Origin of the sequence: Pseudoroseicyclus aestuarii (assembly GCF_003217255.1) — a bacterium.
GTDB lineage: Bacteria > Pseudomonadota > Alphaproteobacteria > Rhodobacterales > Rhodobacteraceae > Pseudoroseicyclus > Pseudoroseicyclus aestuarii.
The window spans coordinates 52,893-103,639 of sequence record NZ_QJTE01000007.1 but is presented as its reverse complement, the minus strand read 5'-3'; the positions used below and the strand labels follow the sequence as shown (position 1 = coordinate 103,639).

Below are 50,747 nucleotides of genomic sequence, written 5' to 3'. Positions count from 1 at the left end.
GCTTGAACTCGCGGCTGAATTTCCTTCTCTGCATTCCAAATCTCCAGTTCCGTTAAACACCTTATCTCGGCGTCCACGAAACCGGCAGCAGGCCAGACCTTCAAACTTCATGAGGGGTTTGTTGGCTCCTCAAACCCCACCATCCGGTAGTTCTTCAGCAACCTTCACGACTTGATAACTTGTTGAAAGTGCCTCGCCAAAGTGCTTTCGGCCACAAATGATCTTTCTCCTTTCGTCAGGTCGCAGATCGTTTAAGTCGAGTGATCCTTTGGTTTCCCGGACCAAATAAAGCCGCTCTTCATCGTTTTCTGGATCATCCATGACGATTGCCCAATCTGGATTGTAGCGCCCAATAGGCGTGTCGATGGTGAACCAGTGCGGCAGCTTGATGTAGAGTTTGACATTCACCATTTTCTCAAGGCTTTCGGCAAACGGCTTCTCGATGGTTGGGGAGTCCCACTTCACTCCATCGTAGAGATGCGTTCCGCCCACACCTGCGATCTCTTCGCTGGGTACGAGATAGTCCTCCCAAGTCTGAATTTCATCAGCGAAATGGGTCTGTTCATACCAAGTGCCGTCTTTCTCGTACTTGATCCCGTTGACCATTTGGTCCGCAAGTTTGGCTTTAAGGATATTGACGGCAGTGATCGCAAATTCGTGTGGATTTTCGGTGGCCTCGCAGCGTTTGGCTGTCTTCTGGAAAACTTCCAGCAGGGTGCGCCGTGACAATCGCATCGGGGGGGAAGTGTTCTCCATCATGCTTTCCATCACCTCGAATAGGTTCGGGAGCGGATAGCGACCTGCGAGGTCAACAGCGGTCTTTGCGCCGCTCAAGACGATTGGTTCAAAGAAGTCTTCGGCCTGATCGACCCGAATGTTGGCTTTTGAAACCGTGATGCGGGGCTTGCTGATGGTCGCTTCGTCAAGCTCGACGACGGTGTCGGCCACTAATTTCGCCGTGTCGATCTGCACGGAATACCGGGTCTTATGCTTGATCTTCTCCCACAGCTCCTTGAACTCTGGTTTGAGTAGGAAATGTTTGCGCAGCTTGATCGTCTTTCGCTTGCGCTGATTGGGCGGGGGCGGCGGGACGCCTTCTTTCCCGTATTCCCGCTCGATTTCGCTTTGCAGGGCCACGACAAACCGTTCGTAGGTTTCGCTGGCGATGACCGTCAGGACGTTGATCTGTTCGTCACGGATGCGATCACCATCCTGATTGACGGGAAGGCGCACACCGCGTCCGACCTGCTGACGGCGTTCGGTATCGCTGCCAACTTCGCGCATAGTGCAGATTTGAAAGACGTTCGGATTGTCCCAGCCTTCACGAAGCGCGGAATGCGAGAAGATGAACGCAACAGGTTCCTCAAAGGAAAGCAGACGCTCCTTCTCACGCATTATGAGGTTGAAGGCCTCGTCGTCCTGCTTGGTCTTGCCCGTGCTGTCCAAGACTTCCGTCTCGCCCGTCTTCTTTGTCTTGGTGGCGAAATAGGACTTCTGCACATCGTCGGCTTTTACGTCTTTCCATTCGTCGTACCGCTGTTTGATCTCGTCAAACGCCTTGACGAACATCAGCTTCAACTTGCCATCGTCGGGGGCGTAGTTGTCCACTTTATCGATGAAGAACAGCGACAAAACCTTGATGCCGTGTTCCTTCAAGCGGCGTTGGCGGCGAAAGTGCTCCTCGATGGTAAAGGCGATCTGCGCTTCGAAGATCGCATCGCGGTCGGAGCCTTGTTCGCCGCCAATGGCCAGCTCCTGACTGTTTGCGAAGCGGATGAAACCCGAACCGGGGTTGATCTCGTCCACGACAAAACCTTCGTATTCAGCGCGGCCAGTCTTTTCGACCAGACTATCGCCGCTTCGAACCGTGATAGGTTTTTCTTGAATCTTCCCGGTCGCCATGAGCTTGTGAACGCTCAGTTTGGCGCTTACGGTTCGCTTGGTTGCGTTCAGCTCTTCAACTCGCACGAACGGCAGGTTCTCATTGTCCTGCTGAACCACCGATGCAACCTCGATGCGCTTCACCAGACCTTGACGATAGGCATCGAACGGCGTCAGTCGATAGACCACGTTGTAGGCGTTGCGGTGGGTTGCACTGTAGCGCAGGGCGCAGATCGGATTGAGCGAGGCAATCGCGGAAACCGACAGATCGCTTTCCATGTTCTGCGGCTCGTCCAATATCAAGACAGGCCGTGTTTCTTGAAGCTGGTAGATCGGCGGGTCCAGCCCCTCGCGCGATTGGCGAATGACGGTTTCGGCGCGTTTGAAAGCGTCGATGGTCATCACCATGATCTCGATCCCGTCAGAGAGGGCGAACCCTGATGCCTGACTCTTGCGAGCGGAATCGTAGACGGTGAAGTGATACGGCGGCTTGCCGAACAGCTTGTCGAAGTGGGTCTTGGTCACTTCCAGCGTCTTTTTCACGCCTTCGCGCACGGCAACTGATGGCACGACGATGATGAACTTGCGCAGCCCGTAGGTTTCAAACAGGCGCAGCGCTGTGCGGATGTAGACATAGGTCTTCCCGGTGCCCGTCTCCATCTCGACCGAGAAGTTGGGGAAGGTGATATCTTCCTCGCCGCGCAGGGTCTCGACCTTGGCGGCCAGCGTTTCCAGCTTGTCGTCTTGGTCTAGCCCCCGGTTACCCTGCACCTTTTGAAGGTTGGCGAGGAGCTGGTCCGGGGTCAGGTCCAGCCGGTTTGGAACAACCTGAAAGGTCGCGCGGGTCGGCATAGTAAGCTGATTGCGCACGAAGGCCTGACCGTCGAACAAGCCAACGACGCTCTCGACCGCATCGACCTGATATTCCTGATCGCTGTCGAACTTGAACTTCATGGCCTCAGATCACCTTCAACCGGCATTGCAGGGCGAGGTTGGCGGCGAGCGTGTCGTCCAACGCCGTGTCGCGGCAGACGAACATGTCGTTCTTGGTCAGTCCCAAGGGGATGACGGCATCGAGCGTCAGGGCCTCGACCAAGCAGATAGTGAAGCTGCGATCTTCGTCCGACACGCGCCAGAAGGTCGGACCTGTACCGACGTCCAACTCTTCGATCTTGGCGATCAGGCTGTAGCCTTCGCGCAAGGCAACCTCCCAGATTACATCTTGGGTCTGCCAGCCGGGCGCGAGGCTGTCGGTGAAGGCTTCTAGCTGTGCTGCGTAGGCATCGGGGTCTTTGGCTCCGACGCCGGTCCAGCGTTTCAACGATGTCCCGGAAAGCTTGAAGACGCGGAGACCAAGGCCATCCCCGCCCATGTTCTCGATCACCTTTGTAATCCGTGCGCGGGCCACGTCAGCAATCGTCCCGAAGCCTGCCGCCAAAGCTGCCTTGCCGGTCTTGTCTTTCGGATCACAGGGTTCGGGCAGCTGAACGGTTATGAACCGCATGTCAGGATTGGTGTCGGCAGTAAGCGACAATACCGCTTCCGCACTTGATCCCGACCCGCCGAAGAAATCCATGACCAAGGGCTGTTCGGTACCGTTGCAGACATACTTGAACAGTCGAGCCAACTCCACAGAGTCCTTGGGGTTGTCGAAGACCTTTGCGTAGCCTCTTTTCTTTCCCCCGGCTGGGATTTGCATGAGGTCGCGAAGCGCGCGGACTGCGACCTGAGATTGCTTGTAGAAATAGGTACCCCGAACCTGGGTGGCCAGCTCAACATCATCATCGCCAGCTTCTTCATCAAGGTCGAGAGCCTCTTCCTCATCGAACTCATCAGCGATTGGGCGGAGGTGCGATTTCCTTATAGGAGGTTCGGTATGATCTTCGCGGAATTCAACGATGCCTTGCTTGATTCTCAGCTTCATTGTTTCGGGCTTTGAATATACCCAACCACGTTCGGGGACAGCGCAAGGCTTTCCCGTTTTGTCGTGGATGACGTCGTAGGTCGGCCCATCACCTCCAGGCCAAGATATGTTGTCGTCACGCCAAGGTCCGTGCTTGTCTACATTCTTGTAGCGGGCCCACTTTTTTGAGGGGTGCCCTTTCGGAAGCCCGCCAAACCATTCGTGCAGAGCATCACTTATTGTCTTGTCGTCTTCACCGTATCCGGCACGCAACTCGACATACTTGTCCCAGATTTCGCGCGCCCCCGGCTTTTCCTCGCGCCAGACTGTTCCGGCTTCTTTCAAGGCGGCAAGCGATTTTCCGTAAACGATGATGTATTCGTGACCGACCGAGAAAAGCTTGGCGTCGTTTTTCCGCCCCTTCTCCCATACGAGCTGCGCAATGAAGTTTTCTTCCCCGAACACCTCATCAGCAAGCCTACGTAGGTTCGGCTGCTCTTTGTCGTTGATGCTCATCATGATGACGCCTTCGTCAGCCAAGAACTGACGCGCCAGCGACAGCCGTGGATACATCATCGACAGCCAACCGGAATGCAGCCGCCCTGCCGTCTCTGTCTTACTGGTGGTGTCGTCACCGTCCTCAGTGCGCTGGCCGGTCAATTTCAGGTAGTGATCCAGCGGGTCCGCGAAGTTGTCGGGATAGATGAAGTCGTTGCCCGTGTTGTAGGGCGGGTCGATGTAGATCAGCTTCACCCGCCCAAAGTAGGACCGGTAGAGCACCTTGAGCACTTCAAGGTTCTCACCCTCGATAAAGACGTGCTGTGCGTCATCGAAGTTGGTGCTGTTGTCCGGGTCCGGGGCCAGCGTGGCGGAAGACGGCGCTTGCAGCATCGCCATCGCATCCCGCTTGCCCGCCCAGGTGAAGGTGAACCGCTCCGGCCCATCTGCCAACTTATCGCCCAATAGGACTTGCAGGGCCTCTATATCCAGCTTCCCGTCCGAAAACGCCTCGGGCACGGATGCCTTGAGGCGCTTCAATAGCTCGCCGCGCTGGTCCGGGGTTTCATGCTCGATCTGCTCAAGCTTCGGTCTGTCGGTCATCTTTGGCCTTCACGGCTTCGTCGCCGCTTGTCGAATTCGTTGCTTACTTCTCAAGACTGAGGGCGTCTGAGCGCTATGTCACAGATCCTAGCCCTTTAGGCTAGCTATAACGAGAAAGGCTTAGCTCAGTGTCGGCTTGCCGCCCGTGTGCAATTTCCGGGCCAGACGCAGCGAAAGTCCGCACCCCGCCCATCGGAGACCTTCAGGCAAGGTGCAGCGAAGGTCCGCTTTCCGCCCTTCCACGACCTTCGGTCTAGGCGCAGCGTAGGTCAGCTTCGCGCCTCCCCAGAACCTTAGTCAAAGCCGCAGCAAAGGCCCGGCGGAGCCTCGGCGAAAGGAGCGCCCGCGCGATGCCCCGCTTGGTTTCTGCAAAAGTCCCAACGGCGCGATGACGTCATCTGGTGCGCCTGCTGTCCAGGTTCTGCCGATCTCCTAAGTCTCGGCTAGCGGTGCGCGAGGCCATCCTCATCGCCAAAGATGACTGGCTGATGGAGTTCCTCGCCGTCCGAGCGCTACTCGTCGGATCCGCGGCCGTGGCGGGCGCGCGTGACTGGTTCCACCGCCGGCTGGGCGGAGATATCCTGCCCGCCGGCACCTGCCACGCTCGCCTGCGGGCCGAGACCGCACTCCTGACTCCGCTGACCACCGCAATCGCCCGGCTCGCTGCGCATGAGGGTTGCTTTGCTCGTCGCTCGATTGCTCAGCCTCAGATCACAGGCGCGAACGGCGCCCGGGACTCCAGGAGCGGCTGGATTTACATTGAGCTGCGGGTCGCCACAGGCCGCTCCAGCTGATGACCTCGACCGCCGCCTGGTGATGCAGTTTGGCCGATGCTCCGTATCGGCAGGGCTACTCGATCATTGCCCTGCCTATTCGAATGACGAGCGGTGCGGCAGCCTGCCCTACCAGGTCCGACGTAGCGTCGCCGCGAAGCTGCGCGATGGGCTGTAGTAATCTGCCGTTCCGCGTCCAACGACGTGCTGTTCGTCCAGGAGGTTGCTGACGTTCAGCGAAAGTGACGTCGTCTCGCCAAAGTCGATGCTGTATGCCGCATCGAGGGTCCAGGTCGCGTCGCTCTGCCCGTTGTTGTTCTCCAGGTTGAAATAGTATTCGCCGACATAGCGGGCGCCGACGCCGAAGGTCTGCGTTCCGAGCGCGCCAGCCGGAAGCGTATAGTTCGCCCAAATTGTCGCCGTCTGCTCCGGCACGGAAGCCAACTGGTTACCCGACACGTCGGTCCCGTCCCGCAGGGTGGACCGGGTAGCGATGGGGTCGATACGGGAATAGCCAGCGATCAAGTCGAGATTTTCCGTAAGTTCGGCCTTGGCCTCCAGCTCGAAGCCACGCACGCGCGTCTCACCCACCACCTCGCGCTCGATCGTGCCGTCGTCCTGAACGACCGCAACGGTCACGTTGTCGCGGTTCAGCTCGAATAGTGCGGCCGAAAAGATCGCGTTATAGCCGGTGGGGCTGTATTTTACGCCGGCCTCGTACTGGTCGCCCCGCTCCGGCTCAGTTCCAATGGTCGGCGGCGCGACGGATTCAACATAGCTGGCATAAGCTGAAATCACCTCGGTCGCCCGCCAAGTAAGCGCTCCGCGCATGGAGGTCTCGGAGAAATCGCCGGCGCTGTCGACCCCGAAGCTGGTGCTTTCTAGGTCCAGCCAGTCGTGCCGAACGCCGGCGGTGACGACGAAGCGGTCCGCGAAAGACAGGTTCTGCTGCAAGAAGGCGGAGCGAGCCGAGTAGTCGGTCTCGTCATCGGCGTAGAGGGTGAGATCGGTCGGCCCACCCGCATAGACTGGGTTTGAGATATCGATGGACGGCGCCAGTCCGTAGGCTGAGACGTTCGAAGTGGCTGCGTCCCGGAACTCCACACCAGCCAGGGTACTGCTGTCGAAACCCGCGAAGCTGCGATCGTACTGCAGGATCACGTTCCCGATCAGCTCCTCCGCCTCGCTGTCAGTGGTGATGAAGTAGCGCGAAACTTCGGTCCCGGCGCGACCGGCGAAGTCGGACAGATAGACGTACCCGTAATCGTCCGACAGATTGCTGTAGCGCAAGTTCGCCGCCAGATCGAAACCGCCGCCGAAGTCGTGCCGCAGAAAGGCGGAAAGCGTATCGCGATCGACGTTCTGGTAGTTGAAATCCGGCTCTCCGAAGAACAAGCCACGATCATACTGCCGGTCGAGCGGATAGCCGCCGCTATTCGGGGTCGCGTCACGCTCCAGATGGTCGAAGACAAGGCTAAAGGAGGTCGCTGAGGTCGGCTCCCAAGTCAGGCCGCCCATCATGAAGGTCTCGTCGTCCTCGGAGTTTTCGTATTCAAGCTCTCCGTCGCGGACCTGACCCGTAAAGCGCCATGCCAGCGTTTCACGGGCGTCGAGCGTGTCGCCAAAATCGAAACCGAGTTCGGCACGATCGAAGCTGCCGACGCTGCCGAAGATTTCTCCGAACCGGTCGAACCGCGGCATGCGTGTGACGAAATTGACCGAACCGCCAGGATCAGAGAAGCCGAAGAGCGTCGAGTTGGCCCCACGGATCACCTCGATCCGCTCGAAGGCAATCGGCGTCTCGCGCACGCCCCGCATGGTGCCGAGCGTCATCCCGTCGCGATAGGTCGTGGCTTGGTATCCCCGCACGAGGAAGTAGTCGTTGCGGTCGTCGGATCCGTAGTAATCGGTGTGCACGCCGGGGGTATACTGCAGCACCTCCTCGAGAGTCTCGGCGTCGCGCGCCTCCACCTCGGCGGCGGTGACGACCGACACGGAGGCAGGTGTGTCCTGTAAACTGGTGGCAATCTTGCCGCCGGTCCACAACTCCTGCGCGACTACTGAATATTCGTCGTTATCTGCGTCAATGACGGCGTTCACAATGATCGGCGAGAGCCGATAGGGGGGTTCGAACGTGTCCTCAAGGTTCTGCGCCGACACCGACGCGGGCAGGCCGATCAAGGCCGTACCCCCCAGGAGGACCGAGATGAGGCGGGCGCGGGGCCGGATAGAGGAGCTTCGGTCGATCATCTAAAGATACCTGAGTAAAAGAATCGTCATTAAGTTCTTGGCAAGGTTCCGACCCGGCGGCAACCCGCCTGCGACCGCTGGCCCACAAACAGAAACGAGCCGTGTCTTGACGAACAGGACCCTCAAGCCGGCACTTCAGCCCGCCCTCTCTGACATCCGGTGCCGGCCTTTTGGCAACATCATTGGCCGGCCGGAGGTCGGGTCGATTATGACCTCGCACCTAAGGCCGAAAACCGCTTGCAACATGGGGGCGGTGAAGACCGCTCCCGGCGGGCCCTCCGCATAGATATGTCCCGCTTTCATTGCCACGAGACGGTCCGCATAGCGGGCGGCGAGGTTGAGGTCGTGCAGGACCATCACCACGGTGATTCCGCGGGAAGCGTTCATGTCCATCAGCAGATCCAGCACCTCGATCTGGTGGGCCACATCGAGAAATGTCGTCGGCTCGTCCAGCAGCAGAAGCTCGGTCTCCTGCGCCAGAGCCATGGCGATCCACACCCGTTGGCGCTGTCCGCCCGACAGTGCATCGACGCTTCGCTCGGCTAGGTCGAGCGTGCCAGTTGCTTCCAGCGCGGTGGCCACCGCCGCATCGTCGCGCACGCTTTGCCGCGATAGAAAGCCTTGGTGTGGCCTCCGCCCTCGGGCGACAAGATCTGCTACGGTTATCCCCTCGGGGGCGAGTGGCGATTGCGGCAACAGGCCTAGAACGCGCGCCACGGAGCGGGTCGACCGGGTATGGATCGACTCTCCGTCCAGCAGAACCCGCCCTGCCTGAGGCATAATCAGCCGGGCCATGGTCTTGAGCAGAGTTGACTTGCCGCAGGCATTTGCGCCGATGATGGCGGTGACAGCCCCGGTCTCGACTGTCAGATCGACGCCATGCAGCACTTGCCGTCCATCATAGCCGGCAAAGAGCCCTTCAGCCATCAAGCGTGGCGGGCGTGGTCCGGACGACATCACAGTGCGGCCCCCCTGCGATTTACCCGGCCAATGAGATAGAGAAGATAAACTGCACCGAAGGCCCCAGTAACGATCCCGACCGGATAGCGGGAAGGCAGCAGGAACTGGCCCGCGTAATCGGCCAGGATCACAAGCGCGGCGCCTGTAAGCGCCGCTGGCAGCAACAACGACCGTCCTGAGCCCGTCAGCCGCGCAGTGATAGGCCCTGCTAGAAAGGCTACGAAAGAGATCGGCCCCGCCGCCGCCGTCGCGAAGCAGATCAGTCCTGTGGCCGTCAGCAGTACGACAAGACGCACGAGGCCGACCCGTACGCCTGTTGCTTGTGCCGCGTCGTCGCCGAGGCGGAGCGTTTCCAGATCTCGCGATGTCGCCAGCAGCGGCAGGCCGAGTAGAGGGAGAACGATCAACAGCGGCAGGACCTGCCCCCAACTGGCCGCATTCACACTGCCAGCAAGCCAGCGCAGCGCGTCCTGCAGACTCCACTCTGAGGCGCGGCTGAGCGTGTAGGTAATTACGCTCTGGAGCAGGGCGGCGATCCCGATCCCCATCAGGATCAAACGGGTACCGGCGGCCCCGTCTTTGTAAGCGAGCAGATAAATCAGGGTCGAAACACCTAGCCCGGCAGCAACCGCGAAAGCGGTGACCGCCGCGCCCGAAAGGCCAAAAAATACGATAGCTACACTAGCGGCCGCGCTCGCCCCATAGCTGATGCCGATGATGTCGGGACTGGCGAGCGGGTTGCGTAGGAGGGTTTGGAAGGCCGCGCCTGCGAGACCGAAGCACAGCCCCGCAAGAATGGCTAAAGTTGCTCGCGGGAGTCGGAGCCGCCCCACGGTGAAGCTGGCTCCGGGCACGTCCTCTCCCCGCAGCACCGCCAAAACCTGCACTGGCGGCGTGTAGCTTTGCCCCAGCACGAGTGTCAGGGCGAAGGCTGCCAGGACGATAGACGCCAGTGCCAGCAGGGTAGCCAGCCAGCGCCGCGAAGCGCGGCGGCGCAGGTCTCGTACGAGGGCGCTCCCCGGGCTTGGTTCCGGTGCTAGTCCCGGCGCCCTAGTCATAGGTCCCGGACCCGCTGCCGCCGAACAATGATGATGAAGATCGGCACACCGACCAAGGCCGTCACGATCCCCACCTCAAGCTCCGCTGGACGCACCAGAACGCGTCCCAGCACGTCCGCCGCCAACAAAAGGATCGCACCGCCGAAGGCCGAGAGCGGCAGGAGCCAGCGGTGATCGACGCCGATGATCAACCGGCACATATGCGGAACGGCCAAGCCCACGAAACCGATCGGCCCACAGATCGCCGTAGTCGCCCCGGCCAAGATGACCGCGCCGAGCGCAGAGACGGCCCGCGTTAAGGCAACGTTTTCTCCCACCCCAGCGGCAAGCTCGTCGCCCAGAGCGAGGGAGTTAAGGCGAGGCGCAGTCCAAGCTCCAAGCACGAACCCTAGCGCGAGAAACGGCGCCACTAGCCCGACGCGGTCCATCGTCACGCCGCCGACCCCACCGACCATCCAGTACTGCACCGAATTCGCGATGTCGTTCCGACCCAGGATCACCGCGTTCATCAGTGAGGCGAGCGCGACAGAAGTGGCCGTTCCCGCCAAAGCCAGTTTCAACGGCGTTGCGCCCCCCGGCCCTGCGGACCCGACGACATAGACAAAAGCCGCCGCTAGTGCCGCGCCGAGAATTGCGACCGCTACGTAGGTGACTGACAGAGCCATGCCGAACCAAGCGATCCCCAGCGTCACCGCAAAGGCCGCACCGGCATTGACGCCGAGGATTCCAGGATCGGCGAGCGGATTTCGTGTAATCGCCTGCATCACCGCCCCCGACAGGCCGAGCGCCGCCCCCCCTAAAGCCGCCATGATTGTGCGCGGGATACGTTTGGCGATGGCCGCCTGCGAGATGTTTTCGACCGACCCGCTCAGCCCCGCGAGGAGATCAGCCCCACTCACCACGCGCACTCCGATCACGATGGACAGCCCGCAGCAGGCAAGAACTCCGGCGAACCCGAGCGCCAGCCAGAAAGGCTTCGGGGGCATGGGCGGCGTGGACCGGTGCTCCACACCACTCCGCTTGACGCTAGCAATCACTCGGCGCCGCTGGCCGCTTCGGCGAGACGATCCACGAAGATGTCGAGCGTGTACTGCATGCCCAGCGGCGTAGGGTTCGCCGCCGCGCCGAGTGTGCCGCCGCCCAGCGTGACCATGCCGCCTTTGGCGACCACCGGCAGCTGCGCGGTCAGAGGATCGGCCTCGAGTGTATCTACGAGCTCCTGCCCGGCATAGGTAATACCGATATCCACGTCGTTGAGAAGGTCGATCCGCTCGGCCGAGACCGAGCCATTGTACTGGCCCGCTTCGCCAGCGTCGATCACCGCCTGAGGCAGCGTCAGGCCAAGCTCCTGAAGAAAGTCGACGCGCGGATCGGCGCCGGAATAGAAGCTGATCGTGCTGAGGTCGGTCGTGTCGACATGCGTGATGTACATCGCTGTCTTGCCCTCAAGCTCCGGATGGGCTGCAACCGCATCTGCGATATCCTGCTCAATGTCGGCGATCAGCGCTTCGCCCTCCTCTGTCATGCCTATGGCGGCAGCGCCCATCTCGATCATCTCTCGCCAGCTCGTCGTCCAGGCGGTCTCGGGATAGGCGATGGTCGGGGCTATTTCGTTGAGAAGAGTGTAATCATTTTCGCTGATACCAGAGTACATGGCGAGGATAACGTCCGGTTCCGTCGCGGCGACGGCCTCGAAATCGATACCGTCCCCTTCGTCGAACAGGGCCGGAACCTCGGCTCCCAGTTCCTCAAGGGCCTCGGCGACCCAGGGCATTAGCCCATCGCCGTCCTCGTCGCCCCATGTGCTTTGGACGAAGCCAACCGGCACGACGCCGAGCGCCAGCGGCACCTCGTGATTACCCCAGTTCACTGTTGCGATGCGCTCCGGTGCAGCTTCGATCGTGGTGTTACCGAAGGCATGTTTGATTGTAACAGGAAATCTGCCGTCCTGTGCCTGCGATACGCCTGCAGCCCCGATTGCGACCCCGCTAACAGCCGTACCGACGAAGATCCGTGTTAGAAGCATGTGTGTCCTCGTAGTGCGTCAGGGCCAGATCAGCCGCGCTTCCGGTACCCGTAGCATGTCGACAATTTTGGTCAACAACATGCTTTCCATCCTTGGCACGAGTCCATGAGCTCTCAACCGAAAATCCGGATAGTCGTAAGGGCCTCTGGCTGCTGCATGCTGGTCTCCCAGTACGAGGAGGTTATGACCTGAGACCCAACTCTCGTCCGGCCAATCGGAGAACCCGCAGTTTGAATTTTGGGGCTACGCGGCGCGCATTCCCAATTCCGTCATTGCCATGAATTCAGCCGGGATCTTGGTCCCAAGGCCGGAGTGCAGGCTGTGGTGGTTGTAGTCGTCCTGCTAGGCGTGAATCTGCTGCCGGGCCTTGCCCAGGGTCGAGAACAGTGTCTCGTTCAAGAGCTCGTCACGAAGCCGCTCGTTGAAGCTCTCGACGGCGTGTGGTGAACCGCCACCGGTCCAAGGCCACTGCGAGCGTTTTGCGCCGGCTTGCCGGGGGCAATGTAGTGCCACTCGAAATCGGTGCTCTGGAACCACGACAGGATCGCCATCGAGGTCAATCTCACCCCGTGCTTGCGGCAGACATCGGCCGCCGCCATGCCGTCCACGCGGTGCGTCGACCCTCTTCCTTCAACATTGCGATGATCTGCTCCTCGCTGAACCTCGATTGCTTTGTCGTCCGCCTCCTCGGTTGGAGCGGGTTCTACCTCAAACTGGAGAAGGATGCGGGGCTCAGGTCATGTGAACCGAGGCCAAGCTGAGCCGTCGCGCCGTTCGCCTCGAAAAAATCCTGATGGTCAGGCAAATACTTGACTAAAACAGTAAGCTCGCTTAGGGCCCTTGTGTGCGAGTGCCGGATCCCGGCCTCTAGAATGGCCAGCGTCGAAGCAAGCCCTCCCCAAAACCTACAGGAAACACCCATGCCCAACCGCATCACGCGCGGTGGCAGGCTTGCGCTTCCGGTTGCCTTGTCGATGGCCCTTCCGGCCACCGCGCAACAGACCGGCGCCGTCGAGCTGCCTCCCATCATCGTCCAGAGCAAACGCAATGTCGCCACCGACTCTGCCGCCTCGGTTACCCAGATCGACGGGGAAGAGATCGCCGACCGAGTTCCCGATACCATCGCCGAGATCGTCGACTCGGTCCCCGGCGTCACGCTGGTCAATGGCGGAACCCCGTCCGGGTCGGGTATCAACATCCGCGGCTTCGGCGCCAACGGCACCTATGGCACGGACCAGAAGGTGCTGATCCAGATCGACGGCGCCAGCGTCGGGTCCGAGGAACTGTACCGGATTGGCACGCAACTCTACACCGACCCCGCGCTGTTCCGCGAGGTGGAGGTGGTGCGCGGCATCGCCGGCACCCTCGAATACGGCTCCGGCGCGGTGGGCGGGCTGGTCCGTCTCGACACAATCGACGCGTCGGACCTGACGGGCGGTGACGTCGGATACCGCATCCGGCAGGGCCTGCAATACTCGAGCAACGGGGACGGTCTGACCAGCAGCACGACACTGGGCTGGCAACTGAGCGACCGCTGGGAATTCCTCGCGAACTACACCTGGCGCGAGCAGGACGATCAGGACGACGGCAGCGGCACGACGATCAACAACTCCGCCTCCGCAACGCCGTCTTCCCTGTTCAAGATTCGCGGTCAGATCACGCCGGACCAGTCGTTGACGCTGACCTACACCGAGACGTCGGCGTCGGATCGCGACGTGCCTTATGACAGCTTCAGCACCGTAGGCGGCGCCTTCGGCAACGTCGATCGCGACATCGACAGCAGCACCGCCGCGCTAACCTGGGATTACGACCCGGCCTCGCCGCTGGTTCAGATGCAGGTGCAGCTGACCTACGCCAGCCAGACCATCGACCAACAGTATATAGAAGGCAGTTCCGCCTTTGCGCCGCCGGGCGGCTATGACGTGGTGAACGCGGACCACGACTACGAGACGACCAAGCTGACGGTGCGCAACACCGCCCAGTTGACTACCGGCGCGGTCGGACACGATCTGCGCACGGCGGTCGAGCTGTCGCGCCGTGACCGGCTGGACGCGAACTCCGCTCCCGGCGGGCAGGACGATCGCATTGCGCTCTTTGCCGTGGACGACATGCGGTTCGGAAGCGGCACGACGCTGACGCCCGCCCTGCGCTACGAAAGCCAGAGAGTCGGCAACGACGCGGCCGGCGATTTCGACAATGACGCGCTGATGGGCGCGCTGACGGTCCTGCAGGAGGTCGGCGGCGGCGTCTCGGTCTTCGCCAGTGCCGCCTATACCGAAAGCCTGCCGATCATCGACGACCTCGACCCGGCTAGCGCCAACTTCCCCGTCTACATGGAGACGTCGGAAAAGGCGCGCACGTTCGAGGTCGGCGCGTCGTGGGATCGGGGCAGCCTGTTGTCGAGCGGCGACCAGCTGGAGATCAGAGCGAACGCCTACACGACCGCGCTGTGGGACGTGACCTCATACAGCGGCGTCACCGGCGTCGATCTGGACGGCTTTGAGCTTGAAGCGTCCTACAGCCACGGTTCGGGTTTCTATGTCGACCTCAACGGCAACATTCAGGATGGCAAGGCACGGGACAGCGAAGAGCTATGGCGCGGCATTCCGGCCGACGACCTGCGGGTGACTCTGGGCAAGCGCTGGGGCGAGGCGCTGGACGTGAGCTGGGAGGTTCATGCGGCAGCCGAGGTGGAGGACGCGGCCGTGACCAGCCCCGGCTATGCAGTTCACAACCTGCGCGCCACGTGGCGGCCCGAACTTGGCAGCCACGGTGATGACCTCGAGGTGCGGCTGGCGGTCGAGAACGCCTTCGACCGGGACTACACCCCGCACCTCGCGACACGGCCAGCCGAGGGGCGAAACATCCTCGTCGGTCTGACCAAGACGTTCTGATCGGAGATCCGGGCAGGGGGTTCCCTCGCCTTGCCCGAATTGCGGACCATGCCCCGCAGCAGCGGCCCCGTCCCCACGGCGGGGTCGCAAGCGTTTTGGACAGCGGGTTTGGGGAGCGTTGCGGGCTTCCTGCGGCTGCCGCGGGCGAGCCCTGTCGGACCTACCAGGTCCGGCGGATCATGCCGCGCGATACGCGGAACCGGGCACGGGCCGACGACCCGGAGGCTCGCCCTCAGGACAGGCCGGCCTCGGCCCCTTGCGGCAGGATCCAGCGGCCGGTGACCGGCGCGTGGTTCGTCCTCAGGCGGCAGTCGTAGGCGCGGGACAGGGCGGCGTCGGTCAGCACATCATCCGGGCTGCCAAACCCCGTGATGAGGCCCTGTTCCATCAGCGCGACGCTGCTGGCGAACATCGCCGTCAGGTTCAGATCATGCATCACCGCGATAACGCCCCCGCCCGCGCGCGCGAAGTCCCGCGCGACCTGCATCACCTGAAGCTGGTGCCCGATATCGAGGCTCGACACCGGCTCGTCCAGGAACATCCAGCGTGGCGCGCCATGGGCCACCGGTTCCCAGATCTGAACGAGCACGCGGGCCAAATGGACACGCTGCTTCTCGCCGCCCGAGAGCTGCTGATACAGCCGCCCTTCGAAGCCCGGCAGGCCAACCCGTCGCAACGCCTTGCCAGGAAGGTCGGCGCGCGCCGCGCCCAAGCCCGCGGCAAGTCCCAGCCGCACCACCTCGAGCACGGTAAAGGGAAAGGCCAGCGCCGTCGCCTGCGGCAGCACCGCCCGCATGGCGGCAAGCTGCCAAGGGCGCAGGCGGTCCACATCCTGGCCGTTCAGCCGGATCTGCCCGTCATGATCCACCTCGCCGGTCAGGGCGCGCAGCAGGGTCGTCTTGCCGGACCCATTCGGGCCGACGATCGCTGTCACCTCTCCGGGGCGGGCGAACAGGTCGATGCCGCGCAAGATCTCGCGCCAGCCAAGCGTGACGCGGATGCCGGTTGCCTCCAGCATCACAGGTCCATCACAGCGCGGTTGCGCAGCAGGATCCACATGAAGAACGGCCCGCCCAGCGTGGCGGTGACGATGCCGATCGGCAGTTCTGCCGGGGCGATGACGGTGCGGGCGATGCCATCCGCCAAAAGCAGCAGAAGCGCACCAAGCAGCGCGGCATTCGGCAACAGGTAGCGGTGATCCGGCCCCTGCATCAGGCGCAGAAGGTGCGGCACGACGATGCCGATGAAGCCGATGCCGCCCGTCACCGAGACCGAGGCGCCGACCGCTGCGGCCACCGTCAGGATCGCGATGGTCTTCATCCGCTGCACCGGCACGCCCAGATGCGCAGCCGCTGCCTCGCCCAGTGCCAGCGCGTTGAGGGCGCGGGCGAGGAAGGGCGCCGCGGCCAGCGCGGCCAAGATCAGCGGGGCCGCCAGCATCACCCGGCTCCAGTTCGCGCCGGCAAGCGATCCCATCCCCCAGAAGGTCAGGTCGCGCAGCTGCTGGTCGGTGGCGCGGTAGACGATGATTCCAGTTAACGCGCCGGTCAGCGCGGCCAGCGCGATCCCCGCCAGCAGCATCGTGGCAACCGATGTGCGCCCCTGACGGGTGGCGATGGCATAAAGAAGCAAGGTCGAGGTCCAGCCGCCGGCGAAGGCGGCCGCGGGCACCAGCCACAGCCCCAGCCATCCGGTGAGAAGAGCGGGCAGCGCTCCGGCCAGAACGATGCCGGAGACCGCGCCGAGCCCCGCCCCGGCACTGACCCCGACAAGCCCGGGATCCGCCAGCGGGTTGCGGAACAGGCCTTGCATCACCGCCCCGGTAACCGCGAGCGCCGCTCCCACCAGCACGCCCAGCACCATCCGCGGCATCCGCACGCCCCACACGATCACCCTGTCGCGCAGCTCGGCCTCCGCGAGCCCGAACCGGGACAGAAGCGCCGGAAGAGCGCGCGTGTCGTCCGCCGCGCCCCAGCCGAGGCTTGCTAGGGCCACCAGAACAAGGGCGGCGCATAGGGCAGCCGTCAGCAGGCGCGCTCGATCGGTGCGGTCGCCCGCGATTGCCTCGACCGCGGCGCGCCCACGCCGACGTGGTTGCCGAACCTGCTCCAGCAGCGACATGTCACGGTGTCCCGAACAGGGCGTCGTGCAGGTCGCGCGCCGCCTCCGGCGTCCGTGGTCCGAAGCCAAGCGCCCAGTCCGGCACGCGCACCACGCGCCCGGCCTGCCCGGCGGGCGTCGCCGTCACTGCGGGGATCGTCAGCACCGCCTCGTCCGCGAGCGAATGGTCGCCGGTCGAATCCATCATCAGGATCGCGTCCGGCGCCGCCTCGATCAGCGCCTCGTCGGTGATCAGCTTGTAGCCCCCGAACGCCGAGCCCATCACGTTCGTGCCGCCGGCCAGCGACAGGAGTCCGTCGGCGCCGGTGCCGCTGCCCGCGACGTTCAGCCGGCCGCCGTCCACCGACAGCACGAACAGCACGCGAAGCGCGTCAGGGCGCGCCTCCACACCCTGCCGAAGCGCCGCGAACTGCGCCTCGATCCGCTGCGCCATCGCCTCGGCGGCGTCCGCCTCTCCTAAAGCGTCGCCCACCATGCGCACGGCTTCGGACACGCCTTCGGCGTCGAAGCGGTCCGGCACCAGAACCACCGGGATCCCGGCCTCTCCGAGCACCTGCATCGTCTCTGGCGGGCCCGAGGTTTCGCGGGCGAGGATCAGGTCCGGCCCGACCGACAGCACCCCTTCGGGCGACAGCTGCCGCATGTAACCGACATCGGGTAGATCGGTCGCGGCCTCGGGATAGGTCGAGGTCGTGTCGCGCGCCACTAGCCGGTTCTGCTGGCCGAGCGCATAGACGATTTCGGTTATCGGCCCGCCGATCGAGACGATCTGCCGGGTGTCGGGATACTGCTCTGCCCCGGCGCGTCCCGCCGCGAGAAGGGCAAGGACTGCAAGAACCGCGCGGCGCCTCATGCCGGCACCTCGGCCGCGTCGGGCAGCTCGGCGACGAGCCGCGCCCAGCTTTCGGTATGATCCTCGGTTTCGTTGCGCTTGCCGAAGATCTGGTACAGCAGCGTGCCGTCCTTATCGAACGCCTCGACCGACAGAGCCGGCCCCCGGCGCGTCGGCTTTTCCACCGCCCAGACTTCCGCCACGCGGTCGGCCCTAAGGTGCAGGTTGAAGCGCGGGTCCAGCACGTTGATCCACGGGCCGGACGGCACGATCCGTTCGACCGGACCCCAGTGGATCTGGATGCAGCCGCGATTGCCGACGAACAGGATGACCTCCTGCCCGGTCTCGGCCAGCCGGCGCAGCAGGTCGCCGGACAGCCGCGGATCGAGTGCCCGCACGAAGGGCGCGCCGACGCCGCGATAGGCGCCGAGACGATTCATCCCTAGGCGCCCTGTCAGCCGCATGAACTGATGCGTGTCCGTCATCCGGCGCCACGCCTCGCGCAGCTCGTCCAGCTTTTCGGGATTGGTCCGCAACTCCTCGGCCGGCTTGCGCGGGTCGGCCGCGAAACCGTCGTCCTGAAGGTCCAGCCGCAGCGTGTCGATCAGCCGCTGGAAGGCCCCCACGTCCGACCCCTCCCGCAGATGCACCTTGTGCACCGCGTCGCCGGCGGCGTCGAAGACCTGCACGCTGCGCGTCGTTCCCCGCTCGGTCTGCCGCGTCACGGCGAAGGCGTGGCACCAATGGGCGGGAAACAGGCGCAGGTCGATCTCGGGCCCGAACACACCTGCGGCGTGGTTGCCGGGCCGGAAGTCCAGATACCGCCCTACCCGTTCATGCACGGTGCTGTCGTTGCGGGTCAGCGCCATGACCTCGCCCAACTCCTGAACCGCCGGGATCAGCCGGTCGACGCCGGAGTCGATGCGGACCACGTCGGCGCCGGTTTGGGCGGCAAGAAGGGCCGCCTCCGTCACACCCAGTTCGGCTGCCAGGTCGCGGTCGCGCAAAGTGCTTGAGAGGCGTGCCGCACGCAGTGCGGCGGGGGTATTGTTGGTCATCAGCTCTACCTTGTTAAGGCACGTGCGACTGGCGGAGCTGCTGGCGACGCGATTCGATCAACGTCTACGCGCCTCGCCGCGCCGTCGCAAGCGGTGTGGCCCTGGCCGGCGCAGAGCGGCCTCTCATCCGGCACGCCATTCGCATCAGGCTGATACCTCCGGCAAAGAAAGCCGATATTAGATGAGCCGCCCGCTCGCGCCGTTTGCGGCAAGGGCGAGCGGCATAACACCCGCGCACCGAGGAAGAACCACACGCGCATCAGACGTTGAGAAGTTCGCGATGCGAAAATCTTCGCAGTGAGATGCTCCGCGAGGCACAAATGATCGGATTGGTAAAGTAGCACGGCAGCAATGCCTTCGTCTGCAAACGGCAGCTATGGACGGGGAGCGGCGGCGCATCTGGGGGAGCCAGGCGCTTTCGTCCCGCAGCGTCAGACGTCGACCAGCGGACTCGCCGATTGGCCGGAGGAGAGTCGGGTCTTAGGTCGCAGGGCCTCTCGACACCACACATGCTTGACCGGTCCCATACCGAAGGTGGTCGGACGCTGCCGCTTCGCCTCCCCCCTCTTACTCCACCAAGTGGGCTTTTTTCCTGAAATAGCCGCGCACGAAAAGAAAGGTTGGATGCGCGGTCACCGCGAGGTTGCCCAGATTTTCAGACCACCCCCGGTCCCCCGCGCAGCGGGGCCGCGGGAGGCCCTGCCCCTGCCGCCGCCGCTACCACCGGCACGCCCACCGCGCTCGGAAGGGCCGGCACTGCCAGTCCGGCTGGCTCGCTTGCCTGCCGCCGGCGCCCGCCGCTCCTGGTCACACCTCCTCTTCCGCCGGCCAGCTGGCGCGGGTGCCGTAGAAGGCCGCCGCCATCCGCGGGCGCGGGGCCGGGCCCGAGAGCCGGTCGAGGGCCGCGGCAAGCGCTGCCGTCGCCGCCTGCACCGTGGCGCCGCCCAGGCCCCAGTTGTGCTTCTTCAGCAGGCCCGAGATCGTCAGCCCCTCGACGAAGACGCCGTCGACCAGCTGCCGGTCGCTGATCGCCCGCCGCGGCTTGGCGTCCGCGCCCCGCTTCGAGGGGCGGACCCGCCGGATCGGCATCGCCACCCCGTCGCCGATCCGGCGCTGCAGCGCCACCAGCCGCCGCCGCTCTTCCAGCCGCGCCTCGTTCACGTCGCCGCCGCGCGCGCCGACAGAGCGACCGCCGGTCATCTCCATCGAGGAGCCGCGCATGTCGCTGGCCTCGCAGCGCTCGAAGAGCGCGGCGTAGTGCCGGCCCATCTCCACCTGCGCCGGTGTCAGCGCCACCTTGGTCTTCTTCTGCGCCGCTTGGTGCGCCATCACGTCCACGGCGTCGGCGCGCCGCATCGTCTGCCGCCCGCGGTAGCCGATGGGCTGCAGCTCGAAGCCCGTCTCTCCCGTCGGACACATCCCCTGCATCGTCACCACGCGCACGGCGCCGCGGGCGGGCGCCTCGGGCGCGGCATCGCCGGTGCTGACCGGCACAGCGCCCGCGGCGCGCACCAGCCGCATCCGCTCCGCCTCGGGCAGCCGGCCCCAGGCGGCGCGGCGGGCGCGGGCGATCGAGCCCATCTCGTCCACCAGCGCCTGCTGCTCTGCCTTCGGCAGCGCTTCCAGCGCCGCGCGGCCGTCGCCGATGATCTCTGCCAGCCTGTCCTTCATCGGGTCATCTCCTCTGCCGTCCGTGTCGGTCGTGTCGTGTCTTGCGCGGGACGGGCCTGCGGTGCCGCCCCTGTCCCTTGTGCTGTCGCCGCAGACCCCGCCGTGCGGTCCTGCGCCTGCTTCTCGCGCTGCACGCGCGCGACCAGCGCCTCGACGCGGGCAAGCGTGCTGCGGTACCAGCGCTCCCACTCCAAATCCTGCGCGTCGTTGCGCACCTCCCGCGCCCGGCGGTCCGAGATCACCTCGAGCCGCCGGTGGTTCTGCTGGGCCCGCTGCGCCACCATGGCCCGGGCCTGCGGCGTCAGCGGCGGCGCCTTCTTCTTCTCGAACCAGAGGAAGGTCTCGACCAGCGTGCCGGCCTCCACCGCCCGCGGCCCCTCGACCGAGCGGAACCAGCGCACCAGCGCCGGCACCTCCTCGAGCGGGCGCGGCTGGACGATCTCCGCGAAGCCGCGGAAGGTCGCGAGGTCGGGCCAGAAGCAGCGGGCCGCTCCCTCGCCCTTGGAGGCGAGCATGCCGCGCAGGGCGGAGAGGCTGGCGTCGCTCATGTAGCCCAGCTCGTCCGCCAGGGCGTCGAGGCTGCGGCGCGCCTCCCCCGCATCGGTCCCCCGCCTAAAGCGGAAGCCGAGCGGCACCAGCAGCAGGCGCCGGACGCGGTCCCGGTTGCTCTCCTCGGGCTGCTGCGCGCCCTCGGTAGCCGTGCCGGGCTGGCTGCCCTGCTCCGGCCCTGCGGGCTGCTGGCGTCCCTCTAAGCCTTGCGCCGGCGCTTCGGGCTGCTGCAGGGCCTCTCGCCTCTCTGCGCCCTTCCGCTGCTCCCCGTTCTGCTGCCGGGTCTCTGGTGCTGCCATCATGGCCCTCACCTCCTTCTCTGCGCCTGCTGGAGTTATCCACAGGCTCACCCTCTGGGTTCTGTCCGCTGTCCTTGTCCTTCTCTTCTCTTTCTTCTCTCAGAGCGGACTGTCCGAAACTGGCCGGACTTGTCCGATCCGTCCGTGGACATGTCCGGACACACCGGGACAGATCAGGACAGATCGGGTCGAAAGCGTCGTTTTGCGGGGCTCATCGCCCCCCTGGCCGGTCTGGCGCCATTCTGTCCGCCGGACAGAACCGGACTGTCCGGGACAGTCCGCGGACACACCGCTGACACACCGCAACCGGATACGGCGGCGCCCGCGGCCTCAGCGTCTGGGGGCACCTCCGATCCAGCGCTCGCGCACCGCCACCTGGAACACCTTGTCGTAGGCATCCTGCCGCCGCTGCCCGCGCACGTGCTTGGCCAGCCAGGCATCCATCCGCTCGACCAGCACGTCGTCGGCCACGACAGCGCGGTCATACCCCGCCGCCGTCATCCGCTCGCGCAGCCGCATGATCCGCTTGCGCACCGCGTCGTCGCCGCGCTTGAGCTCCGAGACCTCGCGCCGCGCCAGCTGGTCCTGCACCGTGTCCAGCACCACCCGGTGCATCAGCCGCACCTCCCCCTCCGACAGGCACGGCGTCCAGTGGTGCAGCGGCGAGGGCTCCATCTTGCACAGCTCCTTCCAGTGCGCGGGATCGACCCGCGCCAGCCGCGCCTGCACCAGCGGGTCGGCCGGCAGGGTGCCGATCGGCACCTGGTGCTGGGACTGGAAGATCAGCTCGAGGTAATGGCAGCGCACCTCCGGCGTGCCGGTCAGCGCCATGGTGGAGTTGAGGTAGCGGAAGGTCTCGAACTTGAGGAAGTACTGCCCGCTCAGCCGCACGTCGCGCCCGACCGGGTACTCCGGCAGCTCCTCTTCCGTCACCGCCCGCAGCGGCGCGGCGTTCACAGCTCCGCCCCCTGCGCCTGCACCCGGCAATGCGCCAAGGCGACGGCCTCGCCCGCGTCGGCGGCGGCCAGCTGGCGCAGGATGCCACGGCGCAGGATCTCCGGCGCCTCGAAGCCGGCGAGCGCGCAGACGTCGTCAAACCCCTCTGTCTCGAACCAGACCCTCGCGCGGCGGCGCTCCACCTGGTCCGACTTGAAGGGCGAGAGCGCGGTTCGGTAATGCTGCTCGATCACCGCGACCCAGAGGTTGCGCATCGCCTGCACCTCCTGCGGCTCGCTGCGCGATCCGGCGACGACTGGGACAGCCTCCGCCTCGCTCTGGTCGATGGCAAAGGCCATGCTCATGGCGTTCCTCCTCGCTGATGATACTCGGGAACAGGCTGCCGACGCGGAACCCGCGGGACAGCCGAAGGTGCAAAGGCCACAGGCTCCGGGCTCTGCGGCCCTTCCGGCTCTGCACCGATCAGGATCACGCGCCTCTGCCGGGTGACGGCGGCGCAGGCCTCGGCCCAGACGCCGGCGCTGCAGTCCCAGCCGGGCAGCGGCGGGATCACCACCGCGTCGCAGCGCGAGAGCAGCGGCCGGCACCACGTCGACCAGAAGTGCTCGTCCAGCGGATCGAGAGCGTCGCCCCAGGGGTCGCGCTGCAGCATCGCGTCCGCCTGCACCACCGGCGAGACGGCCGTGACGCCGGTTTGGGCGAAACGGCTGCACCAGGCGGCAGCGGCATCGGAGAGGTCGCACGACAGGCTCGGGCACCAGCGGCCGTTGTCGTCGGTGCTTTGGCGCGTGTAGGGGGTAGCGAGATAAGCGAGGCTGCCGCGCAGCGCCTGCGCCGCGTCGATCAGCGCCACGTCCCGCTGCAGCAAGCCGCTGCCGGTGTAGCGCGCGCAGAGCTGCGGCCAGTCAGGATCGCGGGGCAGGCGGTGGTGCATGCTCATGCGCCAGCCCTCCCGCTCCGGAGGCTGGAGGCCTGCGGCTGCTGCGCGACCTCCTCGGCGAGCGCGATGATCTGGCCGACTGTTTCCTGCACGGCTCGCATCTCCGCCACCACCGCCGCCGCCTCATTCGGTGTCAGCGCGGCGCCGCCGTCGCTGATGTCCGAAAGCGCCCGGAACAACTCCGCCTGGGCGGCGCCGGCACGAATGGCGCAGGTAGCGGCAAGCTCCGGGATGTCGGCGCTCGAGAGTGCGCTTTGCCTTCCGCGGCGGACGATCTCCTCGCCGCGCCGGGTGGAGATCGGATAGCTGCCGGTGAAGTTCTCGGCGACGAGGATGGCCTCGTAGCTGATCTCCAGATGTCCGGAGCACATCTTGGAAACGGTGCCGCGCATGTCGGCCTTGCCGGTGCGGGCCTCCAGCAGGTTGGCCAGCACGCCCTGCCCGCCCTGCCGCGTCGGCCCGCCCATCCGCTCGACCAGCTGCTCGAACAACCCGCTGATGATCGCGTCAGCCATGGGAGCCTCCACAGGCGATGATAGGGCACGAGCCGGTCTCGGTAGCGCTGGCAGTGGCGCGGCGACCACGCGTGCCCCCGCGCGGAGACACCTTGAGGTGACGCATGAGCAACCTCGATTCCTTGCTGGACAGGCCGCGCCCGGGCAGCGTCCACCCATGGACGCGCCGAAGCACAGCAGGGATGAGTATCGGGTGACTGGGAGAGATGGGCCTGCTGCGCCGGCCCTTGGGCGCGGTCCGAGGCAATGCCGCCTCCCGCGACATAGCGGCCTGGACGAAGCTCATATCCGCCACGGTGAGGCGGTCAGTGCGGTGAAGCCGCGGGATCAGATGCACGCTCATGCCGCTCTTTCCTCTCCGGAATGCTCTGGCTTCTCGGGCAAGAGCGCTTGGAAGGAGAAAAGTTGGGGATCAGGACGAGGGACGCTCTTCTCGTCGGCCAGGGCAGTCGCCGACCTATAGAACTTCGTGGGAAGCGTGCCGCGGCTCAGGTGGGTGTGCAGCGTGGTTGGCCCCATGCCGAAGCGTCGCGCCGCGGCCCGGTAGCCGCCCAAGCTGTCGATAAAGCGTCTGAGATCCGTCTCCATGGCGAGTAGCTGTAATCCGATATTTTCGGATCCGCAAGAGATGACGATGAAGGCTTCGGCTTTTTCGGATTTCCGCTAAAAGGATGACATGTCGCCCGATGAGAAAGAGAAGCTCGTCCGCCACCGGGACTCCACGCCGCAAGCGATAGCTTTGCGGCTGAGAGCAGCACGCCAAATCACTGGACTGAACCAGAAAGACTTTGCCGCGGCCGCCGGCGTCGCGCAGACCACCTATAACTCCCAGGAGGTCAAAGGCAGTCCCTCGATCAAGGTGATGGCGCACTTGTACCGCGACCACCGCGTAGACTTTAACTTTCTTCTCTACGGCGACTACAATCAGCTTCCGGGCGACGTGCAGAGCGCATTGTTCGCGGCTCTCTCCTCCGCCAAGCCAGACCCGGACGCACCAGCCAATTGATGTTTAGGCCGAGCTGCCGCATCAGAATCAGCCCGCGCATCATGTTCTGCTGTTCTCCATTTGCCGGAATGTTCTTGCTTTGATCTAAAGCGTCAACCCGCGACTGAAAAATTAAATCCGACAAAGTCGTATCCGTCAGCTTGACTATCCGATAATATCGGATCAGCAAAGGCTCTATCGTCGTTCTCGATGGAGCCTCATCATGCCACCGACCACGCTTTCCCCGCGCGTCCTGACCGACGCCGCCGCCATCGCGGCCGATCCCGGCAGCTACGCCGACCGGCCGCTGCTCGCGCAGCTCGCCCGCCTGGCCCTGATGACCGCCCGCGGCACCCCGCTGCGCCAGACCGGTGACGGTGCTGGCCGCGTCGCCCTGCGCGTCATCGAGGGAGGCCTGCGGTGATGGACGCGGCAGCCCCAACACCCTCGGCGCTCGCAGCCCTCTGCGACGATCTCGATGCGCTCGCGCCGCAGGCGCTGGTCGAGCGGCTGCGCGCCGAGGTGCTGCGCAGCGGCGGCAGCTGGCAGACCGACGACAGCGGCCTGCCCGCGCTGCGCATCATCGCGCTGCACGGCATCACCATCTCGGACATGAGCTACGTGTCCGCCGCCCTGCGCTGGCGCTTCGCCGCCCGCGCCGCTGCCGGCGGCTACGTCGCCCCCGCGGCCGAGCCGCAGCGCCGCACCCTACAGCGGGCTTGGGCGCTGTCGGTCCTGCAGCACCTCACACCGGCGACGGACTCAGTCCGGGCCTCGGCCCAGGCGCTTCTGGACCGGATGATTCATCCCGGCCTGCAGACCATCGCGCCGCCGGCCGCCGTGCCGGGTCAGACCATCGCCGAGGCAGCCGCGGCGCTCAATGCTGTCGCTGCAGAGACCGAGGAGGCCGCATGATCCACGCCAACGCCTTCCAGGCTGAGGCCGCGGCAGATTGTCGTGCCGATGCTCGAGCGCCCGCTATGGCGCTTGCACCCAATCGGTCATCCGCTGCCGAGGCAGCGCCGCCTGCCCCCGCGCTCCAGGGCGAGGAGGTCACTGTCCTGTGGTTAGACCGCGCCAAGGGCTATGGCTTCGTCAGCTTCGATCTCGGCGCTGAGGCCCTGCTGCATGCCAGCACCCTCGACTGGGCCGGCCGCTCCGGCATCGCCCCCGGCACCCGCCTGACCGTCCAGCTCGCCGAGACCGACAAGGGCACCAAGGTCAGCGAGATCCTGAGCTTTGGGCCGGCGCCGGCCGCCACGCCCGTGCCGCCCGCCCTCCTCGCGGAGATCGGCCGCGAAGTCGATGCCGCGGCCCTGCCCGTCGAGGCGGCGCGGGTGACCTGGTACGACGCCCGCCGCGGCATCGGCTTCGCCCGGGCCTTCGGCGCCCCGGACCGGGACATCTTCCTGCATGCCAGCGTGCTGCGCCTCGTCGGGCTCAACCCGCCCGCCAAGGGCGAGGCGCTGGCGCTGCATGTCACCGAAGGTCCCCGCGGCCTCATCGCCGTCGCAGCCCGTGACTGGGCCCAGGTCGACCTGCAGGCGCAGGAGGCGGCCCAGGCGCAGGCGGAAGAGCCGACCGAGGCGGAGGATCAGAAGGCGCTGGCGCTGGCGCTGGCGCATCGCGCGAAGCCCGGAGAAGCATCATGAGCAGCGCTGCGCACCACTCCGACGTTCAAGACCGCGACCCGCGCTACGCCGACGGCCGCTGGCTCGGCGTCGTGCTGATCCTTGCGGTCCTCGAGCTGCTCATCGGCGCCGCGATCTTCCTCTCCGCCCGCGTCTGCTGGAGCTGCCTGTGACCCTCTCAACCGATCAGCCTCAAAGGGACGCGAAGCTTGGTCCGGCGAACAGCGCGGAGCCTGCCGCCGTTAACGCCGCGCGCGCCACGCCTGCCGATCCGCATTGCGTCTCCGGCTCCGCCCCCGGTGATGCCTCGAGCCAAGCCGCCGGGGCGCGGCAGGCCAATCGCACCCCGATGAAGCAGACCGCCGAAGACGAGGCTGTCACGGGCAAGCTGCTGGCCGCAGCCGCACAGGAGCTGCGCCAGTTCGTCGAGCGCAGCGAGCGCCTTGCGGCCGAGAAGCAGGACATCGCGGACCAGATGAAGGAGGTCATGGCCGAAGCCAAGGGCCGCGGCTACGACACCAAGGCCCTGCGCAGGCTCATCGCCCTGCGCAAGCGCGACCCGGGCGACGTCGCCGAGGAAGAGGCCATCCTCGACATGTACAAAGCCGCGCTGGGGATGTGAGCCAATGCTGGACACCTCTCACACCCGCTCGCCTGCCACGCCGCTCCGCATCCTCGTCGGCTGCGAGACCAGCGGCGTCATGCGCCGGGCCATGGCCGCGCGCGGGCACGACGTCTGGTCCTGCGACCTGCTGCCGGCCGAGGACGGCAGCAACCGGCACCTCATCGGCGACATCCGGGACTACCTGCCCCTCGGCTGGGACATGCTGGCGGTGATGCACCCGCCCTGCACCCGGCTCTGCAACAGCGGCGTCCGCTGGCTGCACGAGCCGCCGAAGAACCCGCCGGCTGATGCCGCCGCCGAGGAGAGGGCGGACTGGCCGACCCTCTCGACCGAGGCCCGCCGCGCGATCATGTGGCGGCTGCTGGACGAAGGCGCCGCCCTCTTCACGGCCTGCTGGCAAGCCCCGATCCCTCGCGTCGCGATCGAGAACCCGGTGATGAACCCGCACGGCCGCGCCCGCCTGCCCGAGGACCTGCCGAAGCCGCAGATCGTCCAGCCCTGGTGGTTCGGCGAGCCGGCCTTCAAGGCAACCGGCTTCTACCTGCGCGGCCTGCCGCAACTGGCAGCGACGGAGAAGCTGACACCGCCGAAGGCGGGCACGCCCGAGCACAAGGCCTGGAGCGCGATCCACCGCGCCCCGCCGGGCCCCGACCGCTGGAAGATCCGCAGCCGGACCTTCGAGGGCCTGGCCGAGGCCTGCGCCGACCAGTGGGCTGGCACGGTGACCGAGGCAGGCGAGGTGACAGCATGAGCGGCGGCGTGAGTACCGGAGACCGGATCGCCTGCGGATGTGTCGTGCACCAGTGGTGTGGGCGGCATGGATGCGCGAAGGCGGCGCAGTACGGAAAGGCGCAGGCAGGTGACCATCGAGAAAAGGGAGAGCCGGAATGACCGTTCAACTTCTAAAAATCGAAGATGCTGCCGCACAGCTCGGCGTACCCCGTGAAAGCCTGCGGCGCGCCGCAGACAAGCACGGAAAGACAATCCGAATGGGCCGGGCGCTCCGGCTGCATCCCCAAGACTTAGAGGAGCTGATTGAACTATGCCGCGTAGAGCCAAGGGCCCCCGCCTCTACTGGCGCGCCCGCGCCGGTGGAGCGTCCGTCTGGGAAATCAGAGACGGCACCAACCGCATCAGTACTGGCTCTGCAGAGCGCCGCGAGGCTGAAGAAGCCCTCGCGCAATATCTCGACCGGAAGCTCCGTCCAGTTGGTCCGACCCGGCCAGAGGAGCTGAAGCTAGCGCACGCGCTCGCCATTTACGCGGAAGAGCACGCGCCCCACATCGCAGCATCGGATCGGGTCTTCTACTCGATGCAGGCGCTGATCCCCTTCTGGGGCGAGTTGTCCGCTTCGAGCGTGACAGGGGCCACCTGCCGCCGGTACGCGGCGCAGCGCGGCGTCAGCGATGGCACGATCCGGCGCGAGCTGGGCACCTTGCAGGCGGCGTTGAACTACTGCGCCCGAGAGGGCGTGCTGGTCGGTGGTGCACCAAAGGTGACGCTGCCGGCAAAGCCGGACGGCCGGGAGCGGTGGCTGACGCGGCAAGAAGCAGCTTGGCTGTTGCGGGGAGCACGGGCGCTGAACCGTGACGGCCGGCACCTGCAGGACTTCATCCTGCACGGCCTCTACACAGGCTCGAGGAAGGCGACGATCCTCGCGATGCACATAGACACGCCCAGCATCAGCGGGGGCTATGTCGATACCGTCAACGGAATCCTCTACCGTCGCCCGCAGGGCAAGCGAGAGACGGCGAAGCGGCAGAGGCCGGCCCGCCTTCCAGACCGCTATCTGGCGCACCTGCGCCGGCAGGCTGCGAATGGGCGCCGCTATGTCGTGGAGCGGCGGGTTGAAAGGAAGGGCGAGACCGTCCGAGGCATGGTCAGCGACATCCGAAAGGGCTGGGAGCGCGCAGTCGAGCTAGCAGGTGAGCTTGCCGCCGAGAGCGGCATTCGAATCGATCTTAGCGGCATCACACCGCATGTGCTGAAGCACACCGCGATTACATGGGCACTACAGAGAGGGGCCAGTACCTGGGACGCGGCTGGCTACTTCTCCACCAGCATCGCCACGATCGAGCGAGTCTACGGTCACCACTCCGCGCAACACATGGAGACGGCCGTGCAGGCCATGAACAGGCGATCTTAAGGGAGTTTCAGCACCGAAACGGGACCGAGAAAAAATCGCGAGACCCCGAAGATCTAGCAATTATTGGTGCACCCGATAGGATTCGAACCTATGGCCTCTGCCTTCGGAGGGCAGCGCTCTATCCAGCTGAGCTACGGGTGCGCCTTGCGCCGCCTATAGCGCGCGGCAAAGGCGGGCGCAAATCGAATGTGGCGCGGCGGGCGCGGCGTCAGCCGAAGAGATCCTGGCACAGCTCCAGCCCCTCGACGAGGCGGTCGACCTCCTCGACGGTGTTGTAGACGCCGAAGCTGGCGCGGCAGGTGGCGCCGACGCCCAGATGCTCCATCAGCGGCATCGCGCAATGGGTGCCGGCGCGCACGGCGATGCCCTTGCGGTCGAGCACGGTCGAGATGTCATGCGCATGGGCGCCGGCCATGGTGAAGCTGAAGATCGCGGCCTTGCCCGGTGCGGTCCCCTGAAGCTGCAGCCAGTTCAGACCGCCCAACCGCTCGGCCGCGTAGTCGCGCAGGCCGGCCTCGTGGGCGGCGATCTTGTCCATCCCGATGTCCATCATCCAGTCGAGCGCGGTGCCGAACCCGATGGTCGAGACGATGCCGGGGGTCCCGGCCTCGAGCATCATCGGCGTCGGCGCATAGGTCACGGCATCGCGGGTCACCGTGTCGATCATGTCGCCGCCGCCCATGAAGGGGCGCATCTCGGCCAGCCGCTCCTTGGCGATCCAGATCGCGCCCGAACCGGAGGGACCGTAGAGCTTGTGGCCCGTGACGGCGTAGAAATCGCAGCCCAGCGCCTGGACGTCGACGGCCATGTGCACCGCGCCCTGGCTTCCGTCGACCAGCACAGGCACGCCCTTCTCGCGGGCGCCGCGGCTGATCGCGGCGACGTCGACCACCGTGCCGGTGACGTTCGACAGATGCGTCACGGCGACCAGCTTCGTCTTCGGGCCGATGGCGTCGATGACGGCCTGCGGGTCGAGGCTCCCGTCGGGCGCGCAATCGACCCATTTCAGTACCACCCCCTGCCGTTCGCGCAAAAGGTGCCAGGGGACGATGTTGGCGTGATGCTCGAGCACGCTGAGAACGATCTCGTCGCCGGGCTGAAGCCGCGGCGCGGCCCAGCTGTAGGCGACCATGTTCATCGCCTCTGTGGTGCCGGAATTGAGAACGATCTCCTCCTCCGAGGGGGCGTTCAGGAACCGCGCGACCTTGCCGCGCACGCCCTCGTAGGCCTCGGTCGAGAGGGTCGAGAGGGTATGCAGCCCGCGGTGGACGTTGGCGTAGTCCTGCCCGTAGGCCTGCATGATCCGGTCCAGCACCACCTGCGGCTTCTGCGCCGATGCGCCGTTGTCGAGGTAGACCAGCGGGGTGCCGTTCACCTCGCGCTTGAGGATCGGGAACTGGTCGCGGATCGCGGCGACATCAAACATGGTGTGTTCCTTGAGCGTGAGCATGGGCGCCGGCCATGGCCTCGGGCCCGACGCCGGCGACCGAGAGGGCCAGCCCCAGCACGAGGCCGAGGCCCAGCACCGCCAGCGCCGCCGTGCCGAAGGCGCGCAGGGGCGTGTCGAAGCGGTGCAGCGCGCCGGTGAAGGCCACGAGGCACCAGAGCAGCCAGAAGATGGCGGCCAGCCCGGCAAGTCCGGCCAGTTGGATCGAGATCGGCAAGAGCAGCGCCTGCGCCAGCCGCGACAGGGCGGCGAGGAACTCCAGCCAGACGACAAGCGCCAGTGCCTGTTGAAAGGTCCCCTGCCCGCCCAGCACGCGCCCGGCCAGCACCAGCGCCCCCGAGAGCAGCAGCAGCGCCCCGCCCAGAAGCCCGGCATAGCCGAAGGGCGAGACGGTGAAGGTGCCGGGCATCACCTCGACCGCCGGGGCCATGCCCTGCCCTGCCGCCGTCAGCAGCACCGACAGGCAGCAGACGAGGACCATGGCCTGAATCACGGTGCCCAGCGGCAGGTCCAGCGCCAGCAGCCGGTCCCCGGCCTCGCGCGGGGCGCGCAGCGTCAGCGACAGAAGATCGCCCAGCGCCATGGTGCTATCCCTGCGCCGGGCGGGCGCGCAGCGCGGCCCCGAGACCGGCGCCCCAGAACAGCAGCACGGCGCCCAGCCACAGAAGGCCCAGCACATGCGCCCCCGGGCCGTAGCCGTTGAGCCCGACCTGCAGCCCGTAAAGCAGCGCCGCCGGCGTCGCGGCGAGCCAGCCCCAGAACAGCGCCAGCCGCACGGCAAAGGCGCTGATCCGCAGACGGACAAGCCGCAGCAGCGCCCAGAGCGCCCCGGCCAGGACGTAGAAGGCGAGCGGCCAAACGAAGAGCCAGGCGAGGACCTCGTAGCCGATCAGCCGGTCCAGCCCCACCTCCGTCAGCGCGGCTACGCGGGCAAGGCGCGGCCATTGCGCGACGAAGACCAGCGCGCAGCCGGTCATCAGGTACATCAGCGCCCGATCCTCGCGCGCGCCCTGCCCCAGCAGCCCGGACAGGACCTGTCCGGGCCGCCGCCAGGTGCGGGCGATATCGGCCGTCACGGCCATCAGCGGCGGCGCGAGAGCCAGCCGTCCAGCCGGTCGCGCAGGCGACTTGCCAGATCGCTGTCGTCGATCTCGTCCAGCGCCTCGGCCACGAAGGCCAGCACCAGAAGCTCGACCGCGCGGTCATGCGGCACCCCGCGCGAGCGCAGGTAGAACAGCCCCTCTTCGTCGATCGCGCCCGAGGTGCTGCCGTGGCTGCACTGCACGTCGTCGGCGTAGATCTCGAGCTCGGGCTTGGCGAGGAACTGGGCGTCCTCGTCCAGCAGCAAGGACTGGCTGATCTGGTAGCCGTCGGTCTTCTGCGCGCCGGGCTGGACCAGGATCTTGCCCTGGAACACGCCGGTGGCGGCATTGCGCAGGACCTTCTTGATGACCTGACGGCTTTCGCCGCGCTCGGCACCGTGGGTGACGAAGACGGTGTCGTCGTCGTGGAACCCCTTGCCGTCGCCGAGGCAGGCCGAGGCGATATGCGCCACAGCGTCGTCGCCTGCCATGTCGACCATGACCTCGTTGCGGGTCAGCCGGCCATTGAGCGCGCAGGTGAAGGTCTTGAAGACCCCCTCTTCGGCGACGCGGGCATAGACATGCGTGTTGACCAGCCGGTCATGCTCGCGCCCTTGGCTGCGGACGTGGTGGAAGGTCGCGCCCTTGGCGACATCGACCTCGAGCACCGTGTTGATGCGCGCGGCACCCGTCCCGGTCTCGAGCAGGGTCATCTCGGCCCCCTCTTCGACCTTCACGATGTGATGCAGCATCACGTCGGCGGCCTCGGCCTCGCGCCGGTAGACGAGGTGCACGGGGCGCGGCGCGCGGCCGGTCACGCGGATCACCACGCCGTCGGCGGCGAAGGCGGTGTTCAGCGCGGCAAAGGGGCGCTCGACCCGCGCCTGATCCTTCGCTTCGAGCACGCCGTAAAGGTCGCGGACCCAGTGGATGTCGGCCCCGGCGGCGGTGGCGAGACGCTCGATCTCGACCCCCTCGAGCGCATCCGTGTCGGAGGCCTCGGCATCGAAACGGCCATCAGTGAAGACGATCCGCGCGGCCTCCACGCCGTCGAAGACGGGATCCTGCTCTTCGAGCGGGAGGGCCGACACCTGCGGCTCCAGCAGCGGGCCGGGCTTGGTAAAGCGCCAGTACTCGTCACGGGCGCCGGGCAGCTGCATCTCGCGCAGCCGCTCGAGCGCGGATTTGCGCGCGCCCTGCGACCAGGACCCGCCCTCGGGCAGCGTCAGCGGCGCGAGGCGCGCTTCGGTCGCCTCGGCCTTGACGTCGGTCTTGCGTGTCTTGCGAACGGGAAGAACCATCAGCGCACCTCGGACAGAATGTCGGAATAGCCGTTCTTCTCGACCTCGAGCGCCAGCTCGGGGCCGCCGGACTTCACGATCCGGCCATCGGCCATGATGTGCACGACGTCGGGCACGATGTGGTCCAGCAGGCGCTGGTAGTGCGTGATCACGAGGAAGCTGCGACCCGCGTCGCGCAGCGCGTTCACGCCCTGCGACACCAGCTTCATCGCGTCGACGTCTAGGCCGGAGTCGGTCTCGTCGAGGATGCACATCTTCGGCTCGAGAACCGCCATCTGCAGGATCTCGTTACGCTTCTTCTCGCCGCCGGAGAAGCCGACGTTGACGGGACGCTTCAGCATCTCGGCGTCGATGTTCAGCGTCTTGGCCTTCTCGCGCACGACGCGCAGGAAGTCGGTCGCCGAGAGTTCCTCTTCACCGCGGGCCTTGCGCTGCGCGTTCAGCGCGGTGCGCAGGAAGACCTGATTGCCGACGCCCGGGATCTCGACCGGGTACTGGAACGCCAGGAACAGGCCGGCGGCGGCACGCTCCTCGGGGTCCATGTCCAGCAGGTCCTGCCCCTGCAGCGAGGCCTCGCCGCCCGTCACCTCGTAGCCCTCGCGGCCCGAGAGAACGTAGGACAGCGTCGACTTGCCGGAGCCGTTGGGCCCCATGATCGCCGCGACCTGGCCGTCCTCGACCGACAGATCCACACCCTTGAGGATCTGCTTGTCCTCTTCTTCCAGCTTGACCTTCAGGTCCTTGATATCGAGCATCGTCGTCCTTCCATTCATCTCAGTTCGGCCGGGCATAGGTGCCGATCACCCAGTCCAGCGCCTCGGGCGGGACCGGTGTCGGCTCCGCCCTGAATTCTGCCATCCGGCCATGCAGCGCCACGGGCGCCGACAGCCGCTCTACCTCGCGGTACCCGGGGCGATCCGTGTAATCGTCCCAGTAGACCGTGACGGGCCGGGTGATCCGGAACAGCACGGTCAGGTAGCAGGCCGCGCGAAAGCGGCCGTCGATCAGCACCACGTCGGGGTGCCGGAAGTCGTCCCGGTCCCAGACCCCCAGCGGGTAGCGCTGGAACCGGCGCCAGGACTGGCTGCCGGCGGGATAGCCCCAGCGCGCCACCGGGCCGATATCGCCGTGGTGCAGCACGACCCGGGCCTCGGACGGGTTGGCGCCGAACCAGGCCTCCAGCCCCGCGATCCAGTCCGGGTCGCTGTCGACCCCGAAGACCGCCCGCCCCGGCAGCTGTGCCGCCATGAGGGTCGACCCGCCGGTGCCGTACTCTAGGATCACCTCAGCCGCCTCGTAGCCCGCCCGCAGCGCCGCCGCCTCTTGCGGAGGCAGCGTCAGCTCAGGCGCCGTCTGGGCGTCGGGCCGGACCGGGGCGGCGGCCTGCGTCACCCCAGGCGCACCGCGGTGCCCGAGGCGCTGACCATCAGCATGCCGCTGTCCTGTCCCAGCACCTCGTAGTCGAGATCGACGCCGATCACGGCATCGGCGCCGCGTGCCTTGGCCTCGTCCTCCATCTCCTTGAGGGCGGTCTCCCGCGCCTCGCGCAGCGAGCGCTCGTAGGCGCCGGACCGGCCGCCGACGATGTCGCGGATCCCGGCGAAGAAGTCCCGAAAGACATTCGCCCCCAGGATCGCCTCGCCGGTCACGACGCCCATGTATTCGGCAACGGGCCGCCCCTCGACTGTGGGGGTCGTGGTGATGAGCAGCTCGTGCCCGTCCTTGCCGCCGAACAGGCCCATCAGCCGACGCTCCCTTCCAGCGAGATCGCGACCAGGCTCTGCGCCTCCATCGCGAATTCCATCGGCAGGGCCTGCAGGACGTCCTTGCAGAAGCCGTTGACGATCAGGGCCACGGCCTCTTCCTCGCCCAGGCCCCGCTGCTGGCAGTAGAACATCTGGTCGTCGTCTACCTTCGAGGTCGTCGCCTCATGCTCCACCCGGCTCGAGTTGTTCTTGACCTCGATGTAGGGAACCGTGTGGGCGCCGCATTGATCGCCGATCAGCAGGCTGTCGCACTGCGTGTAGTTCCGGCTGTCCTTGGCCTTGGGGTGCATAGAGACAAGGCCGCGGTAGGTGTTCTGCGCCCGGCCCGCGCTGATCCCCTTGGAGACGATGCGGGACCGCGTGTTCTTGCCCAGGTGAACCATCTTCGTGCCGGTATCGGCCTGCTGCATGTTGTTGGCGATGGCGATGGAGTAGAACTCGCCCTGGCTCTCGTCGCCGCGCAGGATGCAGCTGGGATACTTCCAGGTGATGGCGGAGCCGGTCTCGACCTGCGTCCACATCACTTTCGAGCGGTCGCCGCGGCAATCGGCACGCTTGGTGACGAAGTTGTAGATGCCGCCCTTGCCGTTCTCGTCGCCGGGATACCAGTTCTGGACCGTGGAATACTTCACCTCGGCATCTTCCAGCGCGACGATCTCGACCACGGCGGCATGCAGCTGCGCCTCGTCGCGCTGCGGCGCGGTGCAACCCTCGAGGTAGGAGACGTAGCTGCCCTTGTCGGCGATGATCAGCGTCCGCTCGAACTGGCCGGTATTCTCGGCATTGATGCGGAAGTAGGTCGACAGCTCCATCGGGCAGCGCACGCCCGGCGGAACATAGACGAAGGACCCGTCGGAGAAGACGGCCGAGTTCAGCGTCGCGAAGAAGTTGTCGGACTGCGGCACGACCGACCCGAGGTACTTCTTCACCAGCTCGGGATGCTCGCGGATCGCCTCGGAGATCGAGCAGAAGATGACGCCGGCCTTGGCCAGCTCCGCCTTGAAGGTGGTGCCGACGCTGACGCTGTCGAAGACGGCATCGACGGCCACGCGCCGCTCGCCGTCACCCTGCATCGCGGTATCGGCGTCCTGCACGGCTTCGCCCGCGCCCTCGACACCGGCGAGGATCATCTGCTCTTTCAGCGGGATGCCCAGCTTCTTGTAGGTCTCCAGAAGCTTGGGATCGACCTCATCAAGGCTTTTCGGCTTGACCGCCATGCTCTTGGGGCGGGCGTAGTAATACTGCTCCTGGAATTCGATGCCGGGCACGTCGAGCATGGCCCAGTCGGGGCTTTCCAGCTCTTTCCAGCGGGCGAAGGCCTGCATGCGCCAGTCGGTCATCCACTCCGGCTCTCCGTTCCGCTCGGAAATCAGGCGCACGATGTCCTCGTTCACGCCCTTGGGCGCGTAGTCCATCTCGATATCGGTGTTCCAGCCGTACTTATACTTGCCGGAGAGCTTGGCCACGGCATCCACCGTGTCCTGATCCACGCCGTCCTTGGCGCGGTCCGTCACGTCGGGCATGTCCGTCGGATCGAGGGTATCCATTCGCGTCTCCTTGCTCACGCCGCGCGGGCGCGTCTCTTGTTCAGCGCCGCGGTCCATCTGTCCGCAAAGCGCATGATCTCGTCTTCTGTCGTCTCGGGCCCGAGCGAGACGCGGATCGCGCTCGTCGCGACCTCCTCGCCATGGCCCATGGCCCGCAGCACCTTGCTGGGCCGCAGCTTGCCCGAGGAGCAGGCCGATCCGGCCGAGACCGCGAAGCCCGCCAGATCCATCTGCAGCACCTGCGTCTCGCCCTTCCAGCCGGGCACGGCGATGCAGCTCGTGTTCGGCAGGCGGGCAGCGCCCCTACCGGGATAGATAAGACCCGTCCCCGCGCTCGCAATGGCCTCTTCCAGCCGGTCACGCAGGATTTCGACGCGGGCCCAAGCGCCATCCGCAAGCTCGGCCTGCGCCGCGGTCGCGGCAGCGGCCATGCCGGCGATGCCGATCAGGTTCTCGGTCCCCGCGCGGCGGCCCATCTCCTGCCCGCCGCCGCGGATGCGGGCGGCCAGATCGGTGCCGGGCTGCAGCAGCACGGCGCCGACCCCCTTGGGCCCGCCGAACTTGTGCGCGGACAGGAACGCCGCCTGCACCCCGGACCAATCGAAGCTGAAGGGCAGCCGCCCGAAGCCCTGCGTGATGTCCGACACGGCCAGCCCGCTGGGCAGGTCCTGGATCACGCCGGTCTCGGAATTGGCAAGTTGCAGGGTCGCTGTCGCGGGATCGGCGAGGGCAACGCGGCCCTCGCTGTCGACGGGCAGGCTCTCGTCGGTCCAGGCGCCGACTGCCTCGTGCTCAATCGCGGCGCCTTGCAGGCTCCGCCCCGCCAGCAGCAGCGCCGCGGCCTCGGAGGCGCCGGAGACGAAGACAACGTCGCCCGCGGCGCATCCCGTCGCCTCAGCGACGGCGGCGCGCGCCTTCTCGACCAGCGCGCGGGCGGCCCGCCCCTCGGCATGCACCGAAGAGGGGTTGCCCGCGACATCCATCGCCTCGACCATCGCCGCGCGCGCCTCGGGGCGCAGCGGCGTGGTGGCGTTGTGATCGAGGTAGGCGCGCTGGGTCACGTGGATTTGCCCGCCAGGCCTTCGGCGACGTCCTGCGCCACCTCGTCGGCGCGGTCGCCAAGGGCGGCGCGCATCGGCTCTCCTGCGACGCCGCCGGAGACGGCATCGGGGATCATCATGTCCTCGGCCTCGTCCACCACTTCGAAAAGCGAGGGGATCGCCCGGCAGGGCAGCACGCGGTTGCCCGTCACATCCTCGAGCGTGGTCTGGTGCAGGAAGACGTAGACATGCGCGCTCAGCCCCTCCCACAGGCGGTTGGTGACCGATTGCGCGCGGCTGCCAGAGGATCCCCCCGTGGCGCCGGCGCCCTTGTGCATCGCGTTCACCGTCTCATCGACGGCAGAGAGGATGTCCGAGACGCGGATCTCTCCGGCCGGACGCGCAAGCCGGTAGCCGCCACCGGGGCCGCGCACCGATTCGACCAGCCCCTCGCGCCGCAGCTTGACGAAAAGCTGTTCGAGGTAGGCCAGCGAGATGCGCTGACGCCGCGACACGTCGCTCAGCGTCACGAGGCCGCCAGAGGGCGCGAGCGCCAGATCCGCCAGCGCCACCATCGCATATCGCCCCTTGGTCGAAAGCTTCATCGTGACCTCTTTGCTGTCTCGTCGGTCCGCATAGATTGACGGCGGCGGCAGGCATCCTTAATCCCCTTGCAGCCGTTCCGGGGCGAGGGCTCAAGAATCCCGACCTCCGGTTTAGAACAATTCTAAAGCGCCGGAGCGTTTCAGTCAAGAAACGCCGCGCGCTGGATCGCAAGGGACGCCGATGCCCGAAGTCATCTTCCCCGGCCCCGAGGGCCGGCTCGAAGGCCGTTACCATCCTCAGAAGGACCGTGACGCGCCGATCGCCATCGTGCTGCACCCGCACCCGCAGTTCGGCGGCACGATGAACAACCGGGTCGTCTACAACCTGCATTACGCCTTCTACGAGATGGGCTTCTCGGTCCTGCGCTTTAACTTCCGGGGCGTCGGGCGCAGCCAGGGCGAATACGACCAGGGCGTCGGAGAGCTGTCGGACGCCGCCTCGGCGCTCGATTACCTGCAGACGCAGAACAGCAACTCCAAGCATTGCTGGGTCGCAGGCTTTTCCTTCGGGGCCTGGATCGGCATGCAGCTTCTGATGCGCCGGCCCGAGATCACTGGCTTCGTCTCTGTCAGCCCGCTGGCCGGCATGTACGACTTCTCGTTCCTCGCGCCCTGCCCCTCGTCCGGGCTGATCCTGAACGGCGCCGCCGACCGCGTCGCGCCGCCGGCCGATACCCACGGTCTCGTCGGCAAGCTCAAGGAGCAGAAGGGCATCACGATCACCCACGAAGAGATCGCCGGCGCCGGCCATTTCTTCGAGGACCCTTACATGGATCCGATGATCGACACGGTGAAGGGCTACGTCACCCGCCGCCTGACGGAGACCTCGCGCTGACGGGCGCGGCTGGCACCACGCCCCGGCTGGAGGCGCAGCTCGCCTTTTTGGCCGAGGCGGATCGCCTGAAGTCCGTCCTGCGCGGCACCACCCTGCACGATGCCTCGCGCCGAGAGAACTCGGCCGAGCACAGCTGGCATGTCGCGCTTCACGCGCTGGTCCTCGCCGAACATGCGGCAAGGCCCGTCGATGCGGGGCGTGTCGTGACCATGCTGCTGCTGCATGACCTCGTCGAGATCGACGCGGGCGACAACCCGATCCACGGCGTCTCCGACCCTGCCAAGCAGGAGGCCGAGGAGAAGGCCGCCGCCGACCGGATCTTCGCCCTCCTGCCCCCCGACCAGTCGCGGCACCTGCGGGCACTCTGGGACGAGTTCGAGGCTGCCGAGACCGACGACGCGATCTTCGCCAAATCCATCGATCGGGTGCAGCCGGTGCTCAGCAACCTGGCGACGGGCGGCGGCAGCTGGCCGGAATACAGGGTCACGCGCGATCAGCTGGAGACGCGGGTCGGTGCCAAGGTTAGCCGCGGCGCCCCTGCGATCTGGGACGGGATCAAGGCGCGCATCGACGCATGGTTCGCGGGCCGCGGCGCCTGAGGCTCAGCGCGTCCCGGCACCGCCTATCGGCCGCGCCTCTTCGGCGGCGAGCTTTTCCAGATGGGCGCGCAGGAGGCCGGCGTTGCGGTTGTTCGCCTTGAAGGCCACGTCGAAGACATCGCCCAGCAGCGGCACCAGCCCGACAACGTAATCCGCGCCGCTATTCAGCAGCATCCGGGCCAGCGTGGCCCGCGGCACGCCCAGCTGATGCGCCTTCCACAGAAGATAGGCCGCGGGGCCGAGCGAAAGCGTGTCGCCGACGACCGGCACGAGGCCCAGCAATCCGTCGAGGCCGAAGCGGATGCCGAGGATGCTGTAGCGCGAATCCATCAGCCGGGCGAGGCGATCAAGCCGCGCCATCTCGGCCGCATGATCAACGCGGCCGGTGGCCGCGCCCCGGCCCGGGGGTGTCAGGATCTGCGATTTTGCCATGGATGTCTTACCTCCTGCTGCTGGACGAACGCCGCGGCGGGCGCCGGGGTTCATCTGCGGGCGGCTGTGCGGCATACGATGGCATACCTTTCCCGAGGCGCAAGGCTTGTGTAGAAGGGCGCGAACCGATCCAAATTCCGGCAAGGGGGCCGCATGTCCAAGATCAAGGTAGAGAACCCGGTCGTCGAACTCGACGGCGACGAGATGACCCGCATCATCTGGGATTTCATCAAGCAAAAGCTGATCCTGCCCTATCTCGACGTCGATCTGCTGTATTACGACCTCGGCATCGAGGCGCGCGACGACACGGACGACCAGATCACCGTCGATGCGGCCAACAAGATCAAGGAAGTCGGCGTCGGCGTGAAATGCGCCACGATCACGCCTGACGAGGCGCGGGTCGAGGAATTCGGCCTGAAGCGGATGTACCGCAGCCCGAACGGCACGATCCGCAACATCCTCGGCGGCGTGATCTTCCGCCAGCCGATCATCTGCAGCAACGTGCCGCGCCTCGTGCCGGGCTGGAGCAAGCCGATTGTCGTCGGCCGCCATGCCTTCGGTGACCAGTACCGCGCCACCGACTTCCACTTCCCCGGCGCCGGCAAGCTGACGATGAAGTTCGTCGGCGAGGACGGCACCGAGATCGAGCGCGAGGTCTTCGACGCCCCCTCCGCCGGCGTGGCGATGGGGATGTACAACCTCGACGATTCGATCCGCGACTTCGCCCGCGCCTCGCTGAACTACGGCCTGAACCTCGGCTGGCCGGTGTACCTGTCGACCAAGAACACCATCCTCAAGGCCTATGACGGCCGCTTCAAGGACCTGTTCCAGCAGATCTTCGAGGAAGAGTTCGAGGAGCAGTTCAAGGCCAAGAAGATCTGGTACGAGCACCGGCTGATCGACGACATGGTCGCCGCCTCGCTCAAGTGGTCGGGCGGTTATGTCTGGGCCTGCAAGAACTACGATGGCGACGTGCAGTCCGACATCGTGGCGCAGGGCTTCGGCAGCCTTGGCCTGATGACCAGCCAGCTGATGACGCCCGACGGCAAGATCGTAGAGGCCGAGGCCGCGCATGGCACCGTCACGCGCCACTTCCGCCAGCACCAGAAGGGCGAGCAGACCTCGACCAACTCCATCGCCTCGATCTACGCCTGGACCGGCGGCCTCAAGCACCGCGGCCAGCTCGACGGCAACCAGCAGCTGATCACCTTCGCCGAAACGCTCGAGAAGGTGACGGTGCAATGCGTCGAGGACGGTCACATGACCAAGGATCTGGCGCTGCTGGTCGGCCCCGAGCAGAAGTGGCTGACCACCATGGGCTTCCTCGAGAAGGTGGATGCCTACCTCGAGAAGGCGCTGAACGAGGCGCTGTAAGCATGGGCGAGGGCTGAGCCTGATGCGGGCGCGGTGGAAACTGCTGCTCTGGGCGGCGGTCCTCGCGCCCCTCGCCGGCTGGCTGAGCCTGCCGGCGCAGGAGGCCACGCCCAGCGCGCCGCCCCTCGCGCGCGGCTGCGTAAACGACAGCGGCAGCAATACCTGCGACCGGACGCTGATCGTCAGTGCCGGCGGCCAGCGCTTCCTGCTGCCGCCGGGCCGCACCCTGCCGGGCGAGGCGCGTCTGGCACAGAGGCAGGCCTGCCCCGCGCCCTACCTGCCCGCCCGGATCGAGCGGTTCTGGGGGCTCTGGCATAGCTGGGGCTGCCTGCCGCCGCCGCGGGCGCGGCGCTGAAGGCCCCGGCGCGGTCCGTGACGCGGGCCGCGCGCCGCGGGGGCCAGCCCCCGCACCCCCGGGATATTTGCAAAGAGAAGACGGGGCCGCGTCAGGCGCCGCCGAGGCGGCTGCGCGCCTCGCTGCGGCGTCCCACGGCCTCGGCCAGCTGCCCGGCCCGGCCCAGACCGTGGGGCGGCATGCCGGAATAGACCGTCTCGTAGGCGCCCGCCCGCACGAGGTAGGTCTCGTGCCAGATGCCGACATCGCCGCGGCTGCCCTTCATCCGGCGATTGAAGTCGATCCAGGCCGGGTAATGCGCCCGGTCGGGATCGCGGGCGTAGCGCTCCAAGTGATCGAAGCTGCGCCAGTACTGCACGACGGTGCCGAGGCCTGCCGACATGGTCCCGAGGAGCCCGGTCTCGTCCGGCGGCCTGGCCTGCAGCTCGGCCAGCATCCGCGGCATCGCCAGCACCGCGGGCAGCCACTTGTGCACCTTGAGCGGCTTGTTGATGCGGATGCCGATCAGGAAGAGGACGAAGTCGCCCTCGATCCGCGCGCTCATCCGCCTGTCGATCACATCCGCCATCGTCGCCCTCCCCGTCCCTAACCTCTGCTGGCGGCGACCGCGGCGTTCCCGCGCCGCCGGGATCCTGTGCATCATCTACGCGCGCCGGGCGGGTCCGGATCGGCGCGGGCGCCGGCCTTGGCGGTGACGCGAGGCCAGGATTGACTTCGCCGCGGGCACGGCCACAGCCTTTGCCCATGCCGGCGATGATGCAGATACCGGGCGAGTACCGCCAGAACCACACGCCGCTCGAGGATGTGCAGGGCCTGTCGATCGGGTTGATCGCCGCCTCCGTCGGGCTGGTCTTCCTGACCGAGCTGGGCTTCCTGACCGGGCAGACCGCCGGCCTCGCGCTGATCATCGCCTACCTGACCGGCTGGTCCTTCGGCATCGTCTTTCTCGCGGTGAACCTGCCCTTCTACCTTTTCGCCTGGAAACGACTGGGGCCGGAGTTCACGCTGAAATCCCTCGGCTGCGTGGCCGCGCTCTCGGTGCTGGTGGACTGGCTGCCGCTGGGCATCGGCTTTTCGCACCTGAACCCGGTGCTGGGCACCGTGATCTTCGGCGTGCTGACCGGCTTTGGCCTGCTGGGCGTCTTCCGGCACAAGGGCAGCCTCGGGGGCCTGGGCGTCATGGCGCTGCTGGCGCAGGACCGGCTGGGCATCCGCGCGGGCTATGTGCAGCTTGGCGTGGACGCGCTGCTTTTCGGCACCGCCTTCTTCCTGTTCGACACGCGCGTGGTGCTGTACTCGCTGCTGGGCGCCGTGGTGCTGAACGGCGTCATCGCCTTCAACCACAGACGCGACCGCTACATTGCCGACTGAGACCGCCGCCCCCGCCCGCCACACCGCCTTCGAGGATGCGCAGGGCCTGCTGGCCGGAACGCTGCTTTGCGCCTTCGCGCTGCGGATGCTGACCTCGATGGGGCTGGTGACGGGACAGACGGCGGGGCTTGGGGTCATCGGCTCCTACCTGCTGGGGCTGCCCTTTGGCCTCGTGTTCTTCGTGGTCAACCTGCCCTTCTACTGGCTGGGCTACCGCCGAATGGGCGCCCGCTTCACGCTCAAGACCTTTGCCTGCGTGGCGCTGCTCTCGGTCTTCTCCTTCGTGATGACGCCGCTGGTCAGCTTCGAGGTGCTGAACCCCTGGCTGGGCGCGGTGATGTTCGGGCTGATCACCGGGACCGGGCTGCTGATCCTGTTCCGCCACGGCGGCAGCCTCGGCGGCATCGGCATCCTTGCCCTGACCCTGCAGGAGTCGCTGGGCTGGCGCGCCGGCTGGGTGCAACTGGGCTTCGACGCGGTGCTCTTCGCCGTCGCCTTTGCCCTTTTCTCTCCGCTCACTGTCGTGCAATCCCTGCTGGGCGCGGTGGTGCTGAACCTCGTCATCGCGATCAACCACCGCCGCGACAGGTACATCGCCACGTAATGCCCTATCTCGTTCTCGTCGTCGCCATCCTTGCCGAGACCATCGGCACCACGGCCTTGCAGGCCAGCCAGCAGTTCAGCCGGCTGGCGCCCAGCCTGCTGTGCGTCGTGGCCTATGCCGTGTCGTTCTACTTCATGGCGCTGGCGCTCAAGGCGATGCCGGTGGGCATCGTCTACGCGATCTGGTCCGGCCTCGGCATCGTCTTCATCGCGGCGATCGGGCGCGTGGTCTTCGGCCAGCACCTCGACGGGCCCGCGGTCCTCGGGCTGGCGCTGATCCTGGCCGGGATTCTCGTGATCCACCTCTTCTCCGCCAGCAGCACGCATTAAGACATGGGCGACGCGGGGCTGGCCTTTCGCCGCGGGTCGGTGTAGGCGCGCGTCAATCCCTACATCAGGCGGACTTCATGGACCTTCGCAACATCGCGATCATCGCGCACGTTGACCACGGAAAGACCACGCTGGTCGATCAGCTTCTGCGCCAGTCGGGCGCCTTTCGCGAGAACCAGGCCGTCGCCGAACGGGCGATGGATTCGAACGACATCGAGCGCGAGCGGGGGATCACCATCCTCGCCAAGGCGACGAGCGTCGAATGGGGCGACACCCGGATCAACATCGTGGACACCCCCGGCCACGCCGATTTCGGCGGCGAGGTCGAGCGCATCCTGAGCATGGTCGACGGCGTCGTGCTGCTGGTCGATGCCGCCGAGGGCCCGATGCCGCAGACGAAGTTCGTCACCTCCAAGGCGCTGGCGCTGGGCCTCAAGCCCATCGTCGTGCTGAACAAGGTCGACAAGCCCGACGCGGAGCCGGATCGCGCGCTGGACGAATGCTTCGACCTCTTCGCCAACCTTGGCGCCGACGAAGGCCAGCTGGACTTCCCGCATCTCTACGCCTCGGGCCGTGCCGGCTGGGCGGACACGGAGCTTGACGGCCCGCGCGAGAACCTCGACGCGCTTTTCGAGCTGGTCCTGCGCCATGTCGAGGCGCCCAAGCAGCAGGCCCAGAAGGACGAGCCCTTCCGCATGCTGGCCACCACCCTCTCGGCCGACCCCTTCCTGGGGCGGATCCTGACGGGCCGCGTGGAATCGGGCATCCTGAAGACCAACGACACGATCAAGGCGCTGTCCCGCAAGGGCGACCGGATCGAGCAGTTCCGCGCCTCCAAGATCATGGCCTTCCGCGGCCTCGGCCAGCAGCCGATCGATGAGGCCGTGGCCGGCGACATCGTCACCATCGCCGGCATGACCAAGGCGACCGTGGCCGACACGCTCTGCGACCCCTCGGTCGAGGAGGCGATCCAGGCCAAGCCGATCGATCCGCCGACCATCACCGTCACCTTCGGCATCAACGACAGCCCGCTGGCGGGCCGTGACGGCAAGAAGGTGCAGAGCCGCGTGATCCGCGACCGCCTGATGAAGGAAGCGGAATCCAACGTCGCCATCCGCATCGACGACACCCCGGGCGGCGAGGCCTTCGAGGTCTCGGGCCGGGGCGAGCTGCAGATGGGCGTGCTGATCGAGAACATGCGCCGCGAGGGCTTCGAGCTGTCGATCTCGCGCCCGCAGGTGATCTTCCGCGACGAGGGCGGCCAGCGCATGGAGCCGGTCGAAGAAGTCACCATCGACGTCGACGATGACTACACCGGCGCCGTCGTCGAGAAGCTGACCGGCAGCCGCAAGGGCGAGCTGGTGGAGATGAACCCCGCCGGCACCGGCAAGACGCGGATCATCGCGCATGTCCCCTCGCGCGGGCTGATCGGCTACCAGGGCGAGTTCCTGACCGACACCCGCGGCACCGGCGTGATGAACCGCCTGTTCCACGGCTGGACGGCGCACAAGGGCCCGATCGAGGGTCGCCGCCAGGGCGTCCTAATCTCGATGGAGAACGGGACCGCCGTGCCCTATGCGCTGTGGAACCTCGAAGAGCGCGGCAAGATGTTCATCCACCCGCAGGCCCCGGTCTACGAGGGCATGATCATCGGTGAGCATGCGCGCGAGAACGACCTCGAGGTGAACCCGCTCAAGGGCAAGAAGCTGACCAACGTCCGCGCCTCGGGCACCGACGAGGCCGTGCGCCTGACGCCGCCGATCGAGATGAGCCTCGAGCAGGCCATCGCCTATATCGACGACGACGAGCTGGTCGAGGTCACCCCGACGGCGATCCGCCTGCGCAAGCGCTTCCTCGACCCGCACGAGCGCAAGCGCCAGTCCCGCGCCGGCTAAGCCCGCGCCCGCCCGCCGGCCCTTCGGGGCCGGCGGGTTTTCAGGCGGCGCTGCAGCCTGACGCGGCGTCCAGCCGCCCCGCCGGGTGGCCCACGCCCGGCCGCTTGCAATCGGCCTCCTCCAACAACAGCGCCAGGTCGCGTATCTGTCCGGGCAGAATTACCGTCTCCGCGATGCGCAGCACCGCCGCATCGCCCGGTGCCTCCGGGCGCACGCGGCGCATCATCGGCGCCGCCGCCGCGGCCAACCGCTCGAGGCAGGCGCTGCAGCGCGGCTCTGCATCGCCGGACCAGAGCAGCGCGAACTCGTCCCCGCCGATCCGGTAGCCCGTCAGCCCGCTGACCCCGGCGCAGTCGCGCAGCAGCGCGGCAAAGCGCTTGAGCAGCCCGTCCCCGAAGCCATGGCCCAGCCTGTTGTTGGCCAGCCGAAACTCCACGATGTCGAGCGTGGCGAGCGCGCCGCCCGTGGCGCGCAGGCCCGCCAGCGCCTCGGCCAGAGCGCGGCGATTGCCAAGGCCCGTCAGCGGATCGGTCCGGGCGGCCCGGTCCAGCCGTGCAAGCTGCCGCCGCTGAAGGGTCACGTCCTCGAAGCGGACGAGGGTCCCGAAGGCCGTCGGGGCCGACGGCGCCAGCAGGAACCCCGCGGGCGCCTCGGAAAGACCGGGACCCTGCGCGGTCTGCTGAGCGAGGGCGCCCTGCGGTTCGCTGCGGCTGAGGGTGATGCGCCAGTCGGCCTGCCCGCGCCGAACCTCCAGCACCCTCTGCGCCTCGGCGCCGCGCAGGAGGTCGAGAGGACCGCTCGCCTTGCCGCTGCCACCGCAGAAGCGATCCAGATCCGCCGCAAAAAACCGACCCTCCTCGAAAAGCTCCGGGTCTAGGCGGCGCAGCCCCGCGCTGCGCAGGATCACCCGGCCCGAAGGGTCCAGAACCGCCATCGCCTCGGGGCTGGCGGAGAGGAGATCGCCGATCGAGATCATTTACTTGCCCCCTGCACATATCCCCCCAGTAGTCTTGGGCGCCGAGTGGTTAACAGGCTCTTAATACCGTCCCCGCCCCCGCCCGGGCGCGCTGCGAATCGCCAACCGACTCTGGTGGGGCCGCGTCTGGCAGGGGCCATGGTCGCCGGGCACGGCGCCGGCCTGCGCAGGCTGCAATCCGCTGCCGATCCGGCAACAAAGCGAAGCATTCGGCAAAATGGTGCCGCCTTTCAGCCGCGCCGCGACCCCGCCCGCGGCCTCACGCATTAGTAGGATTGACCCGGTACGCACAGAGGGATCAGGCAACCGCCAAGTCCCGCCCATCCAGAGGATATTTTCATGGCGAGCAGTTTTCACCAGGCCCCGCAAAACCAGTCGCAGCCGCAGGCCGGCAGCGACTCCGAGGCGGCGGCGTCGCAGGACCGGAGCGCCCAGCCCGCCTCCGCGGCCAGCCAGCCCGCGCCGCGGCGCCCCGTGCTGTTCCGCGACTACGCCAGCATCTAGGCCGCGGGCCGGGCACGGCCTTGGCAGTCGGGCACCCACCGGTGCAGGATCGGCCCGGCCGCCCGGCCCATGCCCTCAGGAAACCCCGCCGATGCCGCATCTGACCCGCCGCGCCCTCGTCCTTTGCCTCGGCACGCTGCCGCTGGCGGCCTGCGCAGGGCGCGAGCCGCCCGAGCCCGTGGCGCAGGGCGGCGATGCGCAGGTCCGCGCCCTCGTCGATCAATACGCAACCTACTACGACGTGCCGCGCGACCTCGTGCACCGCGTGGTCAAGCGCGAGAGCAGCTACAATCCCCGCGCCCGCAACGGGCCCTACTACGGGCTCATGCAGATCCATCCGCAGACCGCGCGCACCATGGGCTTCCGCGGCGCGCCTTCGGACCTCCTCGATGCCGAGACCAACCTGCGCTACGCCGTGCGCTACCTGCGCGGCGCCTGGCTCGTCTCTGACGGAGACCGCGACGAGGCAGTGGGCTGGTACTCCCGCGGCTATTACTACGAGGCCCGCGACCGCGGCCTGCTCGAGGCGACGGGCCTGCGCTAGCCGCGCCCGTCCCTGAGACCTTCGAAGAACCCGCGCAGCAGCGCCTCGGCCTCTGCCGCGCCGATGCCGTCGATGACCTCGGGCCGGTGATGCGCCTGGGGATGGCTGAAGACGCGCGCTCCCTGCGCGACGCCGCCGGACTTGGGATCGGCGGCGGCATAGACCAGACGGCGAATGCGAAAGGCCGCGATGGCGGCGGCGCACATCGCGCAGGGCTCCAGCGTCACCCAGAGCGTGCAGCCCGTCAGCCGCTCGGACCCCAGTGATGCGGCGGCGGCGCGCAGGGCCAGCATCTCGGCATGGGCGGTGGGATCGTGCAGCTCGCGCGTGCGGTTGCCGGCGCGGGACAGCACCCTGCCCGCCGCGTCGGTGACCACGGCGCCCACCGGCACCTCGCCGCGCGCCATGGCCGCGCGCGCTTCCTCCAGCGCCCCCTGCATCTCGCTCGCGAAGTTCATGGCGCCTGTCTCCCCCTCGCAGCCGCCGCTGGCAAGAGGCGCCGCGCCGGGTTAGGAGACGGGCATGAGCGACGAGACACCACAGGCCCCCAAGGGCGACCGCATCGCCAAGATGCTCAGCCGCGCGGGCCTCGCCTCGCGCCGGGACGCGGAACGCATGATCGCGGAGGGCCGGGTCCGCGTGAACGGCGCCCCGATCGACAGCCCGGCGCTGAACGTGACGCCCGCCGACCGCATCACCGTCGATGGCAAGCCGGTGGAGGCGCCGCAGCCCGCGCGGCTCTGGCTTTATCACAAGCCCTCGGGCCTCGTGACATCGGCCCGCGACGAGAAGGGGCGCGAGACGGTCTTCGACACCCTGCCCGAGGATCTGCCCCGAGTGATGAGCGTCGGGCGCCTCGACCTGACCTCCGAAGGGCTGCTGCTGCTGACCAACGACGGCGGGCTGAAGCGGCGGCTGGAACTGCCGTCAACGGGGTGGATGCGGCGCTACCGCGTGCGCGTGAAAGGCAGCCCGAGCGAGGATCGCCTGGCCGAGCTGCGCGCCGGCATCACCGTCGAGGGCGTCGATTACCAGCCGATGGAGGTCCGTTTCGACCGGGTGCAGGGCGCGAACTCCTGGCTGACCGTCGCGATCCGCGAGGGCAAGAACCGCGAGATCCGCCGCGCGATGGACGCGATCGGCGCCACCGTGCTGCGCCTCATCCGGATCAGCTACGGCCCCTTCCAGCTGGGCACCCTCGAAAGCGGCGCGGTGGAAGAGGTGCGTCCCCGCATCCTGCGCGAACAGCTGGGCCAAGGCCTGTTGCCCGAGGCCGAGGCCCCGCGACAGGTCCGCCGCGGCCCCCGCAAGCCGAGCGCCAAGGACGCGGCGAAGCTGGCGGCGAAGTCCGGGCCCGGCAAGGCGCCGCGCTCGCCCAATGCGCCGTCGAGCAAGGTGAAGCCCTCGGGGGGCCGCACCTTCCGCAGCAAGACAGCCGCCTCGGGCCCCGCGGGCGAACGCGGCGCGCCGGCTGCAGGCAAAGGTGCCGGTCCGGGGGACCGCAAGCGCGGCGGGCCCGGCGGCAAACCGGGGCCAAGCGGTCGGCGGGGTCCGCGCCGCGACGGCTGACCCCTCGAAACGCGGGCGGGCCGACCCTATGTCAAATCCATGTTGAACAACCCGGCCGCGCGATGACCCGCCTTATTCTTCTGCTGACGATCCTCGCGGGCCTGGCGCTGGCTGCCGCCGCGCTGCTGCGCGGCCTGCAAAGCCGGCGCAGCGGCACCCCCCTTCCCGCGCGACAGGAGACCGCGATGCCCCCGGCCTTCCGGACCCTATCCTACCTCGTCCTCTTCCTTCTGATGCTGGGCGTCTCGACCGGCGTCCTGGGGGCGGCCTGATGGCCCGGCGCTTCGGCGGGCGTTACAGCCCCGGCGCGCGCGGCGCGGATGCGCCCCTGCAGGAGGCCGCGCTGCGCGAGGCGCGCGTCGATGCCGCCGGGACCAAGGCGAACCTTCTTTTCGTGCCGCCCGCCGTGCTCGCCGTCGCCTCGCTCGGCGCGGGGCCTGCCGGACTGCTCGCCGGGCTGGTGGGCGCCGGTGCCATGGCCTTGGCCGCCTGGCTGCTGCGCCACGGGCTGCGGGCCGAGGCCGCCTATGCCGAACGCCCCGCCGCCCGCCGCCCCGCCCTGCCGCGCAAGATGCTCGCCTCGGGCCTGACGGGCATCGGCGTCGCGCTGGCGGGCTGGAGCGGGGATGCCGGAGTGATCGGCGCCGTGCTTTACGGCATCGCCGCGACAGGGCTGCATGTCGCCGCCTTCGGGATCGACCCGCTGCGCGACAAGCGGATCGAGGGGGTCGATGCCTTTCAGCAGGACCGCGTTGCCCGCGTCATCGACGAGGCCGAGACCTACCTCGCGCAGATGCGCGAGAGCATCGCCGTCCTTGGCAACCGCCGCCTCGACAGCCGCGTGCTGGCCTTTCAGGGCCGGGCGCGGGCGATGATCCGCGCCGTGCAGGAAGACCCGCGAGAGCTGGCCGCCGCGCGGCGCTATCTCGGGGTCTACCTGATGGGGGCGCGCGATGCCTCGCAGAAGTTCGCGCAGCTCTGGCCGCGCAGCCGCGATACCGACGCGCTGCGCGATTACGAGCAGCTGCTGACCGATCTCGAGACCGGATTCACACAGCGCACCGAGGCTCTGCTCGAATCCGATCGGACGGCGCTGGACATCGAGATGAATGTACTGCGGGATCGGCTCGCGCAGGACGGCGTTGAGACGCGGTAAGGCAAGGAAAGGCACCACCATGGCCGAGAACGACAAGAAGACCGCGGCCCTGAGGGAGCGCGCCGCCGCATCGGCCGAGGTGGAGCGGCTGACTGCCCTGCGCCTGCCCGAGCCCGCGCAGGAGGTGACGCCGCTGTCCGCCGCCGATCCCGCCCGCAGCGCCGAGATCGAGCGTCGCATGGCGCAGATCGACGTGGCCGACGCGCGCTCCATCGTCGGCTTCGGCTCTGCCGCGCAGGAA

General features: G+C 67.0%; 55 protein-coding genes, 1 tRNA gene and 2 pseudogenes (1 of these 58 only partly in view). 24 read left to right on the top strand and 34 right to left on the bottom strand.

Annotated elements, in window-relative coordinates; translation table 11 throughout:
- Window positions 1-129 precede the first annotated feature (129 nt).
- Window positions 130-2,835 (bottom strand): restriction endonuclease, encoded by a 2,706-nt coding sequence (locus DFP88_RS15160; RefSeq protein WP_110815540.1) that lies wholly within the window; start codon window positions 2,833-2,835, stop codon window positions 130-132.
- 4 nt (window positions 2,836-2,839) lie between these two features.
- Window positions 2,840-4,885, bottom strand: coding sequence for a site-specific DNA-methyltransferase (locus tag DFP88_RS15155; RefSeq protein WP_110815539.1), 2,046 nt, complete (start codon window positions 4,883-4,885; stop codon window positions 2,840-2,842).
- 449 nt (window positions 4,886-5,334) lie between these two features.
- Between DFP88_RS15155 and DFP88_RS15150 the strand changes: the two genes are divergently transcribed.
- Window positions 5,335-5,679 carry a hypothetical protein gene (locus tag DFP88_RS15150; protein ID WP_146227526.1) on the top strand — a complete coding sequence of 115 codons (345 nt, stop codon included), beginning with the start codon at window positions 5,335-5,337 and terminating at the stop codon, window positions 5,677-5,679.
- A gap of 108 nt (window positions 5,680-5,787) precedes the next feature.
- On the opposite strand, the gene DFP88_RS15145 is transcribed toward DFP88_RS15150, so the two are convergent.
- The 6 genes and pseudogenes from DFP88_RS15145 to DFP88_RS17380 form a co-directional block, all read right to left on the bottom strand.
- On the bottom strand, window positions 5,788-7,908 hold the full coding sequence (locus tag DFP88_RS15145) for a TonB-dependent siderophore receptor (RefSeq protein ID WP_110815537.1): 2,121 nt from the start codon (window positions 7,906-7,908) through the stop codon (window positions 5,788-5,790).
- Between the two features lie 135 nt (window positions 7,909-8,043).
- Window positions 8,044-8,835, bottom strand: coding sequence for an ABC transporter ATP-binding protein (locus DFP88_RS15140; protein ID WP_181418675.1), 792 nt, complete (start codon window positions 8,833-8,835; stop codon window positions 8,044-8,046).
- A gap of 29 nt (window positions 8,836-8,864) precedes the next feature.
- Window positions 8,865-9,926: a FecCD family ABC transporter permease gene (locus DFP88_RS15135; RefSeq protein WP_110815535.1), complete on the bottom strand. Its 1,062-nt coding sequence runs from the start codon at window positions 9,924-9,926 to the stop codon at window positions 8,865-8,867.
- Window positions 9,923-10,912, bottom strand: a complete 990-nt coding sequence (locus DFP88_RS15130) for a FecCD family ABC transporter permease (protein ID WP_110815554.1) — start codon at window positions 10,910-10,912, stop codon at window positions 9,923-9,925. The genes DFP88_RS15135 and DFP88_RS15130 overlap by 4 nt, the downstream gene beginning before the upstream one ends.
- A 47-nt stretch (window positions 10,913-10,959) precedes the next feature.
- Window positions 10,960-11,952 carry an iron-siderophore ABC transporter substrate-binding protein gene (locus DFP88_RS15125; protein ID WP_110815534.1) on the bottom strand — a complete coding sequence of 331 codons (993 nt, stop codon included), beginning with the start codon at window positions 11,950-11,952 and terminating at the stop codon, window positions 10,960-10,962.
- 273 nt (window positions 11,953-12,225) lie between these two features.
- Window positions 12,226-12,467, bottom strand: a pseudogene (locus tag DFP88_RS17380) (integrase core domain-containing protein); the annotation flags it as partial.
- Window positions 12,468-12,872: 405 nt separating this feature from the next.
- Between DFP88_RS17380 and DFP88_RS15115 the strand changes: the two are divergent.
- A complete protein-coding gene (locus DFP88_RS15115; RefSeq protein WP_110815533.1) occupies window positions 12,873-14,846 on the top strand; it encodes a TonB-dependent receptor domain-containing protein in 1,974 nt (657 codons plus the stop codon).
- Between the two features lie 232 nt (window positions 14,847-15,078).
- Here the strand turns inward: DFP88_RS15115 and DFP88_RS15110 are convergent, their stop codons facing one another.
- From DFP88_RS15110 to DFP88_RS15055, 11 genes are all read right to left on the bottom strand, one after another.
- Complete coding sequence (locus DFP88_RS15110; RefSeq protein ID WP_110815532.1) at window positions 15,079-15,864, bottom strand: heme ABC transporter ATP-binding protein; 786 nt, start codon at window positions 15,862-15,864, stop codon at window positions 15,079-15,081.
- Window positions 15,864-16,967, bottom strand: coding sequence for a FecCD family ABC transporter permease (locus DFP88_RS15105; protein ID WP_110815531.1), 1,104 nt, complete (start codon window positions 16,965-16,967; stop codon window positions 15,864-15,866). Before DFP88_RS15105 ends, DFP88_RS15110 begins: the two co-directional genes overlap by 1 nt.
- 1 nt (window position 16,968) lies before the next feature.
- The gene (locus DFP88_RS15100; protein WP_110815530.1) at window positions 16,969-17,820 is read right to left on the bottom strand and encodes a heme/hemin ABC transporter substrate-binding protein; all 852 of its coding nucleotides are present in this window, start codon (window positions 17,818-17,820) and stop codon (window positions 16,969-16,971) included.
- On the bottom strand, window positions 17,817-18,857 hold the full coding sequence (locus DFP88_RS15095; protein WP_110815529.1) for a hemin-degrading factor: 1,041 nt from the start codon (window positions 18,855-18,857) through the stop codon (window positions 17,817-17,819). Before DFP88_RS15095 ends, DFP88_RS15100 begins: the two co-directional genes overlap by 4 nt.
- A gap of 807 nt (window positions 18,858-19,664) precedes the next feature.
- A complete protein-coding gene (locus DFP88_RS15090) occupies window positions 19,665-20,528 on the bottom strand; it encodes a hypothetical protein (protein ID WP_245904840.1) in 864 nt (287 codons plus the stop codon).
- Window positions 20,525-21,379, bottom strand: a complete 855-nt coding sequence (locus DFP88_RS15085; protein ID WP_110815528.1) for an amidohydrolase family protein — start codon at window positions 21,377-21,379, stop codon at window positions 20,525-20,527. The genes DFP88_RS15090 and DFP88_RS15085 overlap by 4 nt, the downstream gene beginning before the upstream one ends.
- Window positions 21,380-21,706: 327 nt before the next feature.
- Window positions 21,707-22,333 carry a hypothetical protein gene (locus DFP88_RS15080; protein WP_110815527.1) on the bottom strand — a complete coding sequence of 209 codons (627 nt, stop codon included), beginning with the start codon at window positions 22,331-22,333 and terminating at the stop codon, window positions 21,707-21,709.
- Window positions 22,330-22,677: a hypothetical protein gene (locus DFP88_RS15075; RefSeq protein ID WP_110815526.1), complete on the bottom strand. Its 348-nt coding sequence runs from the start codon at window positions 22,675-22,677 to the stop codon at window positions 22,330-22,332. Before DFP88_RS15075 ends, DFP88_RS15080 begins: the two co-directional genes overlap by 4 nt.
- Complete coding sequence (locus tag DFP88_RS15070) at window positions 22,674-23,273, bottom strand: DUF1937 family protein (protein ID WP_110815525.1); 600 nt, start codon at window positions 23,271-23,273, stop codon at window positions 22,674-22,676. The genes DFP88_RS15075 and DFP88_RS15070 overlap by 4 nt, the downstream gene beginning before the upstream one ends.
- Window positions 23,270-23,788 carry a hypothetical protein gene (locus tag DFP88_RS15065; RefSeq protein ID WP_110815524.1) on the bottom strand — a complete coding sequence of 173 codons (519 nt, stop codon included), beginning with the start codon at window positions 23,786-23,788 and terminating at the stop codon, window positions 23,270-23,272. The genes DFP88_RS15070 and DFP88_RS15065 overlap by 4 nt, the downstream gene beginning before the upstream one ends.
- 339 nt (window positions 23,789-24,127) lie before the next feature.
- The gene (locus tag DFP88_RS15055) at window positions 24,128-24,376 is read right to left on the bottom strand and encodes a hypothetical protein (protein ID WP_110815522.1); all 249 of its coding nucleotides are present in this window, start codon (window positions 24,374-24,376) and stop codon (window positions 24,128-24,130) included.
- A gap of 88 nt (window positions 24,377-24,464) precedes the next feature.
- On the opposite strand from DFP88_RS15055, the gene DFP88_RS15050 reads away from it, so the two are divergent.
- From DFP88_RS15050 to DFP88_RS15020, 8 genes are all read left to right on the top strand, one after another.
- Window positions 24,465-24,794, top strand: coding sequence for a helix-turn-helix domain-containing protein (locus DFP88_RS15050; protein WP_110815521.1), 330 nt, complete (start codon window positions 24,465-24,467; stop codon window positions 24,792-24,794).
- Window positions 24,795-24,996: 202 nt separating this feature from the next.
- Window positions 24,997-25,197: a hypothetical protein gene (locus DFP88_RS15045; protein WP_110815520.1), complete on the top strand. Its 201-nt coding sequence runs from the start codon at window positions 24,997-24,999 to the stop codon at window positions 25,195-25,197.
- Window positions 25,194-25,688: a hypothetical protein gene (locus DFP88_RS15040; protein WP_146227524.1), complete on the top strand. Its 495-nt coding sequence runs from the start codon at window positions 25,194-25,196 to the stop codon at window positions 25,686-25,688. The genes DFP88_RS15045 and DFP88_RS15040 overlap by 4 nt, the downstream gene beginning before the upstream one ends.
- On the top strand, window positions 25,685-26,425 hold the full coding sequence (locus tag DFP88_RS15035; RefSeq protein WP_146227522.1) for a cold-shock protein: 741 nt from the start codon (window positions 25,685-25,687) through the stop codon (window positions 26,423-26,425). The genes DFP88_RS15040 and DFP88_RS15035 overlap by 4 nt, the downstream gene beginning before the upstream one ends.
- Window positions 26,422-26,577, top strand: a complete 156-nt coding sequence (locus DFP88_RS17120; protein ID WP_181418674.1) for a hypothetical protein — start codon at window positions 26,422-26,424, stop codon at window positions 26,575-26,577. The genes DFP88_RS15035 and DFP88_RS17120 overlap by 4 nt, the downstream gene beginning before the upstream one ends.
- Window positions 26,578-26,753: 176 nt before the next feature.
- On the top strand, window positions 26,754-27,026 hold the full coding sequence (locus tag DFP88_RS15030; RefSeq protein ID WP_110815517.1) for a DUF2312 domain-containing protein: 273 nt from the start codon (window positions 26,754-26,756) through the stop codon (window positions 27,024-27,026).
- A 4-nt stretch (window positions 27,027-27,030) separates the two neighbouring features.
- A complete protein-coding gene (locus DFP88_RS15025) occupies window positions 27,031-27,780 on the top strand; it encodes a hypothetical protein (RefSeq protein WP_110815516.1) in 750 nt (249 codons plus the stop codon).
- Between the two features lie 291 nt (window positions 27,781-28,071).
- Complete coding sequence (locus DFP88_RS15020) at window positions 28,072-29,175, top strand: tyrosine-type recombinase/integrase (protein ID WP_110815515.1); 1,104 nt, start codon at window positions 28,072-28,074, stop codon at window positions 29,173-29,175.
- Window positions 29,176-29,239: 64 nt separating this feature from the next.
- Here DFP88_RS15020 and DFP88_RS15015 read toward each other — a convergent pair.
- The 11 genes and pseudogenes from DFP88_RS15015 to iscR all read right to left on the bottom strand — a co-directional run.
- A tRNA-Arg gene (locus DFP88_RS15015) sits at window positions 29,240-29,316 on the bottom strand.
- Between the two features lie 67 nt (window positions 29,317-29,383).
- Window positions 29,384-30,601, bottom strand: a complete 1,218-nt coding sequence (locus tag DFP88_RS15010) for a cysteine desulfurase (RefSeq protein WP_110815514.1) — start codon at window positions 30,599-30,601, stop codon at window positions 29,384-29,386.
- Complete coding sequence (locus tag DFP88_RS15005; RefSeq protein WP_181418673.1) at window positions 30,594-31,205, bottom strand: YIP1 family protein; 612 nt, start codon at window positions 31,203-31,205, stop codon at window positions 30,594-30,596. Before DFP88_RS15005 ends, DFP88_RS15010 begins: the two co-directional genes overlap by 8 nt.
- A gap of 4 nt (window positions 31,206-31,209) precedes the next feature.
- Window positions 31,210-31,704 (bottom strand): hypothetical protein, encoded by a 495-nt coding sequence (locus DFP88_RS15000; RefSeq protein ID WP_110815512.1) that lies wholly within the window; start codon window positions 31,702-31,704, stop codon window positions 31,210-31,212.
- The gene (locus tag DFP88_RS14995; protein WP_110815511.1) at window positions 31,704-33,005 is read right to left on the bottom strand and encodes a SufB/SufD family protein; all 1,302 of its coding nucleotides are present in this window, start codon (window positions 33,003-33,005) and stop codon (window positions 31,704-31,706) included. Before DFP88_RS14995 ends, DFP88_RS15000 begins: the two co-directional genes overlap by 1 nt.
- Window positions 33,005-33,760: a Fe-S cluster assembly ATPase SufC gene (gene sufC, locus DFP88_RS14990; RefSeq protein WP_110815510.1), complete on the bottom strand. Its 756-nt coding sequence runs from the start codon at window positions 33,758-33,760 to the stop codon at window positions 33,005-33,007. Before sufC ends, DFP88_RS14995 begins: the two co-directional genes overlap by 1 nt.
- 19 nt (window positions 33,761-33,779) lie before the next feature.
- Complete coding sequence (locus DFP88_RS14985) at window positions 33,780-34,397, bottom strand: class I SAM-dependent methyltransferase (RefSeq protein WP_110815509.1); 618 nt, start codon at window positions 34,395-34,397, stop codon at window positions 33,780-33,782.
- Window positions 34,394-34,714: a heavy metal-binding domain-containing protein gene (locus DFP88_RS14980; protein WP_110815552.1), complete on the bottom strand. Its 321-nt coding sequence runs from the start codon at window positions 34,712-34,714 to the stop codon at window positions 34,394-34,396. The genes DFP88_RS14985 and DFP88_RS14980 overlap by 4 nt, the downstream gene beginning before the upstream one ends.
- Before the next feature lie 32 nt (window positions 34,715-34,746).
- Window positions 34,747-36,318: a Fe-S cluster assembly protein SufB gene (sufB, locus tag DFP88_RS14975; RefSeq protein WP_245904839.1), complete on the bottom strand. Its 1,572-nt coding sequence runs from the start codon at window positions 36,316-36,318 to the stop codon at window positions 34,747-34,749.
- Between the two features lie 14 nt (window positions 36,319-36,332).
- Entirely contained in the window at window positions 36,333-37,379 is a 1,047-nt protein-coding gene (locus DFP88_RS14970) for a cysteine desulfurase family protein (RefSeq protein ID WP_245904838.1), read from the bottom strand.
- Between the two features lie 128 nt (window positions 37,380-37,507).
- Window positions 37,508-37,963, bottom strand: a pseudogene (iscR, locus tag DFP88_RS14965) (Fe-S cluster assembly transcriptional regulator IscR); the annotation flags it as partial.
- Window positions 37,964-38,144: 181 nt separating this feature from the next.
- Between iscR and DFP88_RS14960 the strand changes: the two are divergent.
- Window positions 38,145-38,798, top strand: coding sequence for an alpha/beta hydrolase (locus DFP88_RS14960; protein ID WP_110815507.1), 654 nt, complete (start codon window positions 38,145-38,147; stop codon window positions 38,796-38,798).
- A gap of 47 nt (window positions 38,799-38,845) precedes the next feature.
- Window positions 38,846-39,397: an HD domain-containing protein gene (locus DFP88_RS14955; RefSeq protein ID WP_245904837.1), complete on the top strand. Its 552-nt coding sequence runs from the start codon at window positions 38,846-38,848 to the stop codon at window positions 39,395-39,397.
- A gap of 3 nt (window positions 39,398-39,400) precedes the next feature.
- On the opposite strand, the gene DFP88_RS14950 is transcribed toward DFP88_RS14955, so the two are convergent.
- The gene (locus DFP88_RS14950) at window positions 39,401-39,829 is read right to left on the bottom strand and encodes a DUF4112 domain-containing protein (RefSeq protein ID WP_110815506.1); all 429 of its coding nucleotides are present in this window, start codon (window positions 39,827-39,829) and stop codon (window positions 39,401-39,403) included.
- A 153-nt stretch (window positions 39,830-39,982) separates the two neighbouring features.
- Here DFP88_RS14950 and DFP88_RS14945 point away from each other — a divergent pair, with 153 nt between their 5' ends.
- Both DFP88_RS14945 and DFP88_RS14940 read left to right on the top strand, forming a co-directional pair.
- Entirely contained in the window at window positions 39,983-41,203 is a 1,221-nt protein-coding gene (locus DFP88_RS14945; RefSeq protein WP_110815505.1) for an NADP-dependent isocitrate dehydrogenase, read from the top strand.
- 22 nt (window positions 41,204-41,225) lie between these two features.
- The gene (locus DFP88_RS14940; RefSeq protein WP_110815504.1) at window positions 41,226-41,558 is read left to right on the top strand and encodes a hypothetical protein; all 333 of its coding nucleotides are present in this window, start codon (window positions 41,226-41,228) and stop codon (window positions 41,556-41,558) included.
- A gap of 91 nt (window positions 41,559-41,649) precedes the next feature.
- On the opposite strand, the gene DFP88_RS14935 is transcribed toward DFP88_RS14940, so the two are convergent.
- Entirely contained in the window at window positions 41,650-42,126 is a 477-nt protein-coding gene (locus DFP88_RS14935; RefSeq protein WP_110815503.1) for a DUF4188 domain-containing protein, read from the bottom strand.
- Window positions 42,127-42,302: 176 nt separating this feature from the next.
- Here DFP88_RS14935 and DFP88_RS14930 point away from each other — a divergent pair, with 176 nt between their 5' ends.
- The 4 genes from DFP88_RS14930 (at window position 42,303) to typA (ending at window position 45,757) form a co-directional block, all read left to right on the top strand.
- On the top strand, window positions 42,303-42,929 hold the full coding sequence (locus tag DFP88_RS14930) for a YitT family protein (protein ID WP_110815549.1): 627 nt from the start codon (window positions 42,303-42,305) through the stop codon (window positions 42,927-42,929).
- Complete coding sequence (locus DFP88_RS14925; RefSeq protein WP_110815502.1) at window positions 42,919-43,533, top strand: YitT family protein; 615 nt, start codon at window positions 42,919-42,921, stop codon at window positions 43,531-43,533. The genes DFP88_RS14930 and DFP88_RS14925 overlap by 11 nt, the downstream gene beginning before the upstream one ends.
- Entirely contained in the window at window positions 43,533-43,862 is a 330-nt protein-coding gene (locus tag DFP88_RS14920) for a DMT family transporter (RefSeq protein ID WP_110815501.1), read from the top strand. The genes DFP88_RS14925 and DFP88_RS14920 overlap by 1 nt, the downstream gene beginning before the upstream one ends.
- 77 nt (window positions 43,863-43,939) lie before the next feature.
- Window positions 43,940-45,757 carry a translational GTPase TypA gene (gene typA / locus DFP88_RS14915; RefSeq protein ID WP_110815500.1) on the top strand — a complete coding sequence of 606 codons (1,818 nt, stop codon included), beginning with the start codon at window positions 43,940-43,942 and terminating at the stop codon, window positions 45,755-45,757.
- Window positions 45,758-45,797: 40 nt separating this feature from the next.
- On the opposite strand, the gene DFP88_RS14910 is transcribed toward typA, so the two are convergent.
- On the bottom strand, window positions 45,798-46,733 hold the full coding sequence (locus DFP88_RS14910; RefSeq protein ID WP_110815499.1) for a GGDEF domain-containing protein: 936 nt from the start codon (window positions 46,731-46,733) through the stop codon (window positions 45,798-45,800).
- 339 nt (window positions 46,734-47,072) lie between these two features.
- Here DFP88_RS14910 and DFP88_RS17115 point away from each other — a divergent pair, with 339 nt between their 5' ends.
- The gene (locus tag DFP88_RS17115) at window positions 47,073-47,237 is read left to right on the top strand and encodes a hypothetical protein (protein ID WP_181418672.1); all 165 of its coding nucleotides are present in this window, start codon (window positions 47,073-47,075) and stop codon (window positions 47,235-47,237) included.
- A gap of 91 nt (window positions 47,238-47,328) precedes the next feature.
- A complete protein-coding gene (locus tag DFP88_RS14905; protein WP_110815498.1) occupies window positions 47,329-47,781 on the top strand; it encodes a transglycosylase SLT domain-containing protein in 453 nt (150 codons plus the stop codon).
- On the opposite strand, the gene DFP88_RS14900 is transcribed toward DFP88_RS14905, so the two are convergent.
- Window positions 47,778-48,239 (bottom strand): nucleoside deaminase, encoded by a 462-nt coding sequence (locus tag DFP88_RS14900; protein ID WP_110815497.1) that lies wholly within the window; start codon window positions 48,237-48,239, stop codon window positions 47,778-47,780. The two genes, DFP88_RS14905 and DFP88_RS14900, sit on opposite strands and share 4 nt — an antisense overlap.
- Window positions 48,240-48,303: 64 nt before the next feature.
- Between DFP88_RS14900 and DFP88_RS14895 the strand changes: the two genes are divergently transcribed.
- The 4 genes from DFP88_RS14895 to DFP88_RS14880 all read left to right on the top strand — a co-directional run.
- The gene (locus tag DFP88_RS14895) at window positions 48,304-49,350 is read left to right on the top strand and encodes a pseudouridine synthase (protein WP_110815496.1); all 1,047 of its coding nucleotides are present in this window, start codon (window positions 48,304-48,306) and stop codon (window positions 49,348-49,350) included.
- A gap of 62 nt (window positions 49,351-49,412) precedes the next feature.
- A complete protein-coding gene (locus DFP88_RS14890) occupies window positions 49,413-49,622 on the top strand; it encodes a hypothetical protein (RefSeq protein WP_110815495.1) in 210 nt (69 codons plus the stop codon).
- Window positions 49,622-50,506, top strand: coding sequence for a 5-bromo-4-chloroindolyl phosphate hydrolysis family protein (locus DFP88_RS14885; RefSeq protein WP_110815494.1), 885 nt, complete (start codon window positions 49,622-49,624; stop codon window positions 50,504-50,506). The genes DFP88_RS14890 and DFP88_RS14885 overlap by 1 nt, the downstream gene beginning before the upstream one ends.
- Window positions 50,507-50,525: 19 nt before the next feature.
- Window positions 50,526-50,747, top strand: the 5' portion of a protein-coding gene (locus DFP88_RS14880; RefSeq protein ID WP_110815493.1) for a toxic anion resistance protein. It continues 981 nt past the right edge of the window; only the first 222 of its 1,203 coding nucleotides appear in the window; it begins with the start codon at window positions 50,526-50,528; the stop codon falls past the right edge of the window.

What these genes read in the sequence shown, in the direction of transcription:
- DFP88_RS15160 (WP_110815540.1), bottom strand. Translation starts at nt 2,835, where the DNA reads ATGAAGTTCAAGTTCGACAGCGATCAGGAATATCAGGTCGATGCGGTC.
- DFP88_RS15155 (WP_110815539.1), bottom strand. Translation starts at nt 4,885, where the DNA reads ATGACCGACAGACCGAAGCTTGAGCAGATCGAGCATGAAACCCCGGAC.
- DFP88_RS15145 (WP_110815537.1), bottom strand. Translation starts at nt 7,908, where the DNA reads ATGATCGACCGAAGCTCCTCTATCCGGCCCCGCGCCCGCCTCATCTCG.
- DFP88_RS15140 (WP_181418675.1), bottom strand. Translation starts at nt 8,835, where the DNA reads ATGGCTGAAGGGCTCTTTGCCGGCTATGATGGACGGCAAGTGCTGCAT.
- DFP88_RS15135 (WP_110815535.1), bottom strand. Translation starts at nt 9,926, where the DNA reads ATGACTAGGGCGCCGGGACTAGCACCGGAACCAAGCCCGGGGAGCGCC.
- DFP88_RS15130 (WP_110815554.1), bottom strand. Translation starts at nt 10,912, where the DNA reads ATGCCCCCGAAGCCTTTCTGGCTGGCGCTCGGGTTCGCCGGAGTTCTT.
- DFP88_RS15125 (WP_110815534.1), bottom strand. Translation starts at nt 11,952, where the DNA reads ATGCTTCTAACACGGATCTTCGTCGGTACGGCTGTTAGCGGGGTCGCA.
- DFP88_RS15115 (WP_110815533.1), top strand. Translation starts at nt 12,873, where the DNA reads ATGCCCAACCGCATCACGCGCGGTGGCAGGCTTGCGCTTCCGGTTGCC.
- DFP88_RS15110 (WP_110815532.1), bottom strand. Translation starts at nt 15,864, where the DNA reads ATGCTGGAGGCAACCGGCATCCGCGTCACGCTTGGCTGGCGCGAGATC.
- DFP88_RS15105 (WP_110815531.1), bottom strand. Translation starts at nt 16,967, where the DNA reads ATGTCGCTGCTGGAGCAGGTTCGGCAACCACGTCGGCGTGGGCGCGCC.
- DFP88_RS15100 (WP_110815530.1), bottom strand. Translation starts at nt 17,820, where the DNA reads ATGAGGCGCCGCGCGGTTCTTGCAGTCCTTGCCCTTCTCGCGGCGGGA.
- DFP88_RS15095 (WP_110815529.1), bottom strand. Translation starts at nt 18,857, where the DNA reads ATGACCAACAATACCCCCGCCGCACTGCGTGCGGCACGCCTCTCAAGC.
- DFP88_RS15090 (WP_245904840.1), bottom strand. Translation starts at nt 20,528, where the DNA reads ATGAAGGACAGGCTGGCAGAGATCATCGGCGACGGCCGCGCGGCGCTG.
- DFP88_RS15085 (WP_110815528.1), bottom strand. Translation starts at nt 21,379, where the DNA reads ATGATGGCAGCACCAGAGACCCGGCAGCAGAACGGGGAGCAGCGGAAG.
- DFP88_RS15075 (WP_110815526.1), bottom strand. Translation starts at nt 22,677, where the DNA reads ATGAGCATGGCCTTTGCCATCGACCAGAGCGAGGCGGAGGCTGTCCCA.
- DFP88_RS15070 (WP_110815525.1), bottom strand. Translation starts at nt 23,273, where the DNA reads ATGAGCATGCACCACCGCCTGCCCCGCGATCCTGACTGGCCGCAGCTC.
- DFP88_RS15065 (WP_110815524.1), bottom strand. Translation starts at nt 23,788, where the DNA reads ATGGCTGACGCGATCATCAGCGGGTTGTTCGAGCAGCTGGTCGAGCGG.
- DFP88_RS15055 (WP_110815522.1), bottom strand. Translation starts at nt 24,376, where the DNA reads ATGGAGACGGATCTCAGACGCTTTATCGACAGCTTGGGCGGCTACCGG.
- DFP88_RS15050 (WP_110815521.1), top strand. Translation starts at nt 24,465, where the DNA reads ATGTCGCCCGATGAGAAAGAGAAGCTCGTCCGCCACCGGGACTCCACG.
- DFP88_RS15045 (WP_110815520.1), top strand. Translation starts at nt 24,997, where the DNA reads ATGCCACCGACCACGCTTTCCCCGCGCGTCCTGACCGACGCCGCCGCC.
- DFP88_RS15035 (WP_146227522.1), top strand. Translation starts at nt 25,685, where the DNA reads ATGATCCACGCCAACGCCTTCCAGGCTGAGGCCGCGGCAGATTGTCGT.
- DFP88_RS17120 (WP_181418674.1), top strand. Translation starts at nt 26,422, where the DNA reads ATGAGCAGCGCTGCGCACCACTCCGACGTTCAAGACCGCGACCCGCGC.
- DFP88_RS15030 (WP_110815517.1), top strand. Translation starts at nt 26,754, where the DNA reads ATGAAGCAGACCGCCGAAGACGAGGCTGTCACGGGCAAGCTGCTGGCC.
- DFP88_RS15025 (WP_110815516.1), top strand. Translation starts at nt 27,031, where the DNA reads ATGCTGGACACCTCTCACACCCGCTCGCCTGCCACGCCGCTCCGCATC.
- DFP88_RS15020 (WP_110815515.1), top strand. Translation starts at nt 28,072, where the DNA reads ATGCCGCGTAGAGCCAAGGGCCCCCGCCTCTACTGGCGCGCCCGCGCC.
- DFP88_RS15010 (WP_110815514.1), bottom strand. Translation starts at nt 30,601, where the DNA reads ATGTTTGATGTCGCCGCGATCCGCGACCAGTTCCCGATCCTCAAGCGC.
- DFP88_RS15005 (WP_181418673.1), bottom strand. Translation starts at nt 31,205, where the DNA reads ATGGCGCTGGGCGATCTTCTGTCGCTGACGCTGCGCGCCCCGCGCGAG.
- DFP88_RS15000 (WP_110815512.1), bottom strand. Translation starts at nt 31,704, where the DNA reads ATGGCCGTGACGGCCGATATCGCCCGCACCTGGCGGCGGCCCGGACAG.
- DFP88_RS14995 (WP_110815511.1), bottom strand. Translation starts at nt 33,005, where the DNA reads ATGGTTCTTCCCGTTCGCAAGACACGCAAGACCGACGTCAAGGCCGAG.
- sufC (WP_110815510.1), bottom strand. Translation starts at nt 33,760, where the DNA reads ATGCTCGATATCAAGGACCTGAAGGTCAAGCTGGAAGAAGAGGACAAG.
- sufB (WP_245904839.1), bottom strand. Translation starts at nt 36,318, where the DNA reads ATGGATACCCTCGATCCGACGGACATGCCCGACGTGACGGACCGCGCC.
- DFP88_RS14960 (WP_110815507.1), top strand. Translation starts at nt 38,145, where the DNA reads ATGCCCGAAGTCATCTTCCCCGGCCCCGAGGGCCGGCTCGAAGGCCGT.
- DFP88_RS14950 (WP_110815506.1), bottom strand. Translation starts at nt 39,829, where the DNA reads ATGGCAAAATCGCAGATCCTGACACCCCCGGGCCGGGGCGCGGCCACC.
- DFP88_RS14945 (WP_110815505.1), top strand. Translation starts at nt 39,983, where the DNA reads ATGTCCAAGATCAAGGTAGAGAACCCGGTCGTCGAACTCGACGGCGAC.
- DFP88_RS14940 (WP_110815504.1), top strand. Translation starts at nt 41,226, where the DNA reads ATGCGGGCGCGGTGGAAACTGCTGCTCTGGGCGGCGGTCCTCGCGCCC.
- DFP88_RS14935 (WP_110815503.1), bottom strand. Translation starts at nt 42,126, where the DNA reads ATGGCGGATGTGATCGACAGGCGGATGAGCGCGCGGATCGAGGGCGAC.
- DFP88_RS14930 (WP_110815549.1), top strand. Translation starts at nt 42,303, where the DNA reads ATGCCGGCGATGATGCAGATACCGGGCGAGTACCGCCAGAACCACACG.
- DFP88_RS14920 (WP_110815501.1), top strand. Translation starts at nt 43,533, where the DNA reads ATGCCCTATCTCGTTCTCGTCGTCGCCATCCTTGCCGAGACCATCGGC.
- typA (WP_110815500.1), top strand. Translation starts at nt 43,940, where the DNA reads ATGGACCTTCGCAACATCGCGATCATCGCGCACGTTGACCACGGAAAG.
- DFP88_RS14910 (WP_110815499.1), bottom strand. Translation starts at nt 46,733, where the DNA reads ATGATCTCGATCGGCGATCTCCTCTCCGCCAGCCCCGAGGCGATGGCG.
- DFP88_RS17115 (WP_181418672.1), top strand. Translation starts at nt 47,073, where the DNA reads ATGGCGAGCAGTTTTCACCAGGCCCCGCAAAACCAGTCGCAGCCGCAG.
- DFP88_RS14905 (WP_110815498.1), top strand. Translation starts at nt 47,329, where the DNA reads ATGCCGCATCTGACCCGCCGCGCCCTCGTCCTTTGCCTCGGCACGCTG.
- DFP88_RS14900 (WP_110815497.1), bottom strand. Translation starts at nt 48,239, where the DNA reads ATGAACTTCGCGAGCGAGATGCAGGGGGCGCTGGAGGAAGCGCGCGCG.
- DFP88_RS14895 (WP_110815496.1), top strand. Translation starts at nt 48,304, where the DNA reads ATGAGCGACGAGACACCACAGGCCCCCAAGGGCGACCGCATCGCCAAG.
- DFP88_RS14890 (WP_110815495.1), top strand. Translation starts at nt 49,413, where the DNA reads ATGACCCGCCTTATTCTTCTGCTGACGATCCTCGCGGGCCTGGCGCTG.
- DFP88_RS14885 (WP_110815494.1), top strand. Translation starts at nt 49,622, where the DNA reads ATGGCCCGGCGCTTCGGCGGGCGTTACAGCCCCGGCGCGCGCGGCGCG.